Raw genomic sequence first — 56,548 nt, forward strand, 5'->3', positions numbered from 1 at the left:
CGGCGTACGGCGGGACTTCGCGACCCGGCTCAGCACCTGGGTGACCTCGACGACCTGCGAGACGCCGCCGGCGCGGCCCTCGACGTCGGCGCTGGCGATGGTCTGCACCGAGTCGACGATGATCAGCGCGGGATCGTGCTCCTCGATGTGGCCGAGGAGGGTGGCGAGGTCGTTCTCGTCGGCGAGCAGCAGGCGCTCGGAGTCGGCGCCGATGCGCCGGGCCCTGACGCCGATCTGCTCGACCGACTCCTCGCCCGAGACGTACAGCACGGTGCTGCGCCCGCCGGTGACGCCGGCGTCCCACTCGCCCGCCGTCGCGGTGCCGCCGGAGGCCGCCGAGGAGGCGCTGCGCCCCGCGTCCGTGCCGCCGGGCTCGGCGAGGCGCTCGGCGACGTGGTGGCCCACGGCGAGCAGCAGCGTGGACTTGCCGACGCCCGGCTCGCCCGCGACGAGCACGACCTGGCCGGGGACGAGGCCGCCGCCGAGGACGCGGTCGAACTCGCCGATGCCGCTGGAGGAGCGGACGACCTCCTGCTCGGCGATCTGGCTGACGGGTCGGGCCGCACGCGTGGGGGCCACGCCGTCCGTGCGGGCCTTGAGCCCCGACGCCGACGTTGGCGCCGACACCTCGGCCACCGTGCCCCACGCCTGGCACTCGCCGCAGCGGCCGACCCACTTGGGCGACGTCCACCCGCACTCCGTGCACCGGAACCCCGGCAGCCGCACCTTCGCCATGCCCCGCACCCTACGGACCCCCACCGACCCCACCCCGACCCCGTCGACCCTCGGTTCCGGATGAAGGCGACCTTCATCCAATAGAGCCGAACAATCCTTCCCATCACGGACGGCGTTATCCACAGCCCCCGCATTCATCCTGGCCGCGGTTCCAGGCGGCGTGGAGCCTGAGGGCATGCCTCGCCGCGCCGAGTGGAGCAAGGACGCCGTACGCCTGGTCGCGGCGCGTCAGCTCGGACTCATCACCAGTGCCCAACTGACCAGCCTGTCGGTTCCGCGGTCGACGATCGCGTGGTCCGAGCAGGTGGGCGGAATGTTCAGCTGGGTCCTTCCGGGGGTCCACAGGTTCGAGGGCTCTGGCCCGCTCACGCGTGATCAGGAGAACCTCGCGTCGCTCCTCTGCGGCGGGTTCGGATCCATGCTGAGCGGTGCCCGGGCGTTGGAGCTGTACGGCGTACGCGCGGCCAGGCGCCGCTCGTTCGGTGGTGACCAGTGGGCACTGGTTCTGGTGCCCCACGAGCGCAAGCGTTCGAGCCGCGAGTTCGTGCGCATCGAGCGGACTCTCTGGCTCCCGGAGCCGAGGAGCCTCGGCCTCGTCCTCGCCGCGCCACCTGCTCGTGCAGCGATGGACGCTGCCCGCGCGTGCACTGTGGAGGACGACGTCCGGGCGCTCATCTTCGAGGTGGTGCAGCGGGGGATCACGACGCCCGAGGCGCTATCAGACGAGCGGATCCGCGGCCAGATCCGCGGATCTCGTTTCGCCCGCCTCGCGCTCGAGGAGGTGTTCGCCGGCGTGCGCTCCGTCCCGGAGGGCGACGTACGGCGGATCTTCGAATCCCGCGGCGTGACCGGGCTGCTCTACAACCCGATGCTCTACCTGCCCGACGGCAGCTTCCTCTGCTCGCCCGATGCCTACGACCCGCTCACCGGCACCGCGCTCGAGGTCGACAGCCGCGAGCATCACTTCTCGGTCCAGAGCTGGGAGGCCACGATGCTGCGCCACGGCCGCATGACCGCTGCCGGGCTCGGAGTCCTGCACTCGCCGCCGAGCCGCATCACGCGGCAACCGGACGACGTCGTCGACGAGTTCTGCCGTACGCAGTCGTCGCGTCTCGGCTGGGTGCCGACCGTTGTCGTGCGACCCTCGTCGCCCGCCGCGTGACGGCCTAGCGCGTACGGCGAGGCAGCGGGAACCGGTCGGGGTCGACGTCGAACCGCTGGCGCGCCGTCAGCGTCGAGACGACCAGGTCGTACGAGTCCTCGACGAGCTCGCGCAGGACGTCGTCGGGCACCGATCCGTCGAGCGTGACGGAGATCCAGTGCCGCTTGTTCATGTGGTAGCCGGGCTCGATCGCCGGATGCTCAGCGATCAGCGTGGGCCCGACCTCGGGTTCGACCTTGAGCGTGACGATGCCGGGGTCGCCCCACAGGCCGATCATCGCGAAGAGCTTGCCGCCGGCGTGGCGCCCGGTGCCGACGTCGGTCGCTGTGGCGATACCGACCTTGTACACGTTCACGTCGTCGCCGAACGGGTGGGTCAGCGTGGCGCCGGGCAGCTCGAGCGGCATCGCGAGCGCCCTCGTCCGCTGATCCGTCGTACGCCGTCGAGCCATGGCACGACTGTACGGACGCCCGAGGACAACGGCCGCGGCGCTGGACGTGGTTGCCGGGATTGTTCGGCTCTATTGGATGAAGTCCCCTACCGGGCGAGGCCTCCGGCCATCGTCGCCCGGCGGGGGCCCATCCCTTCATCGCAAACGATCGAGGGCTATTCGGGGTCGGCGGGATGGGGGGCGAAGGGGAGGAGGGCGGCGGCGCGCTCGGCGGGGGTGCGCTGGCGGGCGGCGACCTTGCGCGCGGCGGTGAGGGCGGCCATGCGCGCCTCGCAGTGCGCCTCGAGGACGTCGTACGCCGGCTGGCCCATGAGCTCGATCAGCGTGCCCCGCTCGGTGACGTAGACCGGCTCGGGCGCGACATGCGCCTCGGTCGAGCCGCTGCAGTACCAGTCGAGGTCGTGGCCGCCCGGGCCCCAGCCGCGACGGTCGTACTCGAAGATCTGCACGAGCAGGATCTGCGTGCCGTCGGTGCGCTCGACGTGCTGGAAGGTGCGGCGTACCGGCAGCTGCCAGCACACGTCGGGCTTCACCTCGAGCGGCTGCTTCCCGATGCGCAGGGCGAGGCTGTGCAGCGAGCACCCCTCGCCACCCTCGAAGCCCTTGCGGTTGAGGAACACGCACGCGCCGTCGACCACGCGCGTCTTGCGCTGGCCGTCCTCGTCCCTCTCGACGACGCCCTTCTTGCGGCCGGTCTTCTCGTACTGCCACGTCTCGGGCGTGAGCATCGCGGCGTACTTCTTCATGCGCTTCTCGTCGTCCTTGTCCGAGAAGTGCGCGCCGAGGACGCAGCAGCCGTCGTCCGGCTTGGTCGCGTCGATGCCGTGGCAGCCGCTGCCGTAGATGCACGTCCATCGGCTCGTGAGCCAGGTGAGGTCGCAGCGGTAGACGGTGGTGCCGTCGGCGTCCGCCGGGTCGGGGAACTCGATCCACGCGCGTGGGAAGTCCAGCGGCACCTCGTCGCCGCGTCCGATGACGACGTCGACCGGACCGCTCTTCTTCTTGCCTCCACCAGCCACGCCGCAACCCTAGGCCGTGGCCGCGGACCGCACGTGCCTGGGCGCCGTTCCGACGCCGCGACGAGACGTACGCCGGGGCCTCGCCCTCGCGCCGTACGCCGACCCAGGGCGGCACGGTTGGCGCAACGCCACGGCCGCTGTACGCGGCCCCCTGGCTGGCCGGCCGGGGCTATGCAGGCCGGGTTCTTGCGCTCTGAGCAGCGAAGTCCCCTCCCGGGCGAGGGCTTCGCCCATCGTCGCCCGGTGGGGGCCCATCCCTTCATCGCACACGGGAATCGTCCGCGAGGGGTGAACAATCGGTGCGATTGCGCGGGGCGTGTCCCCGCCCAGGCGTGCGCCGCCTAGGCTCGGGCCGTGCGCCTCGGAGTCCTCGACGTCGGTTCGAACACCGTCCACCTCCTGGTGGTGGACGCGCACCACGGTGCTGCCCCGCTGCCGGCGCACTCGCACAAGGTCGAGCTCCGGCTCGCCGAGCTCATCGACCCCGACGAGCGCATCACCGACGCAGGCGTCGACCGGCTCGTCGAGTTCGTCCGCTCGGCGCAGGAGGTGGCCGAGGACCTCGGCGTCACCCAGATGCACGCCTTCGCCACCTCGGCGATCCGCGAGGCGACGAACGGCGAGGACGTCCTGCGACTCGTCCTCGAGCGCACCGGCGTCGACCTGCAGGTGCTGTCCGGTGCCGACGAGGCCCGGCTCACCTTCCTCGCCGTGCGCCGGTGGTTCGGCTGGTCGTCCGGCCGCCTGCTCGTGCTCGACATCGGCGGCGGCTCGCTCGAGATCGCGCTGGGTTCCGACGAGACCCCCGACGTCGCCGTCTCGCTGCCGCTGGGCGCCGGCCGTCTCACCCGGGCCTACCTCGCGCACGACCCCGCCCGGCCCGAGGAGATCAAGGCCCTGCGCAGGCACACGCGCGCGACGATCGCCGAGGTCACGGGCACGCTCGCCCGCGCCGGCGAGCCGCGCCACGTCGTCGCCACGAGCAAGACCTTCCGGTCGCTCGCCCGGATCATGGGGTCGGCGCCGTCCAGCGAGGGCCCGTTCGTGCAGCGGCTGCTCGCGCGCGACGACCTGCGCACCTGGGTCCCCAAGCTGGCGTCGATGACGGCCAGGGAACGCGCCGCACTGCACGGGGTCAGCCCTGGCCGCGCCCCGCAGCTCCTGGCCGGCGCGCTGGTCGCGGAGTCGGCGATGGACCTCCTCGGGCTCGATGCGCTCGAGATCGGTCCGTGGGCCCTGCGCGAGGGCATCATCCTCGAGCTGCTCGACGGGCTCGACCGGTGACGCAGCCGTCCGTCGCACCGTCGTACGTCGACGGCGCCGCCACCGGTGCCGCGACGACGGCGACCGATGGCGCGCAGCGGGCCGCGGGATGACGGCGCCGACCCGCGAGGTGGTCGACCCCGCTCGCGGGCTCTCCGCGGCAGAGGTCGCGGAGCGCGTGGCGACCGGCCGCGTCAACGCCGTCAAGGACCGCAACGCGCGCAGCCTCGGCGACATCGTCCGCGCCAACACGTTCACGTACTTCAACGCGCTCATCGGGTTCTTCTGGGTCCTGATGCTCGTGAGCGCGCCGCTCATCGACTCGCTGTTCGGCCTCGTGATCGTGGTCAACACCGCGATCGGCATCATCCAGGAGTACCGCGCGGCCCGGACCCTCGCGAAGCTTTCCCTCGTCGGCCTGCAGCAGCCGACCGTGCGGCGCGACGGCGTCGATGCCGAGATCGCCACGCACGACCTCGTGCTCGACGACGTGATCCTGCTACGCACGGGCGACCAGATGCTCGTCGACTCCGTGGTTCTGGAGTCCAACGGCCTCGAGCTCGACGAGTCCCTGCTCACCGGCGAGGCCGACCCGGTCGCGAAGGAGATCGGCGACGACGTGCTGTCGGGCTCGTTCGTCGTCGCGGGCTCCGGGGTGGTGCGTGCGACGCGCGTCGGCCACGACTCCTACGCGTCGAAGATCGCCGACGAGGCGAGCAAGTTCTCGGTCACGCGGTCCGAGCTGCGCTACTCGATCCAGCGCTTCATCAAGGTCGTGTCCTGGTTCCTGGTGCCCGTCGGGTTCTTCCTCTTCATCTCGCAGTACCGCGCGAACGACGGCGACATCCGCGCCTCGATCGCGGGAACGGTGCCCGGCGTCATCACGATGGTGCCCGAGGGCCTGGTGCTGCTGACGAGCGTCGCGATGGCCGTCTCGGTCATCCGGCTCGCGCAGAAGAAGGCGCTCGTCCAGGACATGCCCGCCGTCGAGGTGCTCGCCCGGGTCGACGTCGTCTGCGTCGACAAGACCGGCACGCTCACCGAGCCCGGCATGGCCGTGCAGCAGGTGGTCACGATCGACGACTCGCTGCCCGTCGCCGACGCCCTCGGCGCGCTCGGTGCCAGCGAGCCCGAGCCCAACCAGACCCTCGTCGCGATCGCGGCGAAGTACCCGGCCACCGAGGGCTGGACGGTCACCGCCACCGTGCCGTTCTCCAGCTCGCGCAAGTGGTCGTCGGCGACGTTCGGCGACCGCGGAGCCTGGGTGCTCGGCGCCCCCGAGATGCTGCTGCCCGACGGCGACCCGGTACGCACGCAGGCCGACGGCCTCGCCCAGGGGGGAGCGCGCGTCCTCGTCCTCGCGTCCTCGGCCGGCGAGCCCAGCTCGGACGACGGTGCCGGCGACCTGTCTCCCGCGGCGCTCGTCGTCATCAACCAGACGCTGCGCTCGGACGCCGCCGAGACGGTCGCGTACTTCCTCGAGCAGAACGTGAAGATGAAGGTGATCAGCGGCGACAACGCCGTCACCGTCGGGGCGATCGCCGCGCAGGCCGGCGTCCCGGGCGCCGACACCCCCGTCGACGCCCGCGACCTTCCGGACGACCAGGAGTCGCTCGCCGAGATCCTCGAGACCCACAGCGTCTTCGGCCGGGTCACGCCGGCGCAGAAGCGCGCGATGGTCGGCGCCCTGCAGAGCCGCGGCCACGTCGTCGCGATGACCGGCGACGGGGTCAACGACTGCCTCGCGCTCAAGGACGCCGACCTCGGCATCGCCATGGGCTCCGGTGCCGGCGCAACCCGCGCGGTGGCGCAGATCGTGCTGCTCGACGACCGCTTCGCCGTCATGCCGTCGGTCGTGGCCGAGGGCCGCCGGGTGCTCGGCAACGTGGAGCGCGTCGCCCAGCTGTTCCTGTCCAAGAGCTTCTACGCGATGGTCGTCTCGCTCGCGACGATCCTGCTGACGCTGCCGTTCCCGTTCCTCAACAGGCACCTCACCATCGTCACGGCGCTCACCATCGGCGTCCCGGCGTTCTTCCTGGCGCTGCTCCCGAACACCGAGCGCTTCCGCCCGGGGTTCTTCGGGCGCGTGCTCGTGTTCGCCATCCCGTGCGGCCTCGTGTGCGCGCTGTCGGCGTACGCCACCTACGGCTACGTCCTCAACGTCAACGACGGCGACGTCGACACCGCGCGCACCGCGGCCGTCACCACCCTGTTCATCGTGGCGTGGTGGATCCTCATGCAGGTCGCCAAGCCATGGGACGCGATCCGCCTCGGCATCTGCGGCGCGATGCTCATCGGCTTCGTCGGCGTCCTCTACATCCCCTGGCTCTCGAACCTTTTCCAGATGTCGTGGGCGCCCGACCACGACGGCCTCGCCGCCCTCGCGATCGGCATCGTCGGAGCCACGATCGTGAGCCTGCTGCACGCCTTCGTGATCAGGGGTCGGCAGGCTGCGGGTGGAGACCTGGCGCCCGCCGGGTGAGGATGGGCACGTGAGCGCTGCGCAGCCTCGGACCCCCGTGGTCACCCTGTCGACCGCGTCGACGTACCCCGAGTCGACCGCGGCCGCCTTCGAGATGGCCGCGCGCCTCGGCTACGACGGCCTCGAGGTCATGGTGCTCACCGACGCCGTGAGCCAGGACGCCAACGCGCTGCTGCGCCTGCGCGACCACTACGGCATCGCGATCACGTCGATCCACGCGCCCTGCCTGCTCGTCAGCCAGCGGGTCTGGGGCACCGAGCCGTGGCCGAAGCTGCAGCGGGCCCAGGCCGCCGCGGAGCTGCTGGGGGCCGAGACGGTGGTGGTGCACCCGCCGTTCCGCTGGCAGCGCGACTACGCGCGCGACTTCGTGGCCGGCATCGAGTCGATGCAGAGCGAGACCGACGTCCGCTTCGCGGTCGAGAACATGTACCCCTGGAAGGCGGCGAGCCGGGAGTTCATGGCCTACCTGCCCGACTGGGACGTCCGCAACGACGACTACCTGCACACCACGCTCGACCTCTCGCACACCTCGGTGTCGCAGAGCGACGCGCTGGAGATGGCCGACGACCTCGGCGAGCGTCTCGTGCACCTGCACCTCGCCGACGGCTCGGGCTCGACCCGCGACGAGCACCTCGTGCCCGGGCGCGGCAACCAGCCCTGCGGCGAGGTGCTGCGCGGTCTCGCCGAGCGCGGGTTCGACGGCCAGGTGGTCGTCGAGATCAGCACGCGCAAGGCGACGACCCGGGAGCAGCGCGAGATCGACCTGGCCGAGTCGCTCGCCTTCGCCCGGCACCATCTGTCGGGCGTCGCGGAGGATTTCGTGCCCGCCGTGGCCCGGGAGGTGCTGCCATGAGCTCGTCCGACGACGTCTCCAAGATCCTGCTCGACGCTGCTCGCGCCGCGTACGACAAGCGCGGCTACCTCGGCACCACCATCAAGGGGGTGGCCGCCGCGGCAGGCGTGGCCCCCGATGTCGCGATGCGCTACTACCGCAACCGCGAGCAGCTGTTCGCCGCTGCGATGCGGCTGCCGTTCGACCCGTCGACGTCGATCGCGCAGCTGCTCGCGCCCGGGATCGACGGGCTCGGCGAGCGCCTCGTCCGCATCACGCTGCGCATGCTGGACGACCCCGAGACGCGCGACCAGCTCGCCGAGATGGTGCGCGCGGGCGCGGGCGCCTCGAAGGCCACGGCGTCCCTGCGCGAGTACCTCGAGAGCGCCGTCGTCGACCGTGTCGTCACGGTGCTCGGCGTCCCGGACGCGCGGATGCGCGTGTCGCTCGCTACGTCGTACCTCCTCGGGATCGCGAGCATGCGCTACGTCCTGAGGATCGAGCCGCTCGCCTCCGCGACGGAGGACGAGATCGTCGCCCTCGTCGCGCCGGCCGTGCAGGCGGCGCTCACGACCCCGACCGAGCCGACGAAGGCGCAGTCGTCCGGGCGCTGACCCGTGCGACGCGTGGCGGCCGCGTGGCGCGTGCGGCAAGGTGGGCCTGTGGCCACGAGGCCAGCGCATCCGATGCCTGAGGGGTACGTCGTGAACAAGGGAATGCTCGCTGTCCTGAACGAGTCCGAGCGTCTGCTGGTCCTCGAGACCGAGAAGGCCGAGCTCGCGAAGCTCGACGAGGACGGCCTCGTCGCGCTGCACGACCGCATCCGTCGCGCCCGCAACAAGTACACGGGCCAGTACCGCCGCGGCGGCGCGAGCAAGGTGCCCGCCAAGGGCGGTCGCGGCAAGGCCAGCCAGCAGAACTCCGCCGCCCGGGCCAAGGCCGAGGCCTTCGAGGTCGCCCTCGCGAACGTGAGCACGGCGCTCGCCGCCGCAGCGCGCCGTACCGCGGCCGAGCTCAAGGCGGAGCGGATCGCGGCAGCCCGCGGTGAGGGCGCCCCCGCGGTCGCCAAGGCTCCGGCGACCGGGCGCAAGGCAGCAGCGAGCCCCGCGACGAAGCGCACCCGCAGCGACTCCTCGGCAGTTGCGAAGAAGAACGCCTCGACCCTCGCGGCCGGCGCGCGTCGTCAGGCCAAGCGCGACAGCCGCTGACCGCTCACGGCATCCAGGCCCCCGGCCGCCGACCGGGGTCGATCACCACGGCGTCGGCCGCCCTGCTCCGAGTAGCCTGACGGAGAGGGCGGCCGACGTCGGTCGCAGGTGAGGAGACGACGGTGCTGCGCAGCCTGCTGCTGTCCGCGTCGCGCAACGAGAAGCTCCAGCAGCTCGCGAGCGAGGCGGCGCCCGCCCGTGCGCTGGTGGACCGCTTCGTGGCGGGCGAGCGCACCGAGGATGCAGTGCGGGCCACGTCCGACCTCGTGGGGTCGGGGCGGCTCGTCACGATCGACCGGCTGGGCGAGGACACCACCGACCGGGCGCAGGCCGAGGCCACGCGCGACGCCTACCTGGTGCTGCTCCACGCGCTCTCCGCCGCCGGCCTCGCGGCCTCTGCAGAGGTGTCGGTGAAGCTGTCGGCCGTCGGGCAGGCGCTCCCCGGCGACGGCGAGAAGATCGCGCTCGAGTTCGCCCGCGACATCTGCGCGAAGGCGGCCGAGGTCGGCACCACGGTCACCCTCGACATGGAGGACCACACCACCACCGACCTGACCCTGGGCGCCCTGCGCGACCTGCGTGCGGACTTCCCGTGGGTGGGCGGCGTGCTGCAGGCCTACCTGCGACGCACCGAGGCCGACTGCCGCGACCTCGCCGGCGCCGGTTCGCGCATCCGCCTGTGCAAGGGCGCGTACCGCGAGCCGGAGAACGTGGCCTACCAGGACCGCGCTGAGGTCGACAAGGCCTACGTGCGCTGCGCGAAGATCCTGATCCAGGGCGACGGCTACCCGATGTTCGCCACCCACGACCCACGCCTGGTCGACATCGTCGAGGCGCTCGCGATCCGCAACGACCGCGCGCCGAGCTCGTTCGAGTACCAGATGCTGTACGGCGTCCGCACGGACGAGCAGCTGCGGCTCGCGGCCGAGGGCAACCGCATGCGCGTCTACGTCCCGTACGGCGACGAGTGGTACGGCTACCTGGTGCGCCGGCTCGCGGAGCGACCTGCCAACCTGACCCTGCTCGCGCGTGCACTCACCTCGAAGGGCTGACCATCATGGGACTCGTCGCCGTCATCGGCGCAGGCGTCATGGGGGAGACCCTGCTGTCCGGGCTCCTGCGCGCCGGCCGCGCCCCCGGAGACCTCGTCGTCGCCGAGCGCCGCCCGGACCGCGCTGCCGAGCTGCGCGCGAAGTACGGCGTCGAGGTCATCGGCAACGTCGAGGCGGTCGAGAAGGCAGACACCGTCGTGCTCGTCGTGAAGCCGCAGGACATGGGCGCCGTGGTCGACGAGATCGCCGGCTCGGTGAAGCCGGGCGCCCTCGTCGTGTCCCTCGCCGCCGGCATCACGACCGAGTTCCTCGAGCAGCGGCTGCCCGCCGGCACGCCGGTGGTCCGCGTCATGCCCAACACGCCGGCCCTCGTCGACCAGGGGATGGCGGCGATCTCCGCCGGCGCCCATTGCGACGACGAGCACCTGGCGCACGCCGAGTCGCTGCTGTCGGCCGTCGGCAAGGTCGTGCAGGTGGCCGAGAAGCACCAGGACGCGGTCACGGCCATCAGCGGCTCCGGGCCGGCGTACATCTTCTACGTCACCGAGGCGATGATCGAGGCGGGCGTGTTCCTCGGGCTGCCGCGCACCACCGCCACGGAGCTCGTCGTACAGACGCTGTACGGCGCGGCCACCATGCTGCGCGAGACGGGCGACCACCCGAGCGTGCTGCGCGAGAACGTCACCTCGCCGGGCGGCACCACGGTGGCGGCTCTGCGCACCCTCGACGACCACAAGGTGCGCGCCGCCTTCATCTCCGCGCTCGAGGCGGCGCGCGATCGCAGCCACGAGCTCGCCTCGGGCCAGTGACCGGCACCGCGGCCGTCGTCTGGGACGACGGTCTCGCGCGGTACGACTTCGGCGTCGGGCACCCGCTCGCACCGATCCGGGTGCAGCTGGCGATGCGGCTCGCGCGCGACCTGGGTCTCGTCGACGGCGACGGCGTCACCGTGATCGGCCCGGTCGAGATCGACGACGACGCGCTGCTCACGGTGCACGACCCGGAGTACCTCGCGGCGGTGAAGCGGTCGTCGGCCGATCCGTCGCACGTGGAGCTGCACCGCGGGCTCGGCACCGACGACGTGCCGACGTTCACGGGGATGCACGAGGCGTCGCGCGCGGTCTGCGGAGCCACGCTGGCTGCGGTGCAGGCCGTGCACTCGGGGGACTACCTGCACGCGGTCAACCTCGCCGGCGGCCTGCACCACGCGATGCCCGGGGCGGCGTCGGGGTTCTGCGTGTACAACGACATCGCCGTCGGCATCCAGTGGCTGCTCGACCAGGGCGTCGAGCGCGTGGCGTACGTCGACGTCGACGTCCACCACGGCGACGGCGTGCAGGCGGCGTTCTGGGACGACCCGCGCGTGCTCACGGTGTCGGTGCACGAGTCGGGCCGCGCGCTCTTCCCGGGCACCGGGTTCCCGAGCGAGGTCGGCGGCCCGAACGCGCTCGGCTCGGCGGTCAACGTCGCCCTGCCGCCGCACACCGGCGACGACGGCTGGCTGCGCGCCTTCGACGGCGTCGTGCCGCAGCTGCTGCGCAGCTTCCGACCCCAGTTCCTCGTCACGCAGCAGGGCTGCGACTCGCACTCGGAGGACCCGCTCGCGCACCTCGAGCTGTCCGTGGACGGCCAGCGCATGTCGTACGCCGCGCTGCACGCCCTCGCGCACGAGCTCTGCGACGGCCGCTGGGTGGCGCTCGGCGGAGGCGGCTACTCCTGGGTCGACGTCGTCCCCCGGGCGTGGTCGCACCTCATCGGCGAGGTCGTGGGCGCCCCGGTGCCGCCCGAGACGCCGCTGCCGGCGGTCTGGCGCGACTTCGTCGAGGAGCGGCTCAAGGTGCCGACGCCGGCCCTCATGACCGACGGACGGACGCCTCGCGTCCGCTCCTGGGAGTCGGGCTACGACCCGGCGGACGCTATCGACGCCGCGGTGCTGCGCACCCGTGAGGCCGTCTTCCCCTGGCACGGGCTCAACGCAGACCCGTACCACGGCTTCTGACCGCAGGCCTCTGACCTGCGGCGACGGCGTACATCGGGCGCTGGTCAAGCGCGCCGCGCGGGCGGCCCTGACCCGTCCGGGTGATGCTCGCCGTCTGGACTTCCGTCACACCTTCCCCATGAGTCCCGTCCGCCACTACCCTCGCCTCAGAGAGTGACAGCGCGTGTCGTCGCGGGTGCGGTGGGGAAGCCGGTCCCGCCACGTGCTGCTTGAGGGAAGAACCATGGCTGGCACCGACCGACCTCTGTCCGAGGTCCGTTTCCTGACCGTGGCCGAGGTGGCCACCGTCATGCGCGTCTCGAAGATGACCGTCTACCGCCTCGTGCACAACGGCGAGCTGCCGGCCGTGCGCGTCGGACGGTCCTTCCGCGTGCCGGAGCAGGCCGTGCACGACTACCTGCGCGACTCCTTCGTCGAGACCGCCTGACCGGTCCTCCCGCTGCCCGGCGGGAGCCCGGCACGGGCATCCGGTCGCGGCAGGTAGGGTAGGGCCCGGTCGCGCGCGGCACCCCGTGCGCCATCTCCTTCGTGGTGACCGGGATCGGCGCCGCAGTCCGGAACAGTGAGGTCGGCCCATGGGCTCCGTGATCAAGAAGCGCCGCAAGCGCATGGCGAAGAAGAAGCACCGCAAGCTGCTCAAGAAGACGCGCGTTCAGCGTCGTAACAAGAAGTAGCGCGTACAGCTCTCGACGGGCGGGGACCTCCGGGTCCCCGCCCGTCGTGCTGCCCGGGATGCCGCTTCCTGCGCGGCGCCGGTTCCGGCCCTGCGCGGGGAGGCCCCGGTGAGGCAGGATGGGGTGGGTGCTACCGACGGGTAGCCACGGAGCCGGAGGGAGGCCCCATGCCACGCGTCGTCCTGGTCACGGGCGTCTCGCGCCACCTCGGCAGCCGCATGGCGCGGATCCTGTCGCACGACCCCGCGATCGACCGCGTGGTCGGCGTCGACGTCATCCCGCCGCGCTCGGACATCGGTGGCGCGGAGTTCGTGCGCGCCGACATCCGCAACCCGATCATCGGCAAGGTCATCGCTGCCGCCGGCGTCGACACCGTGGTGCACATGGGCGTCATCTCGACGCCGGTGCAGGCTGGCGGCCGCGTGTCGATGAAGGAGATCAACGTCATCGGCACGATGCAGCTGCTCGCCGCGTGCCAGAAGGCCGAGGGCGTCAGCAAGCTCGTCGTGAAGTCGACGTCGTCGATCTACGGCGCGGGCCCGAAGGACCCGGCGCTGTTCACCGAGGACACCGAGCCCAAGAGCCAGCCGCGCTCGGGGTGGGCCAAGGACTCGGTCGAGGTCGAGTCGTACGTCCGCGGCTTCGCTCGCCGCCGCCCCGACGTGACGGTCAGCACGCTGCGCTTCGCCAACTTCATCGGCCCCAAGGTCGACACCCCGATGGCGGCGTACTTCGGGCTCCCGGTCGTGCCGACGGTGCTCGGCCACGACGCGCGGCTGCAGTTCGTCCACGAGGACGACGGCCTCGAGGCGATCCGCATCGCGGTGCTCGGCGACAAGCCCGGGATCTTCAACGTCGCAGGCGACGGCATCCTCATGCTGAGCCAGGCCCTGCGCCTGGCGGGCAAGACCGTGCTGCCCGTGCCGACGCCTCTCGTGGGCATCGTGGGCGGCTGGTTCCGTCGCGCGGGGCTCGCCGACTTCTCGCCGGAGCAGATCAAGTTCCTGACCTACGGCCGCGGCCTCGACACGACGCGCATGCGCGAGGTCCTGGGCTTCACGCCGGTCTACTCCACCCAGGACGCGTTCGTGGAGTTCGTGCACGACCGCGGCCTCGACCACCAGCTGCCCAAGCACCAGGCCGAGGCGATCGAGCGCGGTCTCGCGCACGCGCTCGGCACCTCGACGCTGTCCGAGGCGCGGCTCGCCGCGCGGCTCCGGGAGGAGGCACCCGGTCGTGCCTGATGCCACGGTCATCCCCATCGGCGGCGACGACGGCGCCCGCAAGGCGGCGTCCCGCGCCGCCCGGCAGGCCGGCGCCACCGGTCCGCGCCCGAAGACCAAGCGGCGCGTGGCCGCCACGGAGCCGCCGCCGCAGGCCCCGCCGGTCGACGACGACGCGCACGACGTCGACGGCTCCCCGACGCGGCTCGACGAGAACATCGCCGAGTGGCTCGACTTCCTGCGCCGCCGCGTCACCGGCGAGTACGAGCTCGACGACTTCGGCTTCGACGCCGAGCTGACCGACCGCGTCTTCATGGCGCCGCTGCGCCCGCTCTACGAGAAGTGGTTCCGCGTGGAGACGCGCGGCATCGAGAACGTGCCCTCGGTCGGCGGCGCGCTCGTCGTCGCCAACCACTCCGGCACGATCGCGCTCGACTCGTTGATGACCCAGCTCGCGCTGCACGACCACCACCCCGCGCACCGCAAGCTGCGCATGCTCGGGGCGAACCTCGTCTTCCAGACGCCGTTCATGGGCGAGATCGCGCGCAAGTCCGGCGCGACGCTGGCGTGCAACCCGGACGCCGAGCGGCTGCTGTCGACCGGCGAGATCGTCGGCGTGTGGCCCGAGGGCTTCAAGGGGATCGGCAAGCCGTACTCCGAGCGCTACAAGCTGCAGCGCTTCGGCCGTGGCGGCTTCGTGGCGACGGCGCTGCGCACGCGTACGCCGATCATCCCGTGCGCGATCGTCGGAGCCGAGGAGATCTACCCGATCCTCGGGGACGCCAAGACCCTCGCCCGGCTCTTCGGGCTGCCGTACTTCCCGATCACGCCCACGTTCCCCTGGCTCGGGCCGCTCGGCCTCGTGCCGCTGCCGAGCAAGTGGATCATCGAGTTCGGCGAGCCGATCAGGACCGACCACTACCCGGACGGCGCGGCCGACGACCCGATGCTGGTCTTCAACATCACCGACCAGGTCCGCGAGTCGATCCAGCAGGCGCTCTACCGCCTGCTCGTCCAGCGCCGCTCCGTCTTCCGCTGACCGCCGCCCCCTGCGGATGATTGCCTACTTCGTTCGGCTCTATTGGATGAAGGTCGCCTTCATCCAATAGAGCCGAACAATCGCGGCATTCATGTCTGGCGGCGGGTTCACGGTGTCGTACGGCGCGGCTAGCGTCGGGGGATGACACGGCCCCGGATCTCGGTCTTCATCGCGCACTCGGTCGACGGCTACATCGCGACCGACGACGACAGCCTCGACTGGCTGATGTCGGCCGGGGCCGAGGGCGAGGACTACGGATTCGAGGCCTTCATCGCCGACATCGACGTGATCGCGATGGGTCGCGGCACGTACGACGTCATCAAGGACTTCCCCGAGCTGCCGTACGGCGGACGCCCGGTGCACGTGTTCACGTCGCAGCCGCTCGGTCCGCGCGACGGGTTCGAGTTCTACGCCCGTACGCCGACCGAGGCGGTCGCGCGATGGGAGGCGGACGGCGTGCAGCACGTGTACGTCGACGGCGGCCAGCTCATCAGCCAGTTCCTCGACGCTGGTCTGGTCGACGACCTCACCCTGACGGCGGTGCCGCTGCTGCTCGGCTCGGGCCGACCGCTGTTCCCCCGCATCGCCACGGGCACGGCGCTGCGGCTGGTCGATGTCCAAGCCTTCCCGAGCGGGATGCTCAACCGCCGCTACGAGCGCGCCTAGCCCGTTCTCCTGCGCGCACCGGGACCCCTGCGCACGACGACGTCGCGCGGGCCCTCGAGGTCGTGCCCGGCGTCGCACCGCAGCGCCACGTGCACCTCGTGGTCGCAGCCCTGGTGCACGAGCTCGATCGGCGGCCCCGCCTTGTCGGCCACGTACCGGTTGCCCCAGTCGGCCATCGCGACCAGCACGGGGTAGAGGTCGAAGCCGGCCTCGGTGAGGCGGTACTCGTCGCGCACGCGCTGCCCGGGCTCCTGGTAGGGCACGCGGCGCAGCAGGCCCTGGTCGACCAGCCGGTCGAGCCGCGTCGAGAGCACCTGCCGCGGGATCCCCGTGTGGTCCTGGATGTCCGCGAACCGGCGTACGCCGAGGAACACCTCGCGCAGCAGCACGAACGACCAGCGGTCGCCGAAGATCTCGACCGCGCGAATCACCGTGCAGTTGTCGGTCCGCCAGGCCAGGGCCTCGGGCGCGTCGGTGCGGGTGGTCGTGGCCATGGGCTCAGTCTACTTGACAGACTCAGCCGCGTCACCGAACCTGAGTCCATGATGGAGACTCAGAACCTGGACGAGGCGGCCGCCAGCGTGCGGACACGGATCTTCACGTGGGCCGATCCGGCGGGGATCGCTGCCGGAGCAGGCATGACGGGCCTCGAGCTGCTCACGGCGATGAGCGAGGGCCGGCTGCCGTCGCCGCCCGTCGCCTCGATGGTCGGCTTCCGCACCTTCGAGGTCGCGCCCGAGGTCGTGACCGTCACGCTCGACCCGCAGGAGTTCCACTACAACCCGCTCGGCACCGTGCACGGCGGTGTCATCGCCACGCTGCTCGACACCGTCGCGGGCTGCGCCGTGCACACCACGCTGCCGGCCGGGGTCGGCTACGCCTCGCTCGACCTCGCGACCAAGTTCCTGCGGCCGATCACCGCGGGCTCGGGCACGATCACCGCGCGCGGGACCGTCGTGCACCGCGGCAGCCGGACGGCGCTCGCCGAGGCGCGGCTCACCGACGAGGCCGGACGGCTGCTGGCGACCGCGACCTCGACCTGCGTGATCCTCGGCTGAGCGCCGCTACTTCTTCTTGGCGGCAGCGATGCCCAGGCCCGCGCCGATGCCGAGGCCGACCGCAGCTGCCAGCGCGGCCGGCACGTAGTAGCGCTGGTTCATGCGGGTGCGCCGGTAGTCGTGGATCTCCCAGCCGACCGCGCGCGCATGCTTGCGCAGGGCGCCGTCGGGGTTGACCGCGACGGCGCGGCCGACGGCCGACAGCATCGGGACGTCGTTGGCGCTGTCGGAGTACGCCGTGCAGCGCACGAGGTCGAGGCCCTCGCGCTCGGCCAGCGCGCGGACGGCGTCCGCCTTCGCCTTGCCGTGCAGCGCCGATCCGACGAGGCGGCCGGTGTAGACGCCGTCCTCGATCTCGCTCACCGTGCCGAGCGCGCCGGTGAGTCCGAGCCGGGCAGCGATGATCGACGCGAGCTCCACCGGCGTCGCCGTCACGAGCCACACCCGCTGGCCGCGGTTGAGGTGGCCCTGGGCGAGCGCGAGGGTGCCGGGCCACAGCTTGCGCATCATGAGGTCGTCGAAGATCTCCTCGCCGAGCGAGACGACCTCGTCGACGCGCTTGCCCTTCACGAACGCGAGCGCGGCCTCGGTGGCGTCGGCCATGTCCTCGAGGTCCTCGGAGCCGTTGACGACGAACTTCGCCTGCTTCAGGGCGAAGTCGCCGACGTCCCGCGTGCTGAAGAACTTGCGCTTGGCCAGGCCCCGGGCGAGGTGGAAGATGCTCGCCCCGCGCATCACGGTGTTGTCGACGTCGAAGAACGCCGCTCCCGTGAGGTCGGGCTCGACCGTGGTCGTGGGGGACACGTCGGCCGCTGCGGCGGACGCCTCGCCCGCGACCTGCGAGGCGCGGAGGATGTCCGAAGGGTTGGTCCCGCTCATGTCCGGGAGCCTACCGAGGATCGTGTGCCACGATCGGGGTGTGACCGAGCTCGGGACTGCCACCAACCTCGCCGACCTCCTGCGCGCCACCGCCGCCGCACGGGGCCCCGAGGTCGCGTTCGTCGATGCCCCTACGGGGCTCGAGACGACGTGGGCGCAGCTCGACCTCGCCGTCGACCACCTCGCCGCAGGCCTGCTGCGCCACGGCCTGGTGGCCGGCGACCGCGTCGCCCTGCTGCTCGGCAACCGGATCGAGTTCGTCGCGTCGTACTTCGCGACCCTGCGCGCCGGCCTCGTCTCGCTCCCGCTCAACACGGCGTACACCCAGCACGAGGTGTCCGACGTCCTCACCCGTTCGGGCGCGCGGCTCGTCATCGCGGACGAGGGCACCGAAGCCGTCGCCGGCGCGGCGGCGCCGGAGGGGTGCGACGTCGTGGTCGTGGGCGACTCGTCGTTCGACGCGCTGTCCCGGCTCGGCAGCCGGGCCGACGCGCACGTGCCCGGAGCGGGAGACGCCGCGGGCGATCCCGAGGCGATCGCCGTGCTCCTGTACACGTCGGGCTCCTCGGGCCCGAGCAAGGGCGCGATGCTGAGCCACCGCGCGCTGCTCGCCAACATCGACCAGCTGCGGGCGATCGACCCCAGCCCGGTGCAGCCGGACGACGTCGTGCTCCTCGTGCTGCCGCTGTTCCACGTCTACGCGCTCAACGCCGTGCTGGGCCTCGCCGTCGCCCAGGGGGCGCGGTCGGTGCTCGTGCCGAGGTTCTCGCCCGCCGCGGCCCTCGAGAGCATCTCCGCGTTCGGCATCACCAACATCCCCGCGGCGCCGCCGGTCTTCGTCGCGTGGGCCTCGCTGCCCGACCTCGCCGAGCGGCTCGCCGGCGTGCGCACGATGATCTCGGGCGCCGCAGCGCTCGCTCCCGCGATCTTCGCCGAGTACGCCGTCCGCGCGGGCAACCCCGTGTGGGAGGGCTACGGCCTCACGGAGGCGGCGCCCGTCGTGTCCTCCACGATGGTCGGCCGCCGGGCGAAGCCCGGGTGCGTGGGCTCGCCGCTGCCCGGCGTCGAGGTGCGCCTCGTCGACGAGTCGGGCGAGACGTCCGACCCCGAGGACACCGGCGAGATCTGGGTGCGCGGCGCGAACCTGTTCTCCGGCTACTGGCCCGACGGCAGCGAGGGGCCGGACGCCGACGGCTGGTGGGCCACCGGCGACGTCGCGTACGCCGACGAGGACGGGGACCTGCACCTGGTCGACCGCCGTCGCGACCTCGTGATCGTGTCGGGCTTCAACGTCTACCCCTACGAGGTCGAGACGGTCATCGCCTCGCATCCGGCCGTGGCCGAGGTGGCGGTGATCGGGCTGCCGCACGAGCACACGGGGGAGACCGTGGCGGCGTACGTCGTGCCGATCGTCGGCGCCGGTCTCACCACGGACGACGTACGCGACCTGTGCGAGCAGCGGCTCGCGCGCTTCAAGTGCCCGACCACCATCACGATCGTGGAGTCGCTGCCGCACACCTCCACCGGCAAGCTCGCCAAGGGCCGGTTGCGCGAGGGCCGGCCGTGAGCGCCGAGCCGCGCGTCACCCTGATCGGCAAGCCCGACTGCCACCTGTGCGACGCCGCGCGGACCGTGATCGACGAGGTCTGCGCCGAGACGGGCGACACCTACGCCGAGCGCTCGATCCTCGACGACCCCGAGCTCGCCGACCTCTACTGGGAGCAGATCCCGGTCACGCTCGTCGACGGCGTGCAGCACGACTTCTGGCGCGTGGACGCCGCCCGCCTCCGCGCCGCGCTCGCCGCCCCCCGCCCGTCCTGACACCCGTCCGGGTCAGGCGGGGGCGCTGCCGGTGTCGATCTGGCGGGCGAGGTACGCCGACTCGCCCACGGCCTCGATGGCCGCGAGCTGCGCCTCGAACCAGTCGGCGTGGCCCTCCTCGTCGCGCACCATCTCGTCGAAGATCGACGCGGTGCCGTGGTCGCCCAGCGCGCGCAGCTCGGCCGCGGCCGCGTTGAACTGCGCCACGGCCTTCTTCTCGCCCTCGAGACCGAGCTGGAGCATCTCCACCGCGGACTGGCCGATGGCCACCGGCCCGAGGCGCTGCAGGTTGGGGTGCGCGTCGAAGAACAGGATCCGCTGGATCAGCGAGTCGGCGTCGCGCATCTCGCCGATGGACAGGTCGTAGAACACCTTGCCCAGCAGCGGCAGGCCCTGGGCGTCGAGCATGCGGGCGTGCAGGAAGTAGGCGTTGGTGACGGTGAGCTCGAGCGTGAGGGCGTCGTTGAGGAGCTCGACGACGCGAGGGCTAACCGGCTGCATGGACGACCTCCGATGACGGTGCCGGGTGGCGGGTGCCGGCCAGGCGCAGGGCGGACTCGGTCTGCTGGCGCACGGCGGGGAGGCAGCCTCCGCAGTCGCGGCCTGCGCGGGTGCGGACGAGCACCTCGCGCAACGAGCAGGCGCCCTCGGCGACGGCGGCGTCGATCGCGCGGTGGTCGACCACGGCGCAGTGACAGAGGATCACGTGGGTAAGGGTACCCTAACTCTGGCGTCGGCGGACATCCGGTGCGTCCCGGACGGGCTACCCGCGGGTATCGGAATCGGCCGCTACCGTTGCCCACCTACGGTTGCGTAACCGGAACCACGATCGTCCGCACGGCCCGCCCGCCGCACGCCGAGGAGATGCCATGACCGTTCTCGAGGACTTCGCCCCGAGCGCTCCGCTCGTGCGCGCTCTCGATCCGGTGGTCGCCGTCGAGATCGAGCGGCACATGGCGATGGCCAAGGAGTGGATGCCGCACGAGTACATCCCCTGGGCCGAGGGCAGCAACTACGACGGCATCTATGGCGGCGACGCGTGGGACCCGAGCCAGTCGCCCGTCGACGGCGTCTCGCGCACGGCGCTGGTCGTCAACCTCCTGACCGAGGACAACCTGCCGAGCTACCACCGCGCGCTCACCGACACCGTCGGTCGCGACAGCGCCTGGGGCGAGTGGGTGCACCGCTGGACCGCGGAGGAGGGCCGCCACGCGATCGCGATGCGCGACTTCCTGCTCGTCACGCGCTCGGTCGACCCGGTCGCCCTCGAGCGCGAGCGCATGGACCACATGGGCCGCGGCTTCGACGGCTACGCCGAGGGCCACGTGCTCACGACGATGGCGTACGTCTCCTTCCAGGAGCTGGCCACCCGCATCTCGCACCGCAACACCGGCAAGCACACGCAGGACCCGGGCCTCGACCGGCTGCTGCAGCGCATCGCGGCCGACGAGAACCTGCACATGCTGATGTACCGCAACGTCATGGCCGCGGCGTTCGACCTCAACCCCGACGCCTCGATGAAGGCCGTCCTCGACATCGTGGAGAACTTCCAGATGCCGGGCAACGAGGTCGAGGGCTTCACCCGCCGCTCGGTCGCGATCGCGCTGGCCGGCATCTACGACCTGCGCATCCACCACGACGAGGTGCTCTCGCCGGTGCTGCGCGCGTGGAACGTGTTCGACCGCACCGACTTCGGCCCCGAGGGCGAGAAGGCACGCGACGCGCTCGCGCAGTTCATGGCCGGCCTCGACGCCGCGGCCACGCAGTTCGAGGACAAGCGCGCCGAGAAGGCCGCCCGCCTCGCCGCCCGCATCTGAGGGCGCCGGTCGGCCGACGCGGCCAGCGCCGGTGTCCGGCAACCGGTCGCCCCGGTCGGCAGCTGGGTGCCGGGCCGGTGACCAAGATCAACATCTTGCACGCGGGGGTCTGAACCTGTGACCGGGGTCACATCGATTCTGGTCCATATCCTGGAACCCGGGCGGCCCGCGACTTTGTGCGTTCGTTCACGAGTACCTACTCTGACAACGCCCACCCGCTGAGACGACCGGACCCTTGCCGGCCCGGCGGGAGGCACCGAACAACCGGGGTGAAGCCGTGCCGCTCCCACGTGCGACCGACGTGTCGCGCCGTGGCATCCCGGACGCGACGGTGGCCCGGCTCCCGATCTACCACCGCGTCCTCGCGCTCCTCGTCGAGCGCGGCGTCGCGACCGTGTCGAGCGAGGAGCTCGCGGCCGCGAGCGGCGTCACGAGCGCCAAGCTGCGCAAGGACCTCAGCCACCTCGGCTCGTACGGCACGCGCGGCGTCGGCTACGACACCGAGTACCTCGTCTACCAGATCGCCCGCGAGCTCGGCCTGACCCAGGACTGGCCCGTCGTGATCGTCGGTGTCGGCAACCTCGGCCACGCGCTCGCCAACTACGGAGGCTTCGCGTCGCGCGGCTTCCGCGTCGTCGGCCTCGTGGACGCCGACCCACGTCGGGTCGGCGAGAAGATCCCGGCCGGCCCCGGCGGCGAGCCGATCGCGGTGCGGCCGCTCGCCGACCTCGAGGACGTCGTCATCGACGGCGTCGCCTGCATCGGCGTCATCGCGACGCCCGCGCCCGCCGCCCAGGCCGTCTGCGACCGCCTCGTCGCCGCAGGTGTCACGAGCATCCTCAACTTCGCCCCCGTGGTGCTGACCACCCCCGACCACGTCGGGGTGCGCAAGGTCGACCTCGCGACCGAGCTGCAGATCCTGGCGTTCCACGAGCAGCGCCGTGTCGCGCGTCCGGAGCTGGGCGCATGACCCTCCTCGTCGTCGGCATCAGCCACCGAACCGCGCCCGTGACCCTGCTCGACCGGGTCGCGCTGGTCGACGGCGCAGCCGAGCGGCTGCAGGTGGACCTTCTCGCCTCGACCCATGTCGCCGAGTCGCTCGTGCTGTCGACCTGCAACCGCGTCGAGATCTACGCCGAGGTCAGCAAGTTCCACGGCGGCGTCCTCGACGTCACCGAGACCCTCGCCAAGGCCACGGGCATCGACCGCGAGGAGCTCACCCCGCACCTGTACGTGCGGTACGAGGATCGCGCCGTGCAGCACCTGTTCGAGGTCGCGGCCGGCCTCGACTCGATGGTGGTGGGCGAGCAGCAGATCCTGGGCCAGGTGCGCGGTGCGCTGCGCACCGGGCAGGACCTCGAGACGATCGGCCGCAACCTCAACGACCTCGCCCAGGCGGCGCTGCGCGTCGGCAAGCGCGTGCACCACGACACCGGCATCGACCGCGCGGGCGCCTCGGTGGTGAGCGTCGCGCTGCACCTCGCGGGCGCCTCCCTCGGTGGGAGCCTCGCGGGCAAGCGCGCGCTGGTGGTCGGCGCCGGAGCGATGAGCGGCCTGGCCGCTGCCACGCTGGCGCGCGCGGGCATCGGCGAGATCGTCGTCGCGAACCGCACCTTCGAGCGGGGCCAGCACCTGGCCGATCAGGTCGGCGGCCGCGCTGTGAGCTTCGACGACGTCGCGGCCACGATCGCCGACGTCGACATCGTCTTCTCCTGCACGGGATCCACGGGCCTCGTGCTCACCACCTCCGACGTCGAGACCGCACGCGCCGGCGTCACCGCACCGCTGGCCGTCGTCGACCTCGCGCTCCCGCACGACACCGAGGAGACGATCGCGTCGCTCCCCGGCGTCTCGCGGATCGACCTCGCGTCGCTCGTCGACGTCCCCGAGGCGAACGCGCCCGAGCGCGACGTCGAGCTGGCCCGCGCGATCGTCGTCGACGAGGTCCGCGCGCACCTGGCCACGATCGCGGCCCAGCGGGTCGAGCCCATCGTCGTCAGCCTGCGCAGCCACGCCGACCAGGTGGTCGAGGCCGAGCTCGACCGGCTGCGCCTCAGGCTGCCCGGCCTCGGCGAGGCCGAGCTCGACGAGGTCGCGCGCGCCATGCGCCGCTCGGTGTCGACGCTGCTCCACCGGCCCACGGTCCGCATGAAGGAGCTCGCCGCCGACCCGGACGGCGCGCGCTACGCCACCACGCTGCACCGGCTCTTCGACCTCGACCCCGAGGCGATCGCCGCCGTCACCGCCGCCGACTCCGCCGAGCCCACCACGCCGTCGTTCGCGTCCGAGGCCGGCGCGGGCATCGACGACCTCCTCGGGGGCACGCCGTGAGCGCGGTGCGGGTCGCGACCCGCGCGAGCCTGCTCGCCCGCACACAGTCGGGGATCGTCGCGGACGCGCTGCGCGCACGGCTCGACCGCGAGGTCGTGCTCGTCGAGGTGAGCACGCGCGGCGACGTCGACCAGACCACGCCCCTCGCGTCCTTCGGCGGTGTCGGGGTCTTCGTCTCCGCCGTGCGCGACGCCGTGCTGCGCGGTGATGCCGACGTCGCCGTCCACTCGCTCAAGGACCTCCCGACCGCGCCCGCCGAGGGTCTGCGCCTCGCCGCGGTGCCCCCGCGCGAGGACGCCCGCGACGTGCTGGTGGCCCGCGACGGCGGAACGGTCGCCACGCTCCCGGCTGGTGCCTCGGTCGGCACGGGTTCGCCGCGCCGCGCCGCGCAGCTGCGCGCGCTGCGCCCCGACCTGCACGTCGTTCCCGTCCGCGGCAACGTGGACACCCGCGTGCGCAAGGTGGTCGATGGCGAGCTCGACGCCGTCGTCCTGGCCCACGCAGGTCTCGCCAGGCTCGACCGCCTCGACGCGGTCACCGAGGTGCTCGAGACCGACCAGATGCTGCCCGCACCCGGACAGGGTGCGCTGGCTGTCGAGTGCCGCGACGTCGAGGACGACGCCGCGCTGCTCGACGCGCTCCGCGACCTCGACGACGACGCGACCCGCGTCGCCGTCACCGCGGAGCGATCCCTCCTCGCCGCCCTCGAGGCCGGTTGCTCGGCGCCTGTCGGCGCCCACGCCACCGTCTCGGGAGCCCCCGGCGAGGCGGTCGTGCACCTGACCGGAGCCGTCGTCAGCGACGACGGCCGGGTCCAGGTGCGGAAGTCGGTCACCGGGCCTGCCGGCGACGCGGAGCAGGTGGGCCGATCGCTGGCCGCCGACCTCCTCGCCGCCGGTGCGCCCGGTCTCGTGAACGGAACACGCCCATGAGCGGCACCCAGAACCGCACCAAGAAGAAGCCCTTCGGCTCGATCGCCCTCGTGGCGGTCGGCCCCGGGGACCCCGACCTGCTGACGCTGCGCGCCGCCGCGCTGCTCCGCGAGGCCGACCTGGTCCTCGCGGACGCCGACGTCGTCGACCTCGCGCGCACGCTCGCCGGGGCCGAGGCCGACGTGAGCGCCGCGCTCGACGAGGACGGCCTGCCGCTCTCGCACGCCGCGCGCGCCAAGGTCGTGGCCGACGCGGCCAAGGCGGGGCAGGCCGTCGTGCGCCTCTTCTCCGGCGACCCCCTCCTCGACGGTGCGCTCCTCACCGAGGCCGGCGCGCTCGCGAAGGCGAAGGTGCCGTTCGACGTCGCCCCCGGCGTCTCGACGCTCACCGGAATCCCGGCGTACGCCGGCGTCGGGCTCCTCGGCGGCAAGCAGCGCGAGGTGCACGTGCTCGACGCCGACGACCCCGCTGTCGACTGGGCCGCGCACTCCGACCCGCGCGTCACCGTCGTGGTGCTCAACGGCGCCGACCGCGCCGCCGAGGTCGCCCGCGCCCTCGTGCAGGGCGGTCGCGCCGAGTCGACGCCGGTCGCGGTGACCCGCGGCGGCACGACCGTGGAGCAGCGCACGATCACCTCCACGCTCGCCGAGCTGCCCGCGGCGGTGAAGGCTGCGAAGCAGGCCGGTCCTGGCCTCGTCGTCATCGGCGACACCGTCGCCCAGCGCGACAAGCTCTCGTGGTTCGAGACCAAGCCCCTGTTCGGCTGGAGGGTCCTCGTGCCGCGGACGCGCGAGCAGGCCGGTGCTCTCAGCCAGCAGCTCACCCGTTTCGGCGCCGTCGGCGTCGAGGTGCCCACCATCTCGGTGGAGCCCCCGCGCACCCCGCAGCAGATGGAGCGCGCGATCACGGGCCTCGTGTCCGGCCGCTTCCAGTGGGTCGTGTTCACCAGTGCGAACGCGGTGAAGGCCGTGCGCGAGAAGTTCGAGGAGTACGGCCTCGACGCCCGCGCCTTCGCCGGTCTCAAGGTCGCCGCGGTCGGTGACCAGACCGCCGCGTCGCTGATCTCGTTCGGCGTCCGCCCCGACCTCGTCCCGAGCGGCGAGCAGAGCAGCGTCGGCCTCCTCGAGGACTTCCCCGAGTTCGACCCGATCTTCGACCCGATCAACCGCGTGTTCCTGCCGCGCGCCGACATCGCCACCGACACGCTCGTCGCCGGCCTCGTCGAGCTCGGCTGGGAGATCGAGGACGTCACGGCGTACCGCACCGTCCGTGCGGCGCCGCCGGCGGCGGAGACCCGCGAGGCCATCAAGACCGGTGGCTTCGACGCGGTGCTCTTCACGTCCTCGAGCACGGTGCGCAACCTCGTCGGCATCGCGGGCAAGCCGCACGCGTCGACCGTCGTCGCGTGCATCGGCCCGGCCACGGCCAAGACTGCGGAGGAGCACGGCCTGCGCGTCGACGTGCTCGCCGAGACGCCGTCGGTCGTCGCCCTCGCCGACGCGCTCGCGGCGCACGGCGACGCCCTGAGGCTCGCCGCCCTCGAGCAGGGCGAGCAGGTCTGGCGCCCCAGCAAGCGCCGTGGTGCGGCCCGTCGCAAGGCGACCTGATCGTGGGATTCCCGGTCGAGCGTCCGCGGCGTCTGCGGCGCACGCCTGCCCTCAGGAGGCTGGTCGCCGAGACGCGCCTGCACCCTGCGGGTCTCGTGCTGCCGCTCTTCGTCCGTGAGGGTCTCGCCGAGCCGGCAGCGATCTCGTCGCTGCCGGGCGTCGTGCAGCACAGCCGCGACTCGCTGCGGGCAGCGGCAGCGGAGGCGGCGTACCTCGGGCTCGGCGGCGTGATGCTCTTCGCCGTCCCGGCGGCTCGGGACGCCGTCGGCAGCGCGGCCAGCGACCCGGACGGCATCCTCAACCTCGCGGTCGCGGACGTCCGCGCCGAGGTCGGCGACTCGCTCGTCGTGATGGCCGACCTCTGCCTCGACGAGTTCACCGACCACGGGCACTGCGGCGTGCTCGACAAGGACGGCGGGGTCGACAACGACGCCACCCTCGTCCGGTACGCCGAGATGGCCATGGCTCTGGCCGACGCGGGGGCCGACGTCGTCGGCACCAGCGGCATGATGGACGGCCAGGTCGGGGTCGTGCGGTCGGCGCTCGACGAGGTGTCGGCGCAGCACGTGCTGGTGCTCGCGTACGCCGCGAAGTACGCATCCGCGCTGTACGGCCCGTTCCGCGAGGCGGTCGACAGCCAGCTGCAGGGCGACCGGCGCACCTACCAGCAGGACCCGGCCAACCTCCGCGAGGCGCTGCGCGAGCTGCGCCTCGACGTCGAGGAGGGCGCGGACATGGTGATGGTCAAGCCCGCGAGCCTCTACCTCGACGTGCTGCGCGAGGTGGCCGGCCTCGTCGACGTCCCCGTCGCGGCCTACCAGGTCAGCGGCGAGTACGCGATGGTCGAGGCGGCCGCCGAGCGCGGATGGATCGACCGCGACCGCGCGATCGCCGAGTCGATCACCTCGATCCACCGGGCGGGCGCGGACGTCGTCCTCACCTACTGGGCCGCCGAGGTGGCCCGCTGGATCGCGGAGGGTCGCGCATGAGCACGCCGTACGCCGACGCCGCACCCGTGTCGCAGGAGCTGTTCGCCCGCGGCCGCGAGGTGACGCCGGGCGGCGTCAACTCGCCCGTCCGCGCGTTCCGCGCCGTGGGTGGAACGCCGCGCTTCATGGCGAGCGGCCGCGGCCCGTACATCACCGACGTCGACGGCCGCGAGTACCTCGACCTCGTCTGCTCCTGGGGCCCCATGGTCCTCGGCCACGCGCACCCGTCGGTCGTGCAGGCGATCCAGGACGCCGCTACCCGCGGCTTCTCGTTCGGCACGCCGGGGGAGGGCGAGGTGCTGCTCGCCGAGGAGATCGTGGGCCGCGTCGACGCCGTCCAGCAGGTGCGCCTCGTCAGCAGCGGCACCGAGGCGACGATGTCGGCGATCCGGCTCGCGCGCGGCTTCACCGGCCGGTCCAAGGTCGTGAAGTTCGCCGGCTGCTACCACGGCCACGTCGACTCCCTCCTCGCCGCTGCCGGCTCGGGCATCGCGACCTTCGCGCTTCCCGACACTCCGGGCGTCACGGGAGCCCAGGCGCACGAGACGATCGTGCTGCCCTACAACGACCTCGCCGCGGTCGAGGCTGCGTTCGCCGCCCACGGCGACGACATCGCCGCCGTGATCACCGAGGCCGCGGCAGCCAACATGGGCGTGGTGGCGCCGCAGCCCGGCTTCAACGAGGCGCTGGCGCGCATCGCCCAGGCGCACGGGGCGCTGTTCGTCATCGACGAGGTGATGACCGGGTTCCGCGTCGCCCGCGGCGGCTGGCTCGAGCTCGAGGCCCGTGAGGACCCCTCGTGGAGGCCAGACCTCGTCACGTTCGGCAAGGTCATGGGCGGCGGCCTCCCGGCCGCTGCCTTCGGAGGTCGCGCCGACGTCATGGCGCACCTCGCGCCGGCCGGCCCGGTCTACCAGGCGGGCACCCTCGCGGGTAACCCCGTCGCCGCGGCCTGCGGCCTCGCGACGCTCGCGCAGTGCACGCCCGACGTCTACACCCACCTCGACGCCACGGCCGCCACGGTCGGGCGCCTCGTGTCCGAGGCGCTGGCAGCCGAGGGCGTGGTGCACACCCTCGCCACGGCCGGCAACCTGTTCTCGGTGTTCTTCACCGGCACCCTGCCGAAGGACTACGACGAGGCGCGGACCCAGGAGTCGTGGCGGTACGCCGCCTTCTTCCACGCCATGCTGGACCGGGGCGTCTACCTGCCGCCGAGCGCGTTCGAGGCGTGGTTCGTGTCCGCGTCCCACGACGACGCCGCGCTCGACCGGCTCGTCGCCGCCCTCCCCGCCGCGGCGCGTGCCGCGGCATCCGCACATCCCGACGTCGCGAAGGAGTTCGTGTGAGCACCCGTACCGTCGTCCACCTGCTGCGCCACGGTGAGGTCCACAACCCCACCGGCGTGCTCTACGGCAGGCTCCCGGGCTTCACGCTCTCCACGCTCGGCGAGCAGATGGCCGAGCGCGCCGCCGACGCGCTGGCCGACCGCGACATCACCCATGTCGTCTCCTCGCCGCTCGAGCGCGCGCAGCAGACGGCAGCACCCGTGGCGGCCAGGCACGGGCTGCGCGTCTCGATCGACGACCGCATCATCGAGGCCGACAACATCTTCGAGGGCCAGCGCGTCGGCGTCGGCGACGGCGTCCTCAAGAACCCCAAGGCCTGGCGGCACCTCTACAACCCGTTCACCCCGAGCTGGGGCGAGCCGTACGTCGAGCTCGCAGGCCGCATGCGTGCCGCGGTCGCGGCCGCTCGCTCGGCAGCCCGCGGGCACGAGGCCGTCCTCGTCAGCCACCAGCTGCCGGTGTGGATCGCGCGGCTCGACGCCGAGCAGCGCCGGTTCGTCCACGACCCGCGCAAGCGTCAGTGCGGGCTCGCCAGCCTGACGTCGCTCACGTTCGACGACGACAAGCTCGTGGCGATCACCTACACCGAGCCGTCGGCCGACCTCGTCCGCGCCGCCGGGAAGTCCGCGGCGCAGGCCAAGGGCGCCTGATCGGTGTGACGCAGTCGCCGGACCGGTGGGAAACCTCCCGGGGCTGCGGCTCGTCCACACTGCGCGCCCGAAGCCCGCGCGCCCGAAGCGCTGCGCCCGTCCCGCCTCACCCGCCCGTCCGAACGCCCGAGGAGAGCCCGTCGTGACCGCCCGAGGACGCCGCACCCGCCGCGCCGCGGGTGCCGTTGCCCTGGCCGCGGCCGCGCTCCTGCTGTCGGCCTGCTCGGCCACCTCCGGATCGGTCGACGGCTCGACGCGCTACGTCGCCGGCGACGGCTCGACGGTGCTGCTCGCCCCGGGCGAGCGCGCGGCCGCTCCGGCGCTCGCCGGCACGACCCTGGACGGCGACGCCCTCGACATCGCGTCGTACCGCGGCAAGGTCGTCGTGGTGAACCTGTGGGCCTCCTGGTGCTCGCCGTGCCGCGCCGAGGCCGGCGTGCTCGAGAGCACCTACACCGAGACCAAGGGCAAGGGTGTCGAGTTCGTCGGCATCGTCTCCGGCGGCAAGGACTCGATCGACAACGCGCGCGCCTTCGCCCGCAAGTTCGACATGTCGTACCCCTCGATGTTCGACGCCGACAACTCCCTGGTGCTGGCCTTCCGCGGGCAGCTGCCGCCGTCCGCGATCCCGACCACGCTGGTGCTCGACCGCGAGGGCCGGGTGGCCGCGCGGGCGCTCGGCGAGGTCGACCGCTCGCGTCTGCTCGGCATGATCGAGCCGGTGCTGGCGGAGGCGTCATGAGCGTCGTCGACACGGTCGTGTCGGGCTCGCTGCTCGTGGCCGCCCCGCTGGCCTTCGCAGCCGGCGTCGTGTCGTTCCTGTCGCCGTGCGTCCTCCCTCTCGTGCCCGGCTACCTGTCGTACGTCACCGGCCTGTCCGGGGCGGAGCTCGCCGGCGAGCCGGACACCGCGGCCGCGCGCCGCCGGGGAACCGCCGACGGCGACGTCCTGGTCGAGGCGGAGGTGTCGGCACCTGCGGCGCGGACCCGCGTGCTCGTCGGCTCGGTCCTGTTCGTCCTCGGCTTCACCGCGGTCTTCGTGGCGTACGGCGCGGCGTTCGGCGCCCTGGGGGAGTCGCTGTTCCGCTACCAGGACCAGATCTCGCGCGTGCTCGGCGTGGTGGTCGTCGTCCTCGGCCTGTCCTTCCTCGGCGTGATCCCCGGGATGCAGCGCGAGTGGCGGATGCACCGGCTGCCGAAGGTGGGCCTCTGGGGCGCCCCGCTGCTCGGCGTGCTGTTCGGCCTCGGCTGGACCCCGTGCATCGGCCCGACGCTCGGCGCCGTGCAGACCCTGGCCTTCACCGAGGCCAGCGCGGCCCGCGGCGCGCTGCTGTCGGCGTTCTACTGCCTCGGCCTCGGCCTCCCGTTCGTCCTCGTCGGCCTCCTCTACCGTCGCGCGCTCGGCGCGATCGGCTGGGTGCGCCGGCACAGCCTGGTCGTCATGCGGATCGGGGGCGGGCTCCTCGTGCTGATCGGCCTGCTGCTCGTCACCGGCCTCTGGGACGACCTGACCATCGGCCTGCGCTCGTGGGCCGGCAGCTTCGGGGTCTGGCTATGAGCGGGGTGCGGCCGTGAGCGACCAGGTCGACGACGCCGTGCGCGACGCCGACGACACCCGCAGCGGGCTGTCGACTGCGCCGGCCGAGGTCGACTCCTCGACGACGGTCGTGGGGCTCGGCGTCCTCGGCTGGGTGCGCTGGGGATGGCGCACCCTCACGAGCATGCGCACGGCTCTCGTGCTCCTGTTCCTGCTCGCGGTCGCGTCGGTGCCCGGGTCGGTCTTCCCGCAGCGCGGCACCGACCCGATCAAGGTCACGCAGTACCTCGCCGACGACCCCACCAAGGGGGAGATCCTCGACCGGCTCGGCATGTTCGACGTCTTCGCCTCGCCGTGGTTCGCCGCGATCTACCTGCTGCTGTTCATCTCGCTCGCGGGCTGCGTGATCCCGCGCTCCCTGCAGCACTGGAAGGCCATGCGCTCGCGCCCGCCGGCGGCGCCGCGCAACCTCAGCCGGCTCCCCGAGCACCGCCGCGTCGAGACCGACGCCGAGGCCTCCGAGGTGCTCGCGTCGGCAGCTGCGCTCCTGCGCGGGAAGCGGTGGCGCGTCGACGTCGCCGACGACTCGGTGGCGGCCGAGAAGGGCTACAGCAGGGAGACGGGGAACCTCGTCTTCCACCTGGCGCTGCTGGTCCTGCTGCTCGGCGTCGCGCTCGGGTCGCTCGGCGGCTTCCGCGGCAACGTCGTCGTCCGGGAGGGCAGCTCGTTCGCCAACACGCTCTCGCAGTTCGACTCGTTCGCGCCGGGTCGCGGCTTCGACCCGGAGTCCCTGCAGCCGTTCAGCTTCACCCTCGACGACTTCACGGCGCAGTTCGAGCGCGGCGGCCCGCAGTCCGGGGCGCCGCGGCAGTTCGTCGCGGATGTCACGGTCGTCAGCGAGCCCGGCGCCGTGCCGGAGAAGGCGCGCATCGAGGTCAACGCGCCGCTCGTCATCGGCGGCGAGAAGGTCTTCCTGGTCGGCCACGGCTACGCGCCGACGATCACCGTGACCGACAAGGACGGCGAGATCGTCTTCCGCGACTCGGTGGTGTGCCTGCCTCAGGACGGCAACTTCAGCTCGACCTGCGTCGTGAAGGTGCCGGACGCGTCACCGCAGCTGGGCCTCACCGGCTTCTTCCTGCCGACGGCGGCCGTCGACGACATCCGCGGCCCGCACTCGACCTTCCCCGCGACCGACGACCCCGCGGTCTTCCTCTCGGCGTGGGAGGGCGACCTCGGCCTCGACAGCGGGCGGCCGCAGTCGGTCTTCAAGCTCGAGACGACGAACATGACGCGCCTCGGCATCGAGGCCCTGCGCCCGGGCGAGACCTGGACGCTCGAGGACGGCACCACCGTCTCGTTCGACGGCTACGTGCAGTTCGCGTCGTTCGCCATCGCCCAGGACCCCGGCAAGGAGATCGCGCTCGTCGCGTCGATCGCTGCGATGACGGGTCTGGCGCTGTCGCTGCTCGTCCGACGTCGCAGGGTCTGGGTGCGGGTGGCGTCCGGAGCATCAGGCATTACCGTGGTCGACGTCGCCGGGCTGACCCGGTCCGAGCACGCCAGCGTGGCCGACGAGGTCGACGAGGTGGCCTCGGCCCTGGGATCACCCGCGGGGGCCTCGACGGCGCAGGGCAGCACGGGAGCAGAAGGAGCACCGGAGTGACGGTCAACGTGGCGTTCGCCGAGCTGAGCCTCGACCTCGTGTACGCGGCGATGGCCGTCTACACGGTCGCGATGTTCACGTTCGCGGTGTCGTTCGCAGCCACGAAGGGCCGCGACCTCGCTCCCGCCACGGCCGACGGCGCCGCCGCGACGGCGGGCGAGGGCTCGGTCGCCGTCGCCACCAAGACCGAGGTCGCCCTGGGCGGGCCCGACGACGGCGCGCTGCCCGCGGGCCGCCGGTCGGCCAACATCGCGATGTCGGTGATGTGGCTCGGGACGATCCTGCTCGCGCTCGGTCTGCTCTTCCGCGGCCTCTCGGTCATGCGCGCCCCCTGGGGCAACATGTACGAGTTCTCGATCACCTCGGCCCTCGCCATCTCCGCGACCTACCTCCTGATCTCGCTCAAGCGGGACGTGCGCTGGCTCGGGCTGTTCGTCGTGCCCACGGTGCTGCTGATCCTCGGCCTCGCCGTCACCGTGCTGTACGTCGACGCGGCCCAGCTCGTGCCCGCGCTTCGCGGCGTCTGGCTCGTGATCCACGTGTCGGCCGCCACCGTCTGCGCCGGCGCGTTCAGCCTGGGTGCGGCGCTCTCGGCCCTCTTCCTCGTCGCCGACTCGGGAGAGCGGCGCGCCGCCGAGGGCCGGTCGTACTGGCTGTCCGGGCTCGCAAAGCGCCTGCCCGAGTCGCAGAAGCTCGACGGGCTGGCCTACCGCATCCACGCGTTCATGTTCCCGCTGTGGACCTTCACGATCGTGGCCGGCGCGATCTGGGCCGAGAACGCCTGGGGCCGCTACTGGGGCTGGGACCCGAAGGAGACCTGGGCGTTCATCACCTGGGTCGGCTATGCCGCGTACCTGCACGCTCGGGCGACCGCCGGGTGGAAGGGTCGCAAGGCCGCCTACATCGCCTTCGTCGCGTTCGGGTGCTTCGTGTTCAACTACTTCGGCGTGAACATCCTGATGAGCGGCCTGCACTCCTACGGCGGCCTGTGATCGAGTGCGCCGGACGGCGACCGCGCGCGCTCTGCGCGGGGCCGACGTACTCTCCGTGCATGGGCGCGAGGCACGGCGACAGTTCGAGGGAGGTGGGTTGAGGTGGGCAGGTTCCTGATCTACGGCATCGCGTTCGTCGTGGTGCTGTACGCGTTCATCGACGTGGTGCTGAGCCGCGGCGACGACGTCCGCTCGCTCCCGAAGCCGCTGTGGGCCGTCCTCGTGCTCGTCCTGCCCCTGCTCGGCGCGGTCGGCTGGTTCGTCTGGGGACGCCCGCGTGCCGCCGGCAACGGCGGCGGCCTGGTCCCGGGCCGTGGGCGCGGCCCGGTGGCCCCGGACGACGACCCGGCGTTCCTGCGTCAGATCGACGACGTGACCTGGTCGGAGAAGATGCGTCAGCGCCGCGAGAAGCGCGACGGTGGCGGCGCGCCTGGCGCCGGCGCCGGCCCCGCCGCCTGACGCTGCCGCGCGCGCGACCGCGGCCGCCGGTGCACCCGGTTCGGCCGATGAGGCGCGGGCGACGTACCGTGCTTCCCGTGAGCCAGGACGACGCGACCAGCCCCGCACCCGACACCGCAGCCGCGCCGCGCGGCGCGCACCCGGTTCTCGTCTACACCGGGCTGCGGCTGCTGCTGCTCGCCGTCACCGCGGGCGTGCTGTGGCTGATCGGGCTGCGCGAGCCGTTGATCCTGCTGGTGTTCGCGTTCCTCATCTCCGGCGTGATCTCGGTGTTCGCCCTCAACCGCAGGCGCGAGGTCGCCGCGGTCGAGGTGGTGACCGCGGTGCAGAAGGTCAACCAGCGCATCGAGGAGTCGGCGAGCTCGGAGGACACGCTCGAGGACGACCTCGCCGACCTGGGTCCGGACCCGGCGGCGGGCCGCCCGGACGGGAGCGGCCGGGCAGGCGCCTTCCCGGGTGCCAACGCCGCTCCGGCCGCACCCGCCCCCAAGCCGTCCAAGCGCGAGATCCCGGCCGACGACGACCTCGACGACCTCGAGCCGACCGACCGCCCCTGACCCCCGCCTCACTCACCGAAGTGCCAGAGAGCCACGAGGTTCTCGGGCACTTCCGTACGTGAGACCAGCGGGTCAGAACGACGCGACGACGAGGCCGAGCGACAGCAGCACGGCGTACCCCAGCAGCAGCTTGCCCGTGCCCGCGAGCACCGGCACGAGGTCGCGCCCGAGCGCGCCGCCGCGCACGACCTGCGCGGGTCGCAGGGCGAGCGGCAGCGCGAGGAGCGCGAGCAGCGCCCACCACGTGACGGTCGGCGCGAGGCCGAGCGCGATGCCGAACGGGAGCGCGAGCGAGGCGAGGTACGCCGCCCGCGTGCGTGCGTCGCCGAGGCGCACGGCCAGCGTGCGCTTGCCGCTGACGGTGTCGGTGGGGATGTCGCGCAGGTTGTTGGCGAGCAGGATGCCGACCGACAGCGACCCGCACGCCACGCCACCCGCGACCGCGAGCCACGAGATCGACAACGTCTGCACGTACGTCGTACCCACCACGGCGACGAGGCCGAAGAACACGAACACGAAGGCCTCGCCGAGCCCGGCGTAGCCGTAGGGGCTCGGGCCGCCGGTGTAGAACCACGCCGCGACGATCGCGGCCGCGCCGACGAGCAGCAGCCACCAGGCCTGGGTGATGAGCACGAGCGCCAGTCCGGCGAGCGCGGCGACGCCGAACATCGCGAACGCCGCGAGCTTCACCGAGCGCGGGGAGGCGAGGCCCTGGCCGACGAGCCGCACCGGGCCGACGCGGGCGTCGTCGGTGCCGCGGATGCCGTCGCTGTAGTCGTTCGCGTAGTTGACGCCCACCTGCAGCGCGAGCGCGACGACGAGGGCGAGCACCGCGCGCAGCACGAACTGGACCCAGGTGGTGGCAGCGGTCGCGTCGAGGAGCGGCAGAAGCGACGGGTCGACGGCGAGGTCGATGTTCGTGACGGTCACGAGCGAGTGGTCAGCGGGAATCCCCACCGGCAGGTCGGTGAGCCTGGCCGCGACCTCGCGGGCGCCGTCGGTCAGCCGGATGAGCGATCCGATCTCCCACCAGGCGACCGCCGTACCGACCAGCACGGGGGCGAGCGCCGCCGGGAGGGTGCGTGGGCGTGCGCCCTGCCACCACTGCCCGGGAGTCGCCACGGCCGAGATCCTGTCAGCCCGCGCCCCACCCCGCGCGCCACCCCCAGCGCGAGCACGATCACGAGTACGGGTCATGGCGCGCAGCCCAGCCGCCTTGATCGACCCCAGGGGTCAACGAGTGCAGTTGAGGTGCACTCGTCGACCCGTAGTCGTGATCTTGAGGCGGCTGGAGCAGGTCAGGCGCCGCCGTCCTGCTGGTTGCGCCTCTGCTCGGCCTCCAGGGCGGCGAGCTTGGCCTCCCACTTCTTGAGCGACTGCTCGTGCTCGCGGTCGATGCGGGCCATCTCGGCCATGAAGGCGGGGTCGTCCTCGTTGCGCTTGTACGCCGTACGCGGTCGCTCGTCCGCAGGGAAGCCCGAGCCGATCCGCCACTGCCCGCCGGCCGAGGTGCGCACGGGGCGCCCGGCCACGAGCCACGCGATACCGCCGACCAGCGGCAGAAGGATGATGAGCACGATCCACCACCCCTTCTCGAGGTTGCGGACGAGGTGCGGCGGCGACTGGATGCAGTCGACGAGGCAGAACACCAGCAGCGCGATCTCGACGAGATACGGCAGAACACGGATCACAGCGGAACCCCCGAACGCGGCCCGTCGCGTCGACCCCCTGCCGCGCGTCCGTCCGAGCCGCGCCGGACGCTACCGGCTCGCGGGGGCCGGAGTCCCGCGCAGCGCCGTCGGTTCACGCGTCCGGCAGAGGACAGATCGCGCCCCAGGAGGGCGCCTTCTGTCCTGAGCGGGGGAATTCACGCACGGGGGAGTGACCGCAGGGCGGCGCGGTCGGGCTTGCCGTTGGGCAGCAGGGGTACGGCGTCGATCCGCACCCACGCGCGCGGCACGGCGGCGCGGCCGAGCCGCGCGATCACCGCGGCGCCGAGCGCCTCGGTATCGGACACGTCCGCGCCCGGGCCTGGCCGCACGACGTACGCCGTGAGCCGCGCGCCCCAGCGGTCGTCCGGCTCGGCCAGCACCACCGCGCCGCCGCACAGGGGACCGAGCACGTCCTCCACCGCGGTGACCGCGACGTTCACGCCGCCCACCTGCACCACGTCGTCCAGCCGTCCGAGCACCTCGAGCCGACCGTCGACGATCCGCCCGGCGTCGGGCGTGCGGTGCCAGCCGTCGACGAACGCCTCGGCCGTCGCGACGTCGTCACCGAGGTAGCCGCGGGCGAGCATCGGGCCCGACACCTCGATGCGGCCGGTGGCCTCGTCGATCCGGAACGACGCGCCCGGCAGCGGCACGCCGTCGTAGACGATGCCGCCGCACGTCTCGGTCATGCCGTACGTCGGCACCGCGACGACGTGCGCCGCGCGCAGCCGGGCCAGCAGCTCCGGGGGGGTGCGGGCGCCGCCGAGCAGCACGGCGTCGTACGCCTGGAGAGCGGCGAGGCCCTCGGGGTCGTCGAGCAGGATCGCCGCCTGCGTCGGCACGATCGAGGTGCAGCCCGGCAGCGACGGGTCGAGGCGCCAGGTGGCCGCCGCGAACTCCGCGACGGTGAAGCGCGACGCACCGCCGACCGACGGCAGCACCTCGGGCTCGGTCGAGCTCATGAGCGAGCGCATCAGCACCTGCAGGCCGCCGACCGACGTGACGGGCAGCGCCAGGCTCCACGCCGCAGCGCCGCCGACGAGCGTGACCAGCGCGGCCTCGGCGGAGGCGAGCAGGGCCGACGCCGGCAGCAGGACGCCGCGCGGCGCCCCGGTCGATCCGCTGGTGGCAAGCACGACGGCGATGTCGTCGTCGACGGTGGCCGCGGGATCCGGGAGCACGGCCGCACGTGCCCGCGCGGCAGCGGGCTCGTCACCGGCGGGAGCGACGGCGAGTGCAGGACCGTCGCCCGCGAGCGCCTCGGGCAGCAGGTCGAGCAGCGCCTCGACCCCGACGGGGCCGGGCACGACGTCCACGCGTCGGAGGTCGCGCTGCCTGCTCACGCCTCTCAGCCTAGGGTTGTCGGTGCAGGCGCTCTCCCGCGACGGGAGGCGCGGACGAGGCGGAGGACGCGGATGGCCACCGAGGCGCAGCCGACCCCGCCCGTCGACGGCGCGCCGACGCCGGAAGAGCCGACAGCCGACGATGCCCGGGAGCGCACGACGCAGGAGCGGCTCCGGTCGATCGGCGCGCGGGCGAAGTCGATCTGGTGCGGAATCCTGAGCGGCCTCGGATGACCCTCACCGTCGACGAGGCGGTGCCGTTCGCGCTGCCCCTGTCGCGACGTTTCCGTGGCACGACCCTGCGCGAGGGCGTCCTCGTGCGCGTGGGGGACCGGTGGGGCGAGTGGGCGCCGTTCCCCGAGTACGACGACGTCACAGCCGCGCGCTGGCTGCGCGCGGCCCTCGAGCAGGCGCGAGGCGACTGGCCGGACGCCGTCCGCTCGTCGGTGCCGGTCAACGCGATCGTCCCCGCGCTCGACCCGGCCGAGGTCGGCGCGCTGGTGCTCGACGCCGTCCAGGTCGACGGCTGCACCACGATCAAGGTGAAGGTCGGCGAGCCGGGCCAGGTCTTCGCCGCCGACGTCGCCCGCATCGCCGAGGTGCGCGCGGTCCTCGACGCCTGCGGTGCGGCCGAGGCGCTGATCCGGGTCGACGTCAACGGCGCCTGGACCGTCGAGGAGGCCGCCGAGCGACTTGTCGTGCTGGCCGATGTCGCCCTCGGCCTCGAGTACGCCGAGCAGCCGTGCACCACGCTCGCCGAGCTCGCGGACCTGCGCACGCGGATCGACGTGCCGGTTGCGGTGGACGAGGGCGTGCGCCTCGCGGGCGAGCTCTCCGACCCCGCGCTCGACGCAGTCCGCGACGCGGCGGACGTCGTGATCCTCAAGGCCATCCCGCTCGGCGGCGTACGCCGTGCCCTCGAGCTGGCCGAGCGCATCGGTCGACCCGTGACGGTGAGCGGCTCGCTCGACTCCAGCGTGGGTCTCGCGGCGGGTCTCGCGCTGGCCGGCGCCCTGCCCGACCTCGGGCACGCGTGCGGCCTCGGCACCGGACGGCTGCTCGCGGCCGACCTCACCGCGCGCACGCTCCTGCCCGAGGACGGCAGACTGTCGGTCGTGCGCCTCGCCCCCGATCCCGACCGGCTCGCCTCCGCCGCAGCTCTGCTCGCCGACGACCGTCGCGGGTGGTGGGCCGCCCGGCTCGACCGCTGCCTCGCCGTCCTCGAGGAGGGCACCGCATGAACCCCAGCACGGCGATGGCGCGGGTCCTGGTCGACGAGCTCGTCGCCGGGGGGGTGACCGAGGTCGTGCTCGCGCCCGGCAGCCGCAGCGCGGCGCTCGCGATCGCGCTCGCCGAGGCCGATGAGCGCGACGACCTGCGTCTGCACGTGCGCGTGGACGAGCGCAGCGCGGGCTTCCTCGCCCTCGGTCTCGCCAAGGTGGCCAAGGAGCCGGTCGCCGTCGTGACGACCAGCGGCACCGCCGTCGCCAACCTGCTGCCCTCACTGGTGGAGGCGTCGTACGCCGGGGTGCCGGTGATCGTCATCAGCGCAGACCGGCCGGCCGAGCTCCGCGACACCGGTGCGCACCAGACGATCGACCAGGTGAAGATCTTCGGCACCACCGTGCGCTGGTCGACCGAGGTGGCCGTGGCCGAGGCGCGCGTGGGCCAGGTGCGCTACTGGCGCTCGGTCGTGGCGCGCGCGATCTCGGTGGCGACCGAGGTCGGCTCGTCGGGGCCCGTGCACCTCAACGTCGCGTTCCGCGACCCGCTCGTGCCGGACGGCGACGACACCTGGATCGAGCCGCTCGCCCTGGCCGATGCCGACTCCTCGCCGGAGGAGCGGCTGCCCGTCGCGGTCGACGCCCGGCTCGGGATGTCCGCGGCGCAGCCGATCGACGAGATCCTCGCGCTGTTCGCCGGGCCGGACGCCGACCCGGACCACGTCGTCCCCGCCCGCGGAGTCGTGGTGGTCGGCGACCTGTCCGACGTCGAGGCCAGCGACTCCGCCGTCGCCCTGGCCGAGTCGTGCGGCTGGCCGCTCATCGGGGAGCCGAGCGGCAACGCGCGGGTGGGCGACTCGACCGTCGCGCACGGCGCGCTGCTGCTGGCCGACCCGCACTTCGCCGACGAGCACGCGCCCGAGCTCGTGGTCTGCGTCGGGCGCCCGGGGCTCTCGCGCTCGGTCCTCGCGATGATCCGCGACGCCCCGATGGTGATCGTGGCCGACGACCGCGCCGCGGCGTACCGCCCGGACCCCACGCGCAACGCGACGATGTTCGTCTCCGTCGTACCCGAGCCGCCGACGGCGTTCGAGCTGTACGACGACTCCTGGCTCGACGCCTGGCTCGCCGCCGACGCGCGCGCGGACGCGGCGATCACCAAGCGGCTCGACGAGGGCTCGACCCTGACCGGCCCGGACGTCGCGCGCACCCTCTGGGACGTGCTCGACTCCTCGGCGCTGCTGCTGGCGGCGTCCTCCTGGCCGGTGCGGCACCTGGAGTCGTTCGCGCGGGTGCGCGTGGCCGACGAGGCGCCGCTCGTGATCGGCAACCGCGGCGCGTCCGGCATCGACGGCCTGCTCGCGACGGCCTGGGGCGCGGCGCTCGCGCACCAGACCCCGCGCACGGCGATCCACGTGGACGAGGACGGCGTGGCGGAGGTGGTGACCGCGACCGGCGGCACGGCGTACGCGCTGGTCGGCGACCTCGCGTTCCTGCACGACCACAACGGCCTGCTCGCGGGTGACGACGAGCCGCGGCCCGATCTCGTGATCGTCGTCGTCGACAACGACGGCGGGGGGATCTTCGGCCAGCTCGAGCAGGCCGGTACGCCGCACTTCGAGCGGATCTTCGGCACGCCGCTCGGCCTCGACCTCGAGAAGGTCGCGGCGGCGGTCGCGGTCGACCACGTGTGCACCGTGACCGACGTGACGGCGCTGGTGGCCGCGATCGACGAGGCGACGGCCGCGGGCGGCGTACGCGTCGTGGTCGCGAAGGTCGGCGAACGCGGCGACGAGGCCCAGCTGCTGCGCGACCTCCAGACCGACGTCAGCGCCGCCCTCGTCGACCTCGACGACCTCGACACCCCCTAGAACCGCACCCGTGTGCCCTGTGGTGAACTGCCTTGATCGACCCTAGGGGGTGAATCAGGCGGGTTCGAGGGCGTCGCGCATGGCGACGAGCTTGGCCTGGGACTCGGCCAGCTCGGCGTCGGCGTCGGAGCCGGACACCAGGCCGCAGCCGGCGAACAGCCGCAGGCGGTCCTCCGCCTCGATCGCGCCGCAGCGCAGCGCGATCCCGAACTCGCCGTCGCCGCGCGCATCGACCCAGCCGACCGGCCCGGCGTAGCGGCCACGGTCCATGCCCTCGAGCTCGCGGATCACCGCGAACGCGCGCTCGGTGGGCGTGCCGCACACCGCTGCCGTCGGGTGGAGCGACGCCGCCAGCGCGAGCGCCGGTGCGCCGTCGGCCAGGACGCCGCTGACGTCGGTCGCGAGGTGCTGCACGTTCGCGAGGCGGAGCAGGCGCGGCGTCGCGGGGACGTCGAGGTCGGTGCAGTGCGCCGCGAGCGCGAGGGCGACGGAGTTGACGGCGTACTGGTGCTCGGCGTGGTCCTTGGCGGAGTCGAGCAGCGCCTCCGCGAGCGAGGCGTCGTTGGTCGCGTCGGACGAACGACGCATCGTGCCGGCCAGCACGCGCGAGGTGACGGTGTCGCCGATGCGCCGCACGAGCATCTCCGGCGTGGCGCCGAGCAGGCCGTCGACCGAGAACGCCCAGCACGAGGGGTACTTGGTCGCCAGCCGCGTCAGCAGGTGCCGCGGGTCGATGGGGCCGTCGGTGGTGACGACGACGTCGCGCGCGAGCACCACCTTGTCGAGCTCGCCGTCGTCGATCCGGCGGACGGCCTCGGTGACGGCGGACTGCCAGTCGGGCACCGACAGCGTGCCCTCGGAGTAGGCCACGCCGCGCGGGGCCTCGGGCACGATGGTCGGGTGGGCCAGGGCCGCCACCGTCTCGGCGACCGCGTGCCGGGCCTCGCGCGCGCTCGCGGCGACGACGGTCAGCCAGGTGACGCCGTCCCGCCGCCCCACGACCACGCGCGGGACGACGACGACCGACGACCCCGGGGTCGCGTCGAAGGCGAACGACGCGAACGCCACGGCGCCGGAGCCGGGCAGGTGCACGGCGTCCTGCACGTCGGCGTCCGCGACCCAGGTGGCCCACCAGCGCTGGGCCCGCGAGAACCGCTCGGCACCGCCGAACTCGCCCCGCGCCGCCTCGCCCCATCCGACCAGGCCCTGGTCCTCGCCGTGCTCGTCGGTGGTCACCCACGAGGTCGGTGCGAGTCCGCGCGGGAGCAGCGACAGGAGGGGCCGGTCCGCGAACTCGTCCGGGAGGACGACAGTCCGTACGGTGGCCGGCGGAGCCGGCACGGCGACGGGTGCGGTGGACACGCGATTCAGGCTAGGGCCACCTGACCTCCTCGGCAGCACGACGAGGGCGTTACGTGGCGCACGTCATGCCCCTCGCCGCTCCCGTGAGCGTGGGTGCGGGCGTGGGCAGGGGTACGGCGGACGTCGTCGCCCGGCCGTGCGAGCCCCGCCGCGCCGGTGACGGCGGGAGTCCGCCCCGGGTCCTGCGGCCGGCGGGTGCGACGGGCAGCCAGGGGCGCGGAGCAGGCTGGTCGTCGCATCCGCGAGCCGCGGGGCCGTGCGCGGAGCGCTGGTGGGGAGCGCGGGCCGGGCGGTGGCCGGGCCGTGGCTCAGGTGGCCGTCGCCGCCGACACCCGCGTCGCGAGCAGCGTCCCCGTGAGCGTGAAGCCACTGCCGTAGTTGGTTGAGGCACAGCTCAAGGCCAAAGGTGCTGAGGCTGCGGTGATGGAGACGACTGCCGGAGTCAGGGCGATGACGTCGTCGCGAAGGCTGGCCTCAGGGTCCTTCACAGTCGGTGGTTGTGGACTGTTGAGCGTGTTGGGTGGCGCGACGTCGTAGGTACAGGTGAGGACCGAAACGGTTTGGATGCCAGCGCCGTTGGAGGTGAACACATGCCCGGTCACGACGTAGGTGCCGGAGGGGAGGGTGACGGTGGCCAGCGTGTGGGTGTCGCTGGCGGTGTAGACGGTGGCCTCGCCGGTGTCGAGCCAGGCCGGCCCGGTGCCGTCGGCACCGTCGGCCCCGTCGACACCGGCCGGGCCGCGCGGACCGACATCTCCCTGCGGACCGACGTCGCCCTGCGGGCCGGCTGGGCCCTCCGGACCCGTCCCGCCCAGCGGTCCCGCATCGCCCGCGGCACCGGTCGCGCCGGTCGCGCCGGTCGGACCTGTCGCCCCCGTCGTCCCGGTCGCTCCGGTGGCGCCGTCCGATCCGGTCGGCCCGCGGGCACCGGTGGCACCCGCGGCTCCGGAAGCGCCGGTGGCCCCGGCCGGGCCGCGCGCCCCGACCACACGGGTGAGCGTGTACCCCGACGGGCAGCTGCCCGCGGTGGTCGGCGCGACCATCGGCGCACCGCGCTTCAGGCACACCGACAGGGCCGACGTGCTGGTCGCGGCGTCGGCCACCACGACGCCCGCGAGGAGCAGGCCCGCGGCCACACCGGGCACGAGCAGAGCGGCCCGGGTGCGGCGACCGGCTCGGCGTGCGCCCTGCAGCATCGGGGCCGAGGGGGAGGTTCGGGAGGGAAGGTCTTCTCTGGTCATGCCCCTAGGGCACCGCGCGGATGCATCGGGTCGCGCGCCGAGCGCGCGGAACCGGCCGAACTCCCGACGGGGGTCCGCCGACCTGCCGGCGTCGCGGTCCGACCGCTGTCACCCAGACGTCCTAACCGCCCTGAATCCACGCCGTGGATGTGCCCTGCCCGGCGGCCGGACGCGGCCGAGCCGGCACCGATGCAGGGCCGGCTGACTTCCTCGTACCGGGTCGGATCGGCAGGCGTGGCGGGGTACAGTACGCGTGCGCTCGTGAACACGTTCACAAGCGCACGTGCATACCTGACGACCGACGAGGAACCGCGACTCCTGTGGCCATGCAGACCCCGCCTCGGCGCGCAGCCGGCACCGGCGTCGGCGACGCCGACCGCACGGCTGCGGAGGCCGCCGAGACCGGCGTCGGACGGGTCGCGGGAGCGGTCCCGAGACGGGGTCCGGCAGCATGACCGCCCGGGTCCGAGGGTCATTCGGACAGCACTAGGATTCATCAGGTTTGAGATCCACCAGCGTGAGCGAGGCAGCCCGGCGCGAGCGGGGCGACCAGGAGAAGGGGCACTGACGTGGGCGAGGTCTACCTCCCGATCCTGGTCCTCGGCATCCTCGGACTGGCCTTCGGTCTCTTCGCGGTGTTCGCCCCGGTGGTCATCGGCCCCCGCCGCTACAACCGCGCGAAGCTCGACTCCTACGAGTGCGGCATCGACCCCACCCCGCAGCCCATCGGCGGCGGCCGGTTCCCGATCAGGTACTACCTGACGGCGATGCTCTTCATCGTCTTCGACATCGAGATCGTGTTCCTCTACCCGTTCGCGGTCGCGTTCGACCAGCTCGCGCTCTTCGGGCTCATCGAGATGGGCCTGTTCATCATCACCGTCCTCGTGGTCTACGGGTACGTCTGGCGCCGGGGCGGGCTCGAATGGGACTGACGCCCCGCCAGGTCCGCAGCAGCACCACGCACCCCGCACGCACCGCACCCCCCACCGGACAGGAGCGCTAGGACATGGGACTCGAGGAGAGCCTCCCGAGCGGCATCCTGCTCACCACGGTCGAGAAGCTGGCCGGCTACGGCCGGGCCGGGTCGATGTGGCCCGCCACCTTCGGCCTCGCCTGCTGCTCGATCGAGATGATGTCGACGGGCGGTCCGCGCTACGACCTCGCCCGCTTCGGCATGGAGGTGTTCCGCGGCTCGCCGCGCCACGCCGACCTCATGATCGTGGCCGGCCGCGTGAGCCAGAAGATGGCACCGATCGTCCGCCAGATCTACGACCAGATGCCCAACCCCAAGTTCGTGCTCGCGATGGGTGTCTGCGCCTCGAGCGGCGGCATGTTCAACAACTACGCGATCGTCCAGGGCGTCGACCACATCGTGCCCGTCGACGTCTACCTGCCCGGCTGCCCGCCCCGCCCCGAGATGCTGCTCGACGCGATCATGCAGATCCACGAGAAGTCGCGGCAGACCAAGCTCGGCATCAACCGCCAGAACCAGATCACCGAGCTCGAGGAAGCCGCGCTCGTCGCGACCCCGACCTCCGAGATGAAGGGGCTGCTGCGGTGACCGAGTCCCACGACGACACCGCGGGCATCGTCCCGGTCGTGCCGGCCGGCGTCCCGACCCTCCCCGTCGTCGACGTCCGCACCGGCCTCTTCGGCGGCTCGGGCACCGGCGACACCTCCGGCTTCGGCGGCCTCGTCCGCACCATCGAGTTCCCGCCCCCGAGCCCGCGCCCGTTCGGCGGCTGGTACGACGAGGTCGCGGACGAGCTCGACCTCGCGCTCCAGGAGGACGGCCTGTCGTTCGACGCCGCGGTCCTCGCGACGGTGGTGTCGAACGGCGAGATCACGTTCCACGTGCGCGCCGAGCACCTGCTCGCGTTCGTCCAGCGTCTGCGCGACGAGTCCGCGCTGCGCTTCGAGATGTGCCTCGGCGTCTCCGGCGTCCACTACCCGCACATGACGGGCGCGGAGTTCCACGCCGTGTGGCACTTCCAGTCGGTCACGTTCAACCGCCGTATCCGCGTCGAGGTCTCGGCCCCGGCCGAGCACCCGCACGTGCCCAGCATCGTGTCGGTCTACCCGGCCGACGACTGGCACGAGCGCGAGGCGTTCGACATGTTCGGCATCGTCTTCGACGGCCACCCCGGTCTCACCCGCATCCTCATGCCGGACGACTGGTACGGCTTCCCCCAGCGCAAGGACTACCCGCTCGGCGGGATCCCGGTGGAGTACAAGGGCGCCTCCATCCCGCCGCCCGACACGCGGAGGTCGTACACCTGATGGCCGACGTCACCTACGAGTCCGCGTACGACGACATCCTCGGCGAGACCGAGGGTCCCGAGGCGGGCAGCTACGACACCACCGAGGGACGCGTCTACACCGTCACCGGCGGCGACTGGGACGAGGTCCTGGCGCCCGAGTCCGGCGTCAAGGAGCGCGTCGTCGTCAACATGGGCCCCCAGCACCCGTCGACGCACGGCGTGCTGCGCCTCATCCTCGAGATGGAGGGGGAGGTCATCACCGAGGCCCGCTGCGGCATCGGCTACCTCCACACCGGCATCGAGAAGAACCTCGAGTACCGCACCTGGGTGCAGGCCGTGCCCTACGTGACGCGCATGGACTACCTCGCGCCGATCGCCAACGAGGCCGGCTACTGCCTCGCGGTCGAGAAGCTGCTCGGCATCGTCGACAAGGTGCCCGAGCGCGCGCAGCTCATGCGCGTCATCACCCTCGAGCTCAACCGCATGGGGTCGCACCTCGTCGCGCTCGCCACGGGCGGCTTCGAGATGGGCGCGCTCACCGCGATGACCAACGGGTTCCGCGACCGCGAGCTCACCCTCGACCTGCTCGAGATGATCACCGGCCTGCGCATGAACCACGCGTACATCCGCCCCGGCGGCGTCGCGCAGGACATGCCCGAGGGGGGCGTCCGCGACATCCGCGCGGCGATGGACAAGCTCGACCGCCAGCTCGACGGCGTGCCGCAGCTGCTGGTGAACAACAGCGTCTGGATGGACCGCACGTCCGGCATCGGGGTGCTCGACCTCGCCGGCTGCATGGCTCTCGGGATCACCGGCCCGGTGCTGCGCTCGACCGGTCTTCCGTACGACATCCGCAAGAGCGAGCCGTACTTCGGCTACGAGCAGTTCGACTTCGAGGTTCCGACCGAGACCACGAACGACGTCTACGGCCGCTTCCTGATCCGTCTGCGCGAGCTCGACGAGTCCAAGAGGATCATCCGCCAGGCCTGCGACCTCCTCGAGAAGACGCCCGGCCCGGTGATGATCGAGGACAAGAAGATCGGCTGGCCCTCTCAGCTCTCCATCGGCGGAGACGGCATGGGCAACTCCCTCGAGCACATCCGCCACATCATGGGCGAGTCGATGGAGGCGCTGATCCACCACTTCAAGCTGGTCACCGAGGGCTTCCACGTCCCGGCGGGCCAGGCGTTCTCGCTCATCGAGGCGCCGCGGGGCGTCCTCGGGGTGCACGTGGTCAGCGACGGCAGCAACCGTCCGTACCGCGTGCACTTCCGCGACCCGTCGTTCAACAACCTGCAGGCGACGGCGGCGATGTGCGAGGGCGGCCAGGTGGCGGACGTGATCGGTGCGGTGGCGTCGATCGACCCCGTCATGGGCGGTGTGGACAGGTGAGGCGAGGAACGAGCCGAACGGCTCCGCAGCGAGGGGCCGGTGTGGACAGGTGAGGCGAGGAACGAGCCGAACGGCTCCGCACCGAGGGGCCGGTGTGGACAGGTGAGGCGAGGAACGAGCCGAACGGCTCCGCACCGGGATGCCAGGGTCGACCGCTGATGAAGGCGACGGGGGCACGGACAACGACGGACGAGGCGAGAGAGACGACAGTGGACGCAGGACTGACGGAGCAGACCCGCGCCGATGCGGTCGAGCTCGCGGGGCGCTACCCCGAGAGCCGCTCGGCGCTGCTGCCGATGCTGCACCTCGTGCAGTCGGCCGAGGGTCGGGTCACGCCCGCAGGCATCGCGCTGTGCGCGGAGGTCCTCGACCTCACCACCGCCGAGGTGGCCGCCGTCGCGACGTTCTACACGATGTACAAGCGGCACAAGGTGGGTCGCTACCACGTGGGCGTGTGCACCAACACGCTGTGCGCCGTGCTCGGCGGAGACGCGATCTGGACGGCGCTGTCCGAGCGTCTCGGCGTCGGCCACGACGAGGTCACCGCCGACGGCACGATCTCGCTCGAGAGGATCGAGTGCCAGGCTGCCTGCACGCACGCCCCTGTGATGACGGCCAACTGGGAGTTCCTCGACGACATGGACGTCCCGCGCGCCCTCGAGGTCGTCGAGAGGCTCAAGGCCGGCGAGGAGGTCTTCTCCACCCGCGGACCGCGCATCGGGACGTTCGAGGAGATCGAGCGCACGCTCGCGGGCTTCGAGGACGGCCTGGTCGCCGAGGGCCGCACCGATGCCCGGATGACCGCGGGCCTGGAGTACGCCAAGGCCAACGGCATGGCCGCCCCGGCCGGGCCCGCCACCTCGCCGCTCGTGAAGACGGAGGGCTGAGACGTGCCGCTGACCCCGATCCTCACCGCCCACTGGGACGAGGCCGACTCGCACACCCTCGAGGGCTACCGCCGCCACGGCGGCTACGACATGGTCCCCGTGACCTTCGGCGCCCACCCCGACGAGATCATCGCCCTCGTCAAGGAGTCGGGCCTTCGCGGCCGCGGCGGTGCGGGCTTCCCCACCGGCATGAAGTGGGGCTTCGTCCCGCAGAACGACGGCAAGCCGCACTACCTCGTGATCAACGCCGACGAGTCCGAGCCGGGTGCCTGCAAGGACATCCCGCTCATGATGGCCAACCCGCACTCCCTCGTGGAGGGCTGCATCCACGCGTCGTACGCGATCCGCGCCAACTACGCGTTCATCTACATCCGCGGCGAGGTGCCGCACGTGATCCGCCGCGTCACCGCCGCCGTGCGCGAGGCGTACGCCGCCGGGTTCCTCGGCAAGGACATCCTCGGATCGGGCTTCGACCTCGACATCGTCGTCCACTCGGGCGCGGGCGCCTACATCTGCGGCGAGGAGACCGCGCTCCTCGACTCGCTCGAGGGCCGCCGCGGCCAGCCGCGCCTGAAGCCGCCGTTCCCCGCGGTGGCCGGCCTGTACGCCGCGCCCACGGTCATCAACAACGCCGAGACGATCGCCAACATCCCCACGATCGTGCGCAACGGCGCCGAGTGGTTCAAGCAGTTCGGCACCGAGAAGTCGCCGGGCTTCAAGCTGTTCGCGGTGTCGGGCCACGTCCAGCGCCCGGGCATCTACGAGGCGCCGCTCGGCACCACGATGCGCGAGCTGCTCGAGTACGCCGGCGGCATGCGCGAGGGCCACGAGCTGAAGTTCTGGATCCCTGGCGGCTCGTCCGTGCCGATGCTGCTCCCCGAGCACCTCGACACCCCGCTGACCTACGAGGACATGGCGGGCCTCGGCACGATGCTCGGCACGGGCACCCCGATGGTCTTCGACGAGACCACGAGCGTCGTGCGGGCGATCAGCCGCTGGATCCACTTCTACAAGCACGAGTCGTGCGGCAAGTGCACGCCGTGCCGCGAGGGCACGTTCTGGCTCGACCAGATGCTCGTGCGCTTCGAGAACGGCACCGCGGCGGAGGTCGACATCGACACCGTCGACGACATCTGCAAGCAGATCTCGGGCCGTTCGTTCTGCGCTCTCGGGGATGCGGCCGCGACGCCGTACGCCCCGGCGCTCAAGTACTTCCGCGAGGAGTTCCTCGCGGGGACCCACACCCCGGCCGACCAGCTCTTCGATCCGGTCGCCGCCACCGTCTTCGCCGGAGCTGCAGCGCGATGACCGTCACCTCATCGGGGCCGAACGCTCCCGCCACCACGCCGACCGACGGTGTCACGATCACCGTCGACGGCATCGACGTCGTCGTGCCCAAGGGCACGCTCGTCATCCGCGCCGCCGAGCAGCTCGGCATCGCCGTGCCGCGCTTCTGCGACCACCCGCTGCTCGACCCGGTCGCGGCGTGCCGCATGTGCCTGGTCGAGATCGAGGGCCAGCCCAAGCCTCAGCCCGCGTGCGCCATGACGGCCACCGAGGGCATGAAGGTCAAGACCCAGGTCACGTCCGAGATCGCCGAGGAGGCGCAGCAGGGCGTGATGGAGTTCCTCCTCATCAACCACCCGCTCGACTGCCCCGTCTGCGACAAGGGCGGCGAGTGCCCGCTGCAGAACCAGGCCATGTCGGCCGGCCGCGGCGAGTCCCGCTTCGACGCCGTGAAGCGCACGTTCCCCAAGCCGATCAACGTCTCGGCGCAGATCCTGCTGGACCGCGAGCGCTGCGTCTCCTGCGCGCGCTGCACGCGCTTCGCCGAGCAGATCGCCGGCGACCCGTTCATCGACCTCCTCGAGCGCGGTGCCCAGCAGCAGGTCGGCATCTCCTCCGACCAGCCGTTCGACTCGTACTTCTCCGGCAACACCGTGCAGATCTGCCCCGTCGGTGCGCTCACGAGCGCGAAGTACCGCTTCCGCTCGCGCCCCTTCGACCTCGTCTCGACCCCGACCGTCTGCGAGCACTGCGCCTCGGGCTGCAGCCTGCGCACCGACGTGCGTCGCGAGACGATCATGCGCCGCCTGGCGTGGGACGAGCCCGCGGTGAACGAGGAGTGGAACTGCGACAAGGGCCGCTTCGCGTTCGGGCACCTGCAGGACGGCCGCATCGAGCACCCGCTCGTCCGTGAGGCCGACGGCATCCTCGTCACCGCGTCCTGGCCCGAGGCCATCACGATCGCCGCCGAGGGCCTGCGTGCCGCAGGTGCCGCGACGGCGGTGCTGCCCGGTGGCCGGCTCACCGTCGAGGACGCCTACGCCTGGGCGAAGTTCGCCCGCGTCGCCCTCGGCACCGACGACATCGACTTCCGTGCGCGTCCGGCGTCCGCCGAGGAGTCCGCGTTCCTCGCCGCCGTGGTGGCCGGTCGTCCGACGGGTCCGACGTACGCCGACCTCGAGGCTGCTCCGGTCGTCGTGCTCGCCGGGCTCGACGCCGAGGACGAGTCTCCGATGGTCTTCCTGCGCCTGCGCAAGGCTGCGCGCACCCAGGGCGTGCAGGTCTTCTCGGTCGCCCCGTTCGCCTCGGCCGGTGTCACCAAGGCCAAGGGCAAGGTGCTCGCGACCGCGCCGGGCGCCGAGGCGGCCACGCTCGACTCGCTCGCCGACGAGGCAGGGCAGAGCGGCGACCTCGCTGCCGCTGCCGCACTGCTGCGCCAGCCGGGCGCCGTCGTCCTGGTGGGCGAGCGCCTCGCGCAGTCCGCAGGTGCGCTGTCCGCCGCCGCCCGGCTCGTCGCGGCCACCGGCGCCTCGCTCGGCTGGGTCCCGCGCCGTGCGGGCGAGCGCGGTGCGCTCGACGCCGGTGCCCTCACCGGCCTGCTGCCGGGTGGCCGTCCGCTCGCGAACGACACCGCGCGTGCCCAGGTGGCAGCGGTCTGGGGCGTCGACCCCGCATCGCTCCCCACCGAGACCGGCCGTTCGCTGGCCGAGGTCGTCGAGGCGGTCACCGCCGACCGCGACGCCCTTTCTGCAGCCTCCGACCCGTCCGAGGTCGACCGCTCCGTGAAGGCGCTGCTGGTGGGCGGCGTCGAGGCCGCCGACCTCGCCGACCCCGCAGGCTTCCTCGCCGCCGTCGAGTCGGTGCCGTTCGTGGTGTCGCTCGAGCAGCGGCACTCGGAGGTCACCGCCCTCGCCGACGTCGTCCTCCCGGTCGGTACCGCCGCCGAGAAGGCAGGCACCTACCTCGACTGGGAGGGGCGTCCGCGCCAGTTCGCCCGCGTGTTCACCTCCTCGCTCGCGCTGTCCGACGCCCGCGTCCTCGCGATGCTCGCCGACGAGGCCGACATCGACTTCGGCCGCGGCGACGTCGCGGCGCTGCGCGCCGAGATCGCCGCGATCGGCGCCTGGGACGGCGAGCGCGCCGAGGCCCCGAGCGTGGCACCCGCCGCGACGCCCGAGGTGGGCGACGGCGAGGCCGTCCTCGCCACCTGGCGCCAGCTCCTCGACCACGGACTCCTGCAGGAGGGCGACCCCTACCTGCAGGCGACCGCGCGCACCGCGGTGGCACGCGTGTCGCAAGCGACGGCCGAGCGCGTCGGCGCCGTCGACGGGGGCGGGCTCACGGTGTCGACCGACTCCGGCTCGCTCACCCTTCCCGTGGTGGTCACCGCGATGCCGGACGGCGTCGTCTGGCTCCCGGCCAACTCCGACGGGTCCACGCCGCGCGCCACCCTCGGCGCCGGCCATGGCGATGTCGTGCGCATCGCAGGAGGTGCGGCGTGAACGCTCTGGCTGCGGCAGCGGGCGACCTGTCCATCTTCGGGCAGGACCCGTTCTGGCTCACCCTCATCAAGTGCCTGGTCGTCTTCCTCGCGCTGATCCTGCTCACGCTCTTCACGACGTGGTTCGAGCGCAAGGTCGTCGCGCGCATGCAGCAGCGCTCCGGCCCGAACCGCTGGGGCCCCTTCGGCCTTCTGACGCCGATCTACGACGGCATCAAGCTCGCCCTCAAGGAGGGCATCACCCCGGCGAACTCCGACAAGCTCGTCTACCTGATCGCACCGGCGATCTCGGCCATCTCGGCGTTCCTGGTGTTCGCGGTGATCCCGGTCGGGCCGGTCGTGTCGATCTTCGGAGTCGAGACCCCGCTGCAGCTCACCGACTTCCCCGTGTCGGTGCTCTACGTCCTGGCGATCGCCTCGATCGGCATCTACGGCATCGTGCTCGCCGGTTGGTCGTCGGGCTCGACGTACTCCCTCCTCGGCGGCCTGCGCTCGAGCGCCCAGATGATCTCGTACGAGATCGCGATGGGCCTGTCGTTCGTGGCGGTGTTCCTCTACTCGAGCTCCGCGTCGACCTCGCAGATCGTGGCCAAGCAGGCCGAGACGTTCTCCCTCGGCGGCCTCGAGCTCAACAGCTGGTTCGCGCTGCTGCTGCCGGTGTCGTTCGTGATCTACCTGATCGCGATGGTGGGCGAGACCAACCGCGCTCCGTTCGACCTCCCCGAGGCCGAGGGCGAGCTCGTCGCCGGGTACTTCACCGAGTACTCCGGTCTGCGCTGGGCGTCGTTCTACCTCGCCGAGTACATCAACATGATCAACGTGTCGGCCGTGGCCACCACGCTGTTCCTCGGCGGCTGGGCGATGCCCGCACCGATCTCCACCATCTGGCCCGGCGCCAACGAGGGCTGGTGGCCGGTCCTGTGGTTCGTCCTCAAGATCTACGCGATGCTCTTCGTGTTCGTCTGGCTCCGCGGCACGCTGCCGCGCCTGCGCTACGACCAGTTCATGAAGTTCGGCTGGCGCGTGCTGATCCCCGTGTCGATCGTGTGGATCCTGCTCGTGGCCTCGGTCCGCGCCCTCACGAACCAGTCCGACTTCGAGCTGCGTCCGTTCCTCCTCTGGGGCGGACTCATCCTCGCGGTGGTGGCGGTGTTCGCGTTCGTCCTCGACGTGCGAGGCGGCTCGAAGACGGACGACGACGCCGAGCCCGAACCGTTCGACCCGTTCGCGGGCGGTCACCCCGTCCCGCCCCTGCCCGGTCAGGAGCTCATCGTGACCCGTCGCGCCAAGGCGACCGTCACCACAGCCGTCACCGCCCGGGACTCCACGTCCCAGGCTGATGCCGGCACCGAGGGGGAGGAGAGCGCCCATGAGTGACGAGCGCCGGTTCTTCCGCGGGTTCGGTGTGCCGTTCACCCAGATGTTCAAGCGGGTGGTCACCGAGCAGTACCCGGACGTCAAGACGCCGGTCCGCCCGCGCTACCACGGCCGCCACCAGCTCAACCGTCATCCCGACGGCCTCGAGAAGTGCGTCGGCTGCGAGCTGTGCGCGTGGGCCTGCCCCGCGGACGCGATCTACGTCGAGGGCGCGGACAACACCGAGTCCGAGCGCTTCAGCCCCGGCGAGCGCTACGGCCGCGTCTACCAGATCAACTACCTGCGCTGCATCTTCTGCGGCCTGTGCATCGAGGCGTGCCCGACCCGCGCGCTCACGATGACCAACGAGTACGAGCTCGCCGACGACAACCGCCAGGACCTCATCTACGAGAAGAAGGACCTGCTGGGCCCGCTCCTCCCCGGGATGGCGGCGCCGCCGCACGCGATGGTGCCGGGGACGACCGAGACCGACTACTACCTCGGCAAGGTCACGGGTGCTGTCGCGGTGCAGATCGGCGAGGTCGAGGCCCGCCGCGCCGGCACCTGGACCGGTCCCGCGGCCGACGACGAAGAGGTGACCGCATGACCTCGCTCCTCTCGGCCGTCGAGACCACCGGCAACACCGGCGAGCAGATCGTGTTCTGGATCTGCGCGTTCGTGGCTGTCGCCGGCGCGCTCGGCATGCTGCTGTCGAAGAAGGCGGTGCACAGCGCGCTGTCGATCGCCGCGACGATGATCAGCCTGGCCGTCCTCTACGTCGCTCTCGAGGGCCCGTTCCTCGGCATGGTGCAGATCATCGTCTACACCGGCGCCGTCATGATGCTGTTCCTCTTCGTGCTCATGATCGTCGGCGTCGACTCCAACGACTCGCTCGTGGAGACGATCAAGGGTCAGCGCGCGGCTGCGGTGCTCTTCGCGCTGGGCTTCGCCGGCCTGCTCGTCACGGGCGTCGGCTCGGCCATGGTCTCGGACGCGCAGGGCCTCGGCGTCGCCAACACGGTCGACGGCGGCAACGTCCAGGGCATCGCGCGGCTGATCTTCGGCCGCTACGTCCTCGCCTTCGAGGTCACCTCGGCGCTGCTCATCACCGCAGCCCTCGGCGCGATGGTGCTCGCCCACCGCGAGCGCGCCACGCCGCGCAAGACCCAGGCCGAGCTGGCGGCCGAGCGCGTGCGCTCCGGCCACGCCCAGAACCTCCCCGGCCCCGGCGTCTACGCCCGCCACAACGCGGTCGGCACCCCGGCGCTGCTGCCCGACGGCACGCCCACCGACCGCTCGGTGCCCGAGCCGCTGCGCGGCGTGAGCGAGCGGGTCGGCGTCGACCACGCGGACACGCGCCGCGTCAACGCGCTCGCCCAGGGCGGCGCGGTCGGCGAGGACCCCGAGCACCCGCTCGGTGCCGAGGACATCGCCCACGAGGAAGGCGGTCACCGATGAACCCGTCGAACTACCTCTACCTCTCGGCGATCCTGTTCAGCATCGGTGCGCTCGGCGTGCTGGTGCGACGCAACGCGATCGTGGTGTTCATGTGCGTCGAGCTCATGCTCAACGCGTCGAACCTCGCGTTCGTCTCGTTCGCCCGGGTCCACGGCAACCTCGACGGCCAGGTCATCGCGTTCTTCGTGATGGTGGTCGCGGCAGCCGAGGTCGTGATCGGTCTCGCGATCATCATGACGATCTTCCGTACCCGCCGGTCGGCCTCGGTCGACGAAGCCAACCTGCTGAAGTACTAAGGGGTCTGACGTCGTGTCACCGTTCTCGGGCGGGCTCGCCACCGTCGCCGAGGTCGCCACAGCGACCGAGGCGAGCGGGGTGTTCGCGCTGACCTGGCTGCTCGTCGGGCTGCCGTTGCTGGGAGCCGCCGTGCTCCTGCTCGGCGGTCGGCGCACCGACCGCTGGGGCCACTGGCTCGGCGTGCTCATGTCCGGCGGCTCGTTCGTCGTCGCCGTCCTCATCTTCTTCGGCATGCTCGGCCGGAGCCCGGAGGACCGCACGATCACCCAGCACCTCTTCGACTGGATCGCGGTCGGCACGTTCAACGTGCCGTTCGACCTGCGTGTCGACCAGCTGTCGATGACCTTCGTGCTGCTGATCACCGGGGTCGGCACGTTGATCCACATCTACTCCGTCGGCTACATGAGCCACGACCACGACCGTCGTCGCTTCTTCGCCTACCTCAACCTGTTCGTCGCGTCGATGCTCCTGCTCGTCCTCGCGAACAACTACCTCCTCCTCTACGTCGGGTGGGAGGGCGTCGGTCTCGCGTCGTACCTGCTGATCGGCTTCTGGTTCTACAAGGACTCCGCGGCCGTCGCGTCGAAGAAGGCCTTCGTCGTCAACCGCGTCGGCGACGTCGGCCTGTCGCTCGCCGTGATGCTGATGTTCGTCACCTTCGGATCGGTCACGTTCGACGGCGTCCTCACCAACGCGGCGAGCGCGAGCGAGTCGCAGCTGACCTGGATCGGCCTCGCCCTCCTGCTCGCGGCGTGCGGCAAGTCGGCGCAGTTCCCGCTGCAGTCGTGGCTGCTCGACGCGATGGAGGGCCCGACCCCGGTCTCGGCCCTCATCCACGCGGCGACGATGGTCACCGCCGGCGTCTACCTGATCGCGCGCTCGAACGCGATCTTCGACGCCGCCCCGACCGCGCAGACCGCCGTGGTGATCATCGGTGCGATCACGCTCCTCATGGGTGCGGTGATCGGGTCGGCGAAGGACGACATCAAGAAGGCCCTCGCCGGATCGACGATGAGCCAGATCGGCTACATGGTGCTGGCCGCGGGTCTCGGCCCGGTCGGCTACGTGTTCGCGATCTTCCACCTGCTCACGCACGGCTTCTTCAAGGCCACGATGTTCCTCGGTGCGGGCTCGGTCATGCACGGCATGAACGACAACGTGAACATGCGCAGGTACGGCGGGCTCCGTGCGGTCATGGTGGTCACCTGGATCACGTTCATGGCCGGCTACCTCGCCATCCTCGGCATCCCGCCGTTCGCAGGCTTCTTCTCCAAGGACAAGATCATCGAGGCGGCGTTCTCCGCGAACACGCTCACGGGCCTGGTCACGCTGCTCGGCGCGGGCATCACGGCGTTCTACATGACCCGCCTCGTGGCGATGACCTTCTTCGGGAAGGCCCGCTGGGAGGACGACGCGCACCCGCACGAGTCGCCCGGCATCATGACCGGCCCGATCGCGGTGCTGGCGTTCCTCTCGACCGTCGGCGGCTTCCTGCTCGCCTTCAACAACACGATCGAGCACTGGCTCGAGCCGGTGCTGCCGTTCGAGGAGCCCGTCCTCCCGGTGCCGATCGCGGTCCTCACGTTCGTGACGCTCGCCGTGGTGGTCGTCGGCGCCGTGCTCGGCTGGGTGCTCTACGCCCGCCGGTCCGTCCCGGTCGTGGCGCCCGCGGGCAACGTGCTGACACGCGCCGCCCGCGCCGACCTCTACGGCGACGCGTTCAACGAGGCGGTGTTCATGCGCCCGGGCCAGTACCTCACCCGGTGGCTGGTCTGGTTCGACAACCGCGTGGTCGACGGCGTCGTCAACGGCGTCGCGGCGACGATCGGCGGTCTCTCCGGCCGGTCGAGGCGCCTGCAGACGGGCTTCACGCGCTCGTACGCGCTGTCCATGCTCGGCGGTGCCGCTCTCGT

57 protein-coding genes and 1 pseudogene (2 of these 58 running past the window's edge) are annotated in these 56,548 nt (G+C 72.4%); 46 read left to right on the top strand and 12 right to left on the bottom strand.

Features of this window, described 5'->3' with window-relative positions:
* Positions 1-735 carry the 5' end (the start) of a DNA repair protein RadA gene (locus ACFQGU_RS04310; RefSeq protein WP_386764131.1) on the bottom strand. 768 nt of this gene lie to the left of the window's left edge, so only the first 735 of its 1,503 coding nucleotides appear in the window; its start codon is at positions 733-735; its stop codon lies off the left edge, out of view.
* Between the two features lie 175 nt (positions 736-910).
* On the opposite strand from ACFQGU_RS04310, the gene ACFQGU_RS04315 reads away from it, so the two are divergent.
* Positions 911-1,897 (top strand): hypothetical protein, encoded by a 987-nt coding sequence (locus ACFQGU_RS04315; RefSeq protein ID WP_386764132.1) that lies wholly within the window; start codon positions 911-913, stop codon positions 1,895-1,897.
* Positions 1,898-1,901: 4 nt separating this feature from the next.
* On the opposite strand, the gene ACFQGU_RS04320 is transcribed toward ACFQGU_RS04315, so the two are convergent.
* Together ACFQGU_RS04320 and ACFQGU_RS04325 are read right to left on the bottom strand one after the other, a co-directional pair.
* Positions 1,902-2,348, bottom strand: a complete 447-nt coding sequence (locus ACFQGU_RS04320) for an MmcQ/YjbR family DNA-binding protein (protein ID WP_386764133.1) — start codon at positions 2,346-2,348, stop codon at positions 1,902-1,904.
* Positions 2,349-2,503: 155 nt separating this feature from the next.
* On the bottom strand, positions 2,504-3,367 hold the full coding sequence (locus ACFQGU_RS04325; RefSeq protein WP_386764134.1) for a hypothetical protein: 864 nt from the start codon (positions 3,365-3,367) through the stop codon (positions 2,504-2,506).
* Between the two features lie 354 nt (positions 3,368-3,721).
* Here ACFQGU_RS04325 and ACFQGU_RS04330 point away from each other — a divergent pair, with 354 nt between their 5' ends.
* The 13 genes from ACFQGU_RS04330 (at position 3,722) to ACFQGU_RS04390 (ending at position 15,805) form a co-directional block, all read left to right on the top strand.
* Positions 3,722-4,651, top strand: a complete 930-nt coding sequence (locus ACFQGU_RS04330; protein ID WP_386764135.1) for a Ppx/GppA phosphatase family protein — start codon at positions 3,722-3,724, stop codon at positions 4,649-4,651.
* 88 nt (positions 4,652-4,739) lie between these two features.
* On the top strand, positions 4,740-7,112 hold the full coding sequence (locus ACFQGU_RS04335) for an HAD-IC family P-type ATPase (RefSeq protein ID WP_386764136.1): 2,373 nt from the start codon (positions 4,740-4,742) through the stop codon (positions 7,110-7,112).
* Positions 7,113-7,122: 10 nt separating this feature from the next.
* Positions 7,123-7,965: a sugar phosphate isomerase/epimerase family protein gene (locus ACFQGU_RS04340; protein ID WP_386764137.1), complete on the top strand. Its 843-nt coding sequence runs from the start codon at positions 7,123-7,125 to the stop codon at positions 7,963-7,965.
* Positions 7,962-8,558: a TetR/AcrR family transcriptional regulator gene (locus tag ACFQGU_RS04345; protein ID WP_386764138.1), complete on the top strand. Its 597-nt coding sequence runs from the start codon at positions 7,962-7,964 to the stop codon at positions 8,556-8,558. The genes ACFQGU_RS04340 and ACFQGU_RS04345 overlap by 4 nt, the downstream gene beginning before the upstream one ends.
* A 90-nt stretch (positions 8,559-8,648) precedes the next feature.
* Positions 8,649-9,152: a hypothetical protein gene (locus ACFQGU_RS04350; RefSeq protein ID WP_386764139.1), complete on the top strand. Its 504-nt coding sequence runs from the start codon at positions 8,649-8,651 to the stop codon at positions 9,150-9,152.
* A 122-nt stretch (positions 9,153-9,274) separates the two neighbouring features.
* Entirely contained in the window at positions 9,275-10,204 is a 930-nt protein-coding gene (locus tag ACFQGU_RS04355) for a proline dehydrogenase family protein (protein WP_386764140.1), read from the top strand.
* A gap of 5 nt (positions 10,205-10,209) precedes the next feature.
* Positions 10,210-11,013: a pyrroline-5-carboxylate reductase gene (gene proC / locus ACFQGU_RS04360; RefSeq protein ID WP_386764141.1), complete on the top strand. Its 804-nt coding sequence runs from the start codon at positions 10,210-10,212 to the stop codon at positions 11,011-11,013.
* Positions 11,010-12,203, top strand: a complete 1,194-nt coding sequence (locus ACFQGU_RS04365; protein ID WP_386764142.1) for an acetoin utilization protein AcuC — start codon at positions 11,010-11,012, stop codon at positions 12,201-12,203. The genes proC and ACFQGU_RS04365 overlap by 4 nt, the downstream gene beginning before the upstream one ends.
* 223 nt (positions 12,204-12,426) lie before the next feature.
* A complete protein-coding gene (locus ACFQGU_RS04370) occupies positions 12,427-12,630 on the top strand; it encodes a helix-turn-helix domain-containing protein (protein ID WP_386764143.1) in 204 nt (67 codons plus the stop codon).
* Between the two features lie 148 nt (positions 12,631-12,778).
* Complete coding sequence (locus tag ACFQGU_RS04375) at positions 12,779-12,877, top strand: 30S ribosomal protein bS22 (RefSeq protein WP_012854759.1); 99 nt, start codon at positions 12,779-12,781, stop codon at positions 12,875-12,877.
* Between the two features lie 167 nt (positions 12,878-13,044).
* Positions 13,045-14,121 carry an NAD-dependent epimerase/dehydratase family protein gene (locus tag ACFQGU_RS04380; RefSeq protein WP_386764144.1) on the top strand — a complete coding sequence of 359 codons (1,077 nt, stop codon included), beginning with the start codon at positions 13,045-13,047 and terminating at the stop codon, positions 14,119-14,121.
* Positions 14,114-15,139, top strand: a complete 1,026-nt coding sequence (locus ACFQGU_RS04385; RefSeq protein WP_386764145.1) for a lysophospholipid acyltransferase family protein — start codon at positions 14,114-14,116, stop codon at positions 15,137-15,139. Before ACFQGU_RS04380 ends, ACFQGU_RS04385 begins: the two co-directional genes overlap by 8 nt.
* Positions 15,140-15,280: 141 nt before the next feature.
* The gene (locus tag ACFQGU_RS04390) at positions 15,281-15,805 is read left to right on the top strand and encodes a dihydrofolate reductase family protein (RefSeq protein WP_386764146.1); all 525 of its coding nucleotides are present in this window, start codon (positions 15,281-15,283) and stop codon (positions 15,803-15,805) included.
* Here ACFQGU_RS04390 and ACFQGU_RS04395 read toward each other — a convergent pair.
* Complete coding sequence (locus ACFQGU_RS04395) at positions 15,802-16,299, bottom strand: winged helix-turn-helix transcriptional regulator (RefSeq protein WP_386764147.1); 498 nt, start codon at positions 16,297-16,299, stop codon at positions 15,802-15,804. The genes ACFQGU_RS04390 and ACFQGU_RS04395 overlap by 4 nt on opposite strands.
* Before the next feature lie 48 nt (positions 16,300-16,347).
* Between ACFQGU_RS04395 and ACFQGU_RS04400 the strand changes: the two genes are divergently transcribed.
* On the top strand, positions 16,348-16,863 hold the full coding sequence (locus ACFQGU_RS04400; protein WP_386764148.1) for a PaaI family thioesterase: 516 nt from the start codon (positions 16,348-16,350) through the stop codon (positions 16,861-16,863).
* 6 nt (positions 16,864-16,869) lie between these two features.
* Here the strand turns inward: ACFQGU_RS04400 and ACFQGU_RS04405 are convergent, their stop codons facing one another.
* Positions 16,870-17,742, bottom strand: a complete 873-nt coding sequence (locus tag ACFQGU_RS04405; protein ID WP_386764149.1) for an HAD family hydrolase — start codon at positions 17,740-17,742, stop codon at positions 16,870-16,872.
* A 40-nt stretch (positions 17,743-17,782) separates the two neighbouring features.
* Here ACFQGU_RS04405 and ACFQGU_RS04410 point away from each other — a divergent pair, with 40 nt between their 5' ends.
* Both ACFQGU_RS04410 and ACFQGU_RS04415 read left to right on the top strand, forming a co-directional pair.
* Positions 17,783-19,309: an AMP-binding protein gene (locus ACFQGU_RS04410; protein WP_386764150.1), complete on the top strand. Its 1,527-nt coding sequence runs from the start codon at positions 17,783-17,785 to the stop codon at positions 19,307-19,309.
* The gene (locus tag ACFQGU_RS04415; RefSeq protein ID WP_386764151.1) at positions 19,306-19,563 is read left to right on the top strand and encodes a glutaredoxin family protein; all 258 of its coding nucleotides are present in this window, start codon (positions 19,306-19,308) and stop codon (positions 19,561-19,563) included. The genes ACFQGU_RS04410 and ACFQGU_RS04415 overlap by 4 nt, the downstream gene beginning before the upstream one ends.
* Positions 19,564-19,575: 12 nt before the next feature.
* On the opposite strand, the gene bfr is transcribed toward ACFQGU_RS04415, so the two are convergent.
* Both bfr and ACFQGU_RS04425 read right to left on the bottom strand, forming a co-directional pair.
* Positions 19,576-20,064 (bottom strand): bacterioferritin, encoded by a 489-nt coding sequence (gene bfr / locus ACFQGU_RS04420; protein WP_386764152.1) that lies wholly within the window; start codon positions 20,062-20,064, stop codon positions 19,576-19,578.
* Complete coding sequence (locus ACFQGU_RS04425; protein ID WP_386764153.1) at positions 20,051-20,269, bottom strand: (2Fe-2S)-binding protein; 219 nt, start codon at positions 20,267-20,269, stop codon at positions 20,051-20,053. The genes bfr and ACFQGU_RS04425 overlap by 14 nt, the downstream gene beginning before the upstream one ends.
* A 163-nt stretch (positions 20,270-20,432) precedes the next feature.
* On the opposite strand from ACFQGU_RS04425, the gene ACFQGU_RS04430 reads away from it, so the two are divergent.
* The 14 genes and pseudogenes from ACFQGU_RS04430 (at position 20,433) to ACFQGU_RS04495 (ending at position 34,445) form a co-directional block, all read left to right on the top strand.
* Positions 20,433-21,380: an acyl-ACP desaturase gene (locus ACFQGU_RS04430; protein ID WP_386764154.1), complete on the top strand. Its 948-nt coding sequence runs from the start codon at positions 20,433-20,435 to the stop codon at positions 21,378-21,380.
* Positions 21,381-21,657: 277 nt separating this feature from the next.
* Positions 21,658-22,323: pseudogene (locus tag ACFQGU_RS04435) on the top strand (redox-sensing transcriptional repressor Rex); the annotation flags it as partial.
* Positions 22,324-22,346: 23 nt separating this feature from the next.
* On the top strand, positions 22,347-23,711 hold the full coding sequence (locus ACFQGU_RS04440; protein ID WP_386764155.1) for a glutamyl-tRNA reductase: 1,365 nt from the start codon (positions 22,347-22,349) through the stop codon (positions 23,709-23,711).
* Positions 23,708-24,643 carry a hydroxymethylbilane synthase gene (gene hemC, locus ACFQGU_RS04445; RefSeq protein WP_386764156.1) on the top strand — a complete coding sequence of 312 codons (936 nt, stop codon included), beginning with the start codon at positions 23,708-23,710 and terminating at the stop codon, positions 24,641-24,643. The genes ACFQGU_RS04440 and hemC overlap by 4 nt, the downstream gene beginning before the upstream one ends.
* Positions 24,640-26,250: a bifunctional uroporphyrinogen-III C-methyltransferase/uroporphyrinogen-III synthase gene (locus ACFQGU_RS04450; protein WP_386764157.1), complete on the top strand. Its 1,611-nt coding sequence runs from the start codon at positions 24,640-24,642 to the stop codon at positions 26,248-26,250. The genes hemC and ACFQGU_RS04450 overlap by 4 nt, the downstream gene beginning before the upstream one ends.
* Positions 26,251-26,252: 2 nt before the next feature.
* Positions 26,253-27,239: a porphobilinogen synthase gene (gene hemB / locus ACFQGU_RS04455; RefSeq protein ID WP_386764158.1), complete on the top strand. Its 987-nt coding sequence runs from the start codon at positions 26,253-26,255 to the stop codon at positions 27,237-27,239.
* The gene (hemL, locus tag ACFQGU_RS04460; RefSeq protein WP_386764159.1) at positions 27,236-28,585 is read left to right on the top strand and encodes a glutamate-1-semialdehyde 2,1-aminomutase; all 1,350 of its coding nucleotides are present in this window, start codon (positions 27,236-27,238) and stop codon (positions 28,583-28,585) included. Before hemB ends, hemL begins: the two co-directional genes overlap by 4 nt.
* Positions 28,582-29,235 carry a histidine phosphatase family protein gene (locus tag ACFQGU_RS04465; RefSeq protein ID WP_386764160.1) on the top strand — a complete coding sequence of 218 codons (654 nt, stop codon included), beginning with the start codon at positions 28,582-28,584 and terminating at the stop codon, positions 29,233-29,235. Before hemL ends, ACFQGU_RS04465 begins: the two co-directional genes overlap by 4 nt.
* A gap of 142 nt (positions 29,236-29,377) precedes the next feature.
* Positions 29,378-29,977, top strand: a complete 600-nt coding sequence (locus ACFQGU_RS04470) for a TlpA family protein disulfide reductase (RefSeq protein ID WP_386764161.1) — start codon at positions 29,378-29,380, stop codon at positions 29,975-29,977.
* Positions 29,974-30,792 carry a cytochrome c biogenesis CcdA family protein gene (locus ACFQGU_RS04475; protein ID WP_386764162.1) on the top strand — a complete coding sequence of 273 codons (819 nt, stop codon included), beginning with the start codon at positions 29,974-29,976 and terminating at the stop codon, positions 30,790-30,792. Before ACFQGU_RS04470 ends, ACFQGU_RS04475 begins: the two co-directional genes overlap by 4 nt.
* Positions 30,793-30,805: 13 nt before the next feature.
* Positions 30,806-32,437: a cytochrome c biogenesis protein ResB gene (gene resB, locus ACFQGU_RS04480; RefSeq protein WP_386764163.1), complete on the top strand. Its 1,632-nt coding sequence runs from the start codon at positions 30,806-30,808 to the stop codon at positions 32,435-32,437.
* Positions 32,434-33,429 carry a c-type cytochrome biogenesis protein CcsB gene (ccsB, locus tag ACFQGU_RS04485; RefSeq protein ID WP_449280324.1) on the top strand — a complete coding sequence of 332 codons (996 nt, stop codon included), beginning with the start codon at positions 32,434-32,436 and terminating at the stop codon, positions 33,427-33,429. The genes resB and ccsB overlap by 4 nt, the downstream gene beginning before the upstream one ends.
* A gap of 102 nt (positions 33,430-33,531) precedes the next feature.
* Positions 33,532-33,888: a PLDc N-terminal domain-containing protein gene (locus ACFQGU_RS04490; protein ID WP_386764164.1), complete on the top strand. Its 357-nt coding sequence runs from the start codon at positions 33,532-33,534 to the stop codon at positions 33,886-33,888.
* Positions 33,889-33,965: 77 nt separating this feature from the next.
* A complete protein-coding gene (locus tag ACFQGU_RS04495; RefSeq protein ID WP_386764165.1) occupies positions 33,966-34,445 on the top strand; it encodes a DUF4229 domain-containing protein in 480 nt (159 codons plus the stop codon).
* Between the two features lie 72 nt (positions 34,446-34,517).
* Here the strand turns inward: ACFQGU_RS04495 and ACFQGU_RS04500 are convergent, their stop codons facing one another.
* The 3 genes from ACFQGU_RS04500 to ACFQGU_RS04510 all read right to left on the bottom strand — a co-directional run bounded on the left by ACFQGU_RS04500 (position 34,518) and on the right by ACFQGU_RS04510 (position 37,500).
* Positions 34,518-35,567 (bottom strand): 1,4-dihydroxy-2-naphthoate polyprenyltransferase, encoded by a 1,050-nt coding sequence (locus tag ACFQGU_RS04500; protein ID WP_386764166.1) that lies wholly within the window; start codon positions 35,565-35,567, stop codon positions 34,518-34,520.
* Between the two features lie 176 nt (positions 35,568-35,743).
* A complete protein-coding gene (locus ACFQGU_RS04505) occupies positions 35,744-36,136 on the bottom strand; it encodes a PLD nuclease N-terminal domain-containing protein (protein WP_386764167.1) in 393 nt (130 codons plus the stop codon).
* Between the two features lie 176 nt (positions 36,137-36,312).
* Entirely contained in the window at positions 36,313-37,500 is a 1,188-nt protein-coding gene (locus ACFQGU_RS04510) for an AMP-binding protein (RefSeq protein WP_386764168.1), read from the bottom strand.
* Positions 37,501-37,572: 72 nt separating this feature from the next.
* On the opposite strand from ACFQGU_RS04510, the gene ACFQGU_RS04515 reads away from it, so the two are divergent.
* Genes ACFQGU_RS04515 through menD form a run of 3 tightly spaced genes read left to right on the top strand, consistent with a single transcriptional unit; the run spans position 37,573 to position 40,594 of the window.
* Positions 37,573-37,734, top strand: a complete 162-nt coding sequence (locus ACFQGU_RS04515) for a hypothetical protein (RefSeq protein ID WP_386764169.1) — start codon at positions 37,573-37,575, stop codon at positions 37,732-37,734.
* Complete coding sequence (locus tag ACFQGU_RS04520) at positions 37,731-38,741, top strand: o-succinylbenzoate synthase (RefSeq protein WP_386764170.1); 1,011 nt, start codon at positions 37,731-37,733, stop codon at positions 38,739-38,741. Before ACFQGU_RS04515 ends, ACFQGU_RS04520 begins: the two co-directional genes overlap by 4 nt.
* Positions 38,738-40,594 carry a 2-succinyl-5-enolpyruvyl-6-hydroxy-3-cyclohexene-1-carboxylic-acid synthase gene (gene menD, locus ACFQGU_RS04525; RefSeq protein WP_386764171.1) on the top strand — a complete coding sequence of 619 codons (1,857 nt, stop codon included), beginning with the start codon at positions 38,738-38,740 and terminating at the stop codon, positions 40,592-40,594. Before ACFQGU_RS04520 ends, menD begins: the two co-directional genes overlap by 4 nt.
* 54 nt (positions 40,595-40,648) lie before the next feature.
* Here menD and ACFQGU_RS04530 read toward each other — a convergent pair whose 3' ends face one another.
* Positions 40,649-41,956: an isochorismate synthase gene (locus ACFQGU_RS04530; RefSeq protein ID WP_386764172.1), complete on the bottom strand. Its 1,308-nt coding sequence runs from the start codon at positions 41,954-41,956 to the stop codon at positions 40,649-40,651.
* 308 nt (positions 41,957-42,264) lie between these two features.
* A complete protein-coding gene (locus tag ACFQGU_RS04535) occupies positions 42,265-43,197 on the bottom strand; it encodes a hypothetical protein (protein ID WP_386764174.1) in 933 nt (310 codons plus the stop codon).
* Between the two features lie 569 nt (positions 43,198-43,766).
* Here ACFQGU_RS04535 and ACFQGU_RS04540 point away from each other — a divergent pair.
* The 12 genes from ACFQGU_RS04540 to nuoL all read left to right on the top strand — a co-directional run.
* Positions 43,767-44,129, top strand: a complete 363-nt coding sequence (locus ACFQGU_RS04540; RefSeq protein WP_386764176.1) for an NADH-quinone oxidoreductase subunit A — start codon at positions 43,767-43,769, stop codon at positions 44,127-44,129.
* Positions 44,130-44,203: 74 nt separating this feature from the next.
* Positions 44,204-44,758 (top strand): NuoB/complex I 20 kDa subunit family protein, encoded by a 555-nt coding sequence (locus ACFQGU_RS04545; protein WP_386764178.1) that lies wholly within the window; start codon positions 44,204-44,206, stop codon positions 44,756-44,758.
* 26 nt (positions 44,759-44,784) lie between these two features.
* Complete coding sequence (locus tag ACFQGU_RS04550) at positions 44,785-45,477, top strand: NADH-quinone oxidoreductase subunit C (protein WP_386768148.1); 693 nt, start codon at positions 44,785-44,787, stop codon at positions 45,475-45,477.
* Complete coding sequence (locus ACFQGU_RS04555; RefSeq protein ID WP_386764180.1) at positions 45,477-46,850, top strand: NADH-quinone oxidoreductase subunit D; 1,374 nt, start codon at positions 45,477-45,479, stop codon at positions 46,848-46,850. Before ACFQGU_RS04550 ends, ACFQGU_RS04555 begins: the two co-directional genes overlap by 1 nt.
* A gap of 158 nt (positions 46,851-47,008) precedes the next feature.
* On the top strand, positions 47,009-47,737 hold the full coding sequence (gene nuoE / locus ACFQGU_RS04560; RefSeq protein WP_386764182.1) for an NADH-quinone oxidoreductase subunit NuoE: 729 nt from the start codon (positions 47,009-47,011) through the stop codon (positions 47,735-47,737).
* Positions 47,738-47,740: 3 nt separating this feature from the next.
* Positions 47,741-49,045: an NADH-quinone oxidoreductase subunit NuoF gene (gene nuoF / locus ACFQGU_RS04565; protein ID WP_386764184.1), complete on the top strand. Its 1,305-nt coding sequence runs from the start codon at positions 47,741-47,743 to the stop codon at positions 49,043-49,045.
* Positions 49,042-51,525, top strand: a complete 2,484-nt coding sequence (locus ACFQGU_RS04570; protein ID WP_386764186.1) for an NADH-quinone oxidoreductase subunit G — start codon at positions 49,042-49,044, stop codon at positions 51,523-51,525. The genes nuoF and ACFQGU_RS04570 overlap by 4 nt, the downstream gene beginning before the upstream one ends.
* A complete protein-coding gene (nuoH, locus tag ACFQGU_RS04575; protein WP_386764188.1) occupies positions 51,522-52,901 on the top strand; it encodes an NADH-quinone oxidoreductase subunit NuoH in 1,380 nt (459 codons plus the stop codon). The genes ACFQGU_RS04570 and nuoH overlap by 4 nt, the downstream gene beginning before the upstream one ends.
* Positions 52,894-53,487, top strand: coding sequence for an NADH-quinone oxidoreductase subunit NuoI (nuoI, locus tag ACFQGU_RS04580; RefSeq protein WP_386764190.1), 594 nt, complete (start codon positions 52,894-52,896; stop codon positions 53,485-53,487). Before nuoH ends, nuoI begins: the two co-directional genes overlap by 8 nt.
* Positions 53,484-54,338: an NADH-quinone oxidoreductase subunit J gene (locus tag ACFQGU_RS04585; protein WP_386764192.1), complete on the top strand. Its 855-nt coding sequence runs from the start codon at positions 53,484-53,486 to the stop codon at positions 54,336-54,338. The genes nuoI and ACFQGU_RS04585 overlap by 4 nt, the downstream gene beginning before the upstream one ends.
* Positions 54,335-54,634: an NADH-quinone oxidoreductase subunit NuoK gene (gene nuoK, locus ACFQGU_RS04590; RefSeq protein WP_386764194.1), complete on the top strand. Its 300-nt coding sequence runs from the start codon at positions 54,335-54,337 to the stop codon at positions 54,632-54,634. Before ACFQGU_RS04585 ends, nuoK begins: the two co-directional genes overlap by 4 nt.
* Before the next feature lie 79 nt (positions 54,635-54,713).
* Positions 54,714-56,548, top strand: the 5' portion of a protein-coding gene (gene nuoL / locus ACFQGU_RS04595; protein WP_386768150.1) for an NADH-quinone oxidoreductase subunit L. It continues 31 nt past the right edge of the window; 1,835 of the gene's 1,866 nt are visible here — the first part of the coding sequence; its start codon is at positions 54,714-54,716; its stop codon lies beyond the right edge, outside the window.

The sequence above is a fragment of the Longivirga aurantiaca genome (assembly GCF_042660085.1).
GTDB lineage: Bacteria > Actinomycetota > Actinomycetes > S36-B12 > CAIYMF01 > Longivirga > Longivirga aurantiaca.

Bases quoted from the DNA above. Each gene is read 5' to 3' on its own strand.
- ACFQGU_RS04315 (WP_386764132.1), top strand. From the start codon at position 911: ATGCCTCGCCGCGCCGAGTGGAGCAAGGACGCCGTACGCCTGGTCGCG.
- ACFQGU_RS04320 (WP_386764133.1), bottom strand. From the start codon at position 2,348: ATGGCTCGACGGCGTACGACGGATCAGCGGACGAGGGCGCTCGCGATG.
- ACFQGU_RS04335 (WP_386764136.1), top strand. From the start codon at position 4,740: ATGACGGCGCCGACCCGCGAGGTGGTCGACCCCGCTCGCGGGCTCTCC.
- ACFQGU_RS04345 (WP_386764138.1), top strand. From the start codon at position 7,962: ATGAGCTCGTCCGACGACGTCTCCAAGATCCTGCTCGACGCTGCTCGC.
- proC (WP_386764141.1), top strand. From the start codon at position 10,210: ATGGGACTCGTCGCCGTCATCGGCGCAGGCGTCATGGGGGAGACCCTG.
- ACFQGU_RS04370 (WP_386764143.1), top strand. From the start codon at position 12,427: ATGGCTGGCACCGACCGACCTCTGTCCGAGGTCCGTTTCCTGACCGTG.
- ACFQGU_RS04375 (WP_012854759.1), top strand. From the start codon at position 12,779: ATGGGCTCCGTGATCAAGAAGCGCCGCAAGCGCATGGCGAAGAAGAAG.
- ACFQGU_RS04380 (WP_386764144.1), top strand. From the start codon at position 13,045: ATGCCACGCGTCGTCCTGGTCACGGGCGTCTCGCGCCACCTCGGCAGC.
- ACFQGU_RS04390 (WP_386764146.1), top strand. From the start codon at position 15,281: ATGACACGGCCCCGGATCTCGGTCTTCATCGCGCACTCGGTCGACGGC.
- ACFQGU_RS04395 (WP_386764147.1), bottom strand. From the start codon at position 16,299: ATGGCCACGACCACCCGCACCGACGCGCCCGAGGCCCTGGCCTGGCGG.
- ACFQGU_RS04400 (WP_386764148.1), top strand. From the start codon at position 16,348: ATGATGGAGACTCAGAACCTGGACGAGGCGGCCGCCAGCGTGCGGACA.
- ACFQGU_RS04405 (WP_386764149.1), bottom strand. From the start codon at position 17,742: ATGAGCGGGACCAACCCTTCGGACATCCTCCGCGCCTCGCAGGTCGCG.
- bfr (WP_386764152.1), bottom strand. From the start codon at position 20,064: ATGCAGCCGGTTAGCCCTCGCGTCGTCGAGCTCCTCAACGACGCCCTC.
- ACFQGU_RS04430 (WP_386764154.1), top strand. From the start codon at position 20,433: ATGACCGTTCTCGAGGACTTCGCCCCGAGCGCTCCGCTCGTGCGCGCT.
- ACFQGU_RS04440 (WP_386764155.1), top strand. From the start codon at position 22,347: ATGACCCTCCTCGTCGTCGGCATCAGCCACCGAACCGCGCCCGTGACC.
- ACFQGU_RS04450 (WP_386764157.1), top strand. From the start codon at position 24,640: ATGAGCGGCACCCAGAACCGCACCAAGAAGAAGCCCTTCGGCTCGATC.
- hemL (WP_386764159.1), top strand. From the start codon at position 27,236: ATGAGCACGCCGTACGCCGACGCCGCACCCGTGTCGCAGGAGCTGTTC.
- ACFQGU_RS04475 (WP_386764162.1), top strand. From the start codon at position 29,974: ATGAGCGTCGTCGACACGGTCGTGTCGGGCTCGCTGCTCGTGGCCGCC.
- ACFQGU_RS04515 (WP_386764169.1), top strand. From the start codon at position 37,573: ATGGCCACCGAGGCGCAGCCGACCCCGCCCGTCGACGGCGCGCCGACG.
- ACFQGU_RS04520 (WP_386764170.1), top strand. From the start codon at position 37,731: ATGACCCTCACCGTCGACGAGGCGGTGCCGTTCGCGCTGCCCCTGTCG.
- menD (WP_386764171.1), top strand. From the start codon at position 38,738: ATGAACCCCAGCACGGCGATGGCGCGGGTCCTGGTCGACGAGCTCGTC.
- ACFQGU_RS04535 (WP_386764174.1), bottom strand. From the start codon at position 43,197: ATGACCAGAGAAGACCTTCCCTCCCGAACCTCCCCCTCGGCCCCGATG.
- ACFQGU_RS04545 (WP_386764178.1), top strand. From the start codon at position 44,204: ATGGGACTCGAGGAGAGCCTCCCGAGCGGCATCCTGCTCACCACGGTC.
- ACFQGU_RS04555 (WP_386764180.1), top strand. From the start codon at position 45,477: ATGGCCGACGTCACCTACGAGTCCGCGTACGACGACATCCTCGGCGAG.
- nuoE (WP_386764182.1), top strand. From the start codon at position 47,009: ATGAAGGCGACGGGGGCACGGACAACGACGGACGAGGCGAGAGAGACG.
- ACFQGU_RS04570 (WP_386764186.1), top strand. From the start codon at position 49,042: ATGACCGTCACCTCATCGGGGCCGAACGCTCCCGCCACCACGCCGACC.
- nuoI (WP_386764190.1), top strand. From the start codon at position 52,894: ATGAGTGACGAGCGCCGGTTCTTCCGCGGGTTCGGTGTGCCGTTCACC.
- ACFQGU_RS04585 (WP_386764192.1), top strand. From the start codon at position 53,484: ATGACCTCGCTCCTCTCGGCCGTCGAGACCACCGGCAACACCGGCGAG.
- nuoK (WP_386764194.1), top strand. From the start codon at position 54,335: ATGAACCCGTCGAACTACCTCTACCTCTCGGCGATCCTGTTCAGCATC.